The 45,264-nt window shown below is 42.2% G+C and carries 25 protein-coding genes; 12 read left to right on the forward strand and 13 right to left on the reverse strand.

Features of this window, described 5'->3' with window-relative positions:
- Nucleotides 1-226 precede the first annotated feature (226 nt).
- The gene (locus VB740_RS23555) at nt 227-1,084 is read left to right on the forward strand and encodes a DUF928 domain-containing protein (protein WP_323202303.1); all 858 of its coding nucleotides are present in this window, start codon (nt 227-229) and stop codon (nt 1,082-1,084) included.
- A 120-nt stretch (nt 1,085-1,204) separates the two neighbouring features.
- On the opposite strand, the gene VB740_RS23560 is transcribed toward VB740_RS23555, so the two are convergent.
- Together VB740_RS23560 and VB740_RS23565 are read right to left on the reverse strand one after the other, a co-directional pair.
- Complete coding sequence (locus VB740_RS23560; RefSeq protein ID WP_323202304.1) at nt 1,205-3,826, reverse strand: CHAT domain-containing protein; 2,622 nt, start codon at nt 3,824-3,826, stop codon at nt 1,205-1,207.
- Nucleotides 3,795-7,175: a filamentous hemagglutinin N-terminal domain-containing protein gene (locus VB740_RS23565; protein ID WP_323202305.1), complete on the reverse strand. Its 3,381-nt coding sequence runs from the start codon at nt 7,173-7,175 to the stop codon at nt 3,795-3,797. Before VB740_RS23565 ends, VB740_RS23560 begins: the two co-directional genes overlap by 32 nt.
- Before the next feature lie 532 nt (nt 7,176-7,707).
- Between VB740_RS23565 and VB740_RS23570 the strand changes: the two genes are divergently transcribed.
- From VB740_RS23570 to VB740_RS23585, 4 genes are all read left to right on the forward strand, one after another.
- Nucleotides 7,708-8,070, forward strand: coding sequence for a hypothetical protein (locus VB740_RS23570; protein WP_323202306.1), 363 nt, complete (start codon nt 7,708-7,710; stop codon nt 8,068-8,070).
- A gap of 199 nt (nt 8,071-8,269) precedes the next feature.
- Complete coding sequence (locus tag VB740_RS23575; protein WP_323202307.1) at nt 8,270-8,629, forward strand: hypothetical protein; 360 nt, start codon at nt 8,270-8,272, stop codon at nt 8,627-8,629.
- Between the two features lie 271 nt (nt 8,630-8,900).
- Nucleotides 8,901-11,093: a peptidase domain-containing ABC transporter gene (locus VB740_RS23580; RefSeq protein WP_323202308.1), complete on the forward strand. Its 2,193-nt coding sequence runs from the start codon at nt 8,901-8,903 to the stop codon at nt 11,091-11,093.
- A gap of 34 nt (nt 11,094-11,127) precedes the next feature.
- Nucleotides 11,128-12,630, forward strand: a complete 1,503-nt coding sequence (locus tag VB740_RS23585; protein ID WP_323202309.1) for an HlyD family efflux transporter periplasmic adaptor subunit — start codon at nt 11,128-11,130, stop codon at nt 12,628-12,630.
- A 139-nt stretch (nt 12,631-12,769) separates the two neighbouring features.
- On the opposite strand, the gene VB740_RS23590 is transcribed toward VB740_RS23585, so the two are convergent.
- The 4 genes from VB740_RS23590 to VB740_RS23605 form a co-directional block, all read right to left on the reverse strand.
- A complete protein-coding gene (locus VB740_RS23590) occupies nt 12,770-15,157 on the reverse strand; it encodes a CHASE2 domain-containing protein (RefSeq protein WP_323202310.1) in 2,388 nt (795 codons plus the stop codon).
- A gap of 156 nt (nt 15,158-15,313) precedes the next feature.
- Nucleotides 15,314-16,519 (reverse strand): DUF1822 family protein, encoded by a 1,206-nt coding sequence (locus tag VB740_RS23595; protein WP_323202311.1) that lies wholly within the window; start codon nt 16,517-16,519, stop codon nt 15,314-15,316.
- A 25-nt stretch (nt 16,520-16,544) separates the two neighbouring features.
- Nucleotides 16,545-17,735, reverse strand: a complete 1,191-nt coding sequence (locus VB740_RS23600; protein WP_323202312.1) for a sigma-70 family RNA polymerase sigma factor — start codon at nt 17,733-17,735, stop codon at nt 16,545-16,547.
- Between the two features lie 415 nt (nt 17,736-18,150).
- Entirely contained in the window at nt 18,151-20,220 is a 2,070-nt protein-coding gene (locus VB740_RS23605; RefSeq protein WP_323202313.1) for a serine/threonine-protein kinase, read from the reverse strand.
- 806 nt (nt 20,221-21,026) lie between these two features.
- Here VB740_RS23605 and VB740_RS23610 point away from each other — a divergent pair.
- Entirely contained in the window at nt 21,027-22,253 is a 1,227-nt protein-coding gene (locus tag VB740_RS23610) for a peptidase (RefSeq protein WP_323202314.1), read from the forward strand.
- A gap of 231 nt (nt 22,254-22,484) precedes the next feature.
- On the opposite strand, the gene VB740_RS23615 is transcribed toward VB740_RS23610, so the two are convergent.
- The 6 genes from VB740_RS23615 to VB740_RS23640 all read right to left on the reverse strand — a co-directional run bounded on the left by VB740_RS23615 (nt 22,485) and on the right by VB740_RS23640 (nt 31,657).
- On the reverse strand, nt 22,485-24,539 hold the full coding sequence (locus VB740_RS23615) for a serine/threonine-protein kinase (RefSeq protein ID WP_323202315.1): 2,055 nt from the start codon (nt 24,537-24,539) through the stop codon (nt 22,485-22,487).
- A gap of 535 nt (nt 24,540-25,074) precedes the next feature.
- A complete protein-coding gene (locus VB740_RS23620; RefSeq protein WP_323202316.1) occupies nt 25,075-26,127 on the reverse strand; it encodes a serine/threonine-protein kinase in 1,053 nt (350 codons plus the stop codon).
- Between the two features lie 342 nt (nt 26,128-26,469).
- Nucleotides 26,470-28,704: a glycoside hydrolase gene (locus VB740_RS23625; protein WP_323202317.1), complete on the reverse strand. Its 2,235-nt coding sequence runs from the start codon at nt 28,702-28,704 to the stop codon at nt 26,470-26,472.
- Between the two features lie 78 nt (nt 28,705-28,782).
- Nucleotides 28,783-29,013: a NifU family protein gene (locus VB740_RS23630; RefSeq protein ID WP_012408256.1), complete on the reverse strand. Its 231-nt coding sequence runs from the start codon at nt 29,011-29,013 to the stop codon at nt 28,783-28,785.
- Between the two features lie 467 nt (nt 29,014-29,480).
- Nucleotides 29,481-31,250: an ATP-binding protein gene (locus tag VB740_RS23635; protein ID WP_323202318.1), complete on the reverse strand. Its 1,770-nt coding sequence runs from the start codon at nt 31,248-31,250 to the stop codon at nt 29,481-29,483.
- A 170-nt stretch (nt 31,251-31,420) separates the two neighbouring features.
- Nucleotides 31,421-31,657: a hypothetical protein gene (locus VB740_RS23640; protein ID WP_012408258.1), complete on the reverse strand. Its 237-nt coding sequence runs from the start codon at nt 31,655-31,657 to the stop codon at nt 31,421-31,423.
- Nucleotides 31,658-32,221: 564 nt separating this feature from the next.
- On the opposite strand from VB740_RS23640, the gene lepA reads away from it, so the two are divergent.
- From lepA to VB740_RS23665, 5 genes are all read left to right on the forward strand, one after another.
- Nucleotides 32,222-34,033: a translation elongation factor 4 gene (lepA, locus tag VB740_RS23645; protein WP_323202319.1), complete on the forward strand. Its 1,812-nt coding sequence runs from the start codon at nt 32,222-32,224 to the stop codon at nt 34,031-34,033.
- Between the two features lie 1,046 nt (nt 34,034-35,079).
- Nucleotides 35,080-37,746 (forward strand): PAS domain S-box protein, encoded by a 2,667-nt coding sequence (locus tag VB740_RS23650; RefSeq protein ID WP_323202320.1) that lies wholly within the window; start codon nt 35,080-35,082, stop codon nt 37,744-37,746.
- Between the two features lie 198 nt (nt 37,747-37,944).
- Nucleotides 37,945-39,168, forward strand: coding sequence for an IS200/IS605 family element RNA-guided endonuclease TnpB (gene tnpB / locus VB740_RS23655; protein ID WP_323202321.1), 1,224 nt, complete (start codon nt 37,945-37,947; stop codon nt 39,166-39,168).
- A 145-nt stretch (nt 39,169-39,313) separates the two neighbouring features.
- Complete coding sequence (locus VB740_RS23660) at nt 39,314-40,501, forward strand: glycosyltransferase family 4 protein (RefSeq protein ID WP_323202322.1); 1,188 nt, start codon at nt 39,314-39,316, stop codon at nt 40,499-40,501.
- 598 nt (nt 40,502-41,099) lie between these two features.
- On the forward strand, nt 41,100-42,149 hold the full coding sequence (locus tag VB740_RS23665) for a cyanophycinase (RefSeq protein ID WP_323202323.1): 1,050 nt from the start codon (nt 41,100-41,102) through the stop codon (nt 42,147-42,149).
- A 102-nt stretch (nt 42,150-42,251) separates the two neighbouring features.
- Here VB740_RS23665 and VB740_RS23670 read toward each other — a convergent pair whose 3' ends face one another.
- Nucleotides 42,252-42,665: an SDR family NAD(P)-dependent oxidoreductase gene (locus VB740_RS23670; RefSeq protein ID WP_323202324.1), complete on the reverse strand. Its 414-nt coding sequence runs from the start codon at nt 42,663-42,665 to the stop codon at nt 42,252-42,254.
- 100 nt (nt 42,666-42,765) lie between these two features.
- Between VB740_RS23670 and VB740_RS23675 the strand changes: the two genes are divergently transcribed.
- Nucleotides 42,766-45,171 (forward strand): GH116 family glycosyl hydrolase, encoded by a 2,406-nt coding sequence (locus tag VB740_RS23675; protein WP_323202325.1) that lies wholly within the window; start codon nt 42,766-42,768, stop codon nt 45,169-45,171.
- The last annotated feature ends 93 nt before the right edge of the window (nt 45,172-45,264 follow it).

Genomic DNA, 45,264 nt, shown 5'->3' on the forward strand with positions numbered 1-45,264 from the left:
CCATCTTTCCTCCCTCACGGGAATATCCCTGACTTTCCTACCTGGGCAGTTACGATAAATTTATGTATTCAGGTATAACAAATGCTGATAATTGGAGCTAATATTTCCGCCAAGATTAGGTTAAACTCGTGCCTAAGAGTCGCCCTTCCGACGTGCGTTAAAAGAATGCTACACTGACCCTTATGATGACGATAATCACAAACAAAAACGGTACCTTGTTAAGTTAATGAAATGGCTCTTAACAACTGCTCTGATTTTGAGCAGCATCACCCAATATTCAACACAAGTAATAGCCCAAACTAAACAACCAGTAACTACTAAGCAGCCTGTGCAACCAGTGAAGACACCTGCTTCACCTCAACCTTCATCTCAACAACGTACCTCTCGACCAGTTTTTGTTTTGCCAAAAGCACCTGCTCGGTTAAGTCCCATATCTGGGCGTAGAGCAGGAATGGGTAGTCGAGATAATTGCCCTGCGGTTCCAACTGCACTTACTGCTTTAGTACCATTGCAGGAGGAACAAAAGGTTGAGAAACAGACAGACAAATCAGTTATCGGGATTGTAGGGGGGCTAACCACCTCTGAAAAACCTACATTTTGGTTTTACGTTCCCTATACTCAGGATTTGGCTAACTCAAGTGCTGAATTTATCTTACAGGACAGTGCGGGAACGAATATTTATGAAGATGCGATCGCACTACCTCCAGAGCCAAGTGTCATTGGTATTTCTCTCCCTGAGAATGTGACATCCTTAGAAGTAGGTAAAACATATCGCTGGTATTTAAAAGTACGCTGCAAGCAGGAAACAACAAGTGTTCCTTTGTACGTAGAAGGAGACATTCAAAGAATCAATTTAGATTCTCGTGTGATGCAGCAATTGTCAGCAGCAGGCGATCCCCGGCAGAAAATTGTAATCTATGCCAAAGAAGGTATTTGGTTTGATGCTTTAACTATGCTGGCACAAATACGCTTTTCTAATTATAACGATGCATCTATTAAAGAAGATTGGCAGAGTTTATTGAAATCCGTCAATTTAGGTAATATTTCTACGGCTCCTTTAGTGAATTCAACCAACCGTTATTAAACAATTCGCAATTCGCAATGGGCTACGCTAATGCTTAAAGCGAGTCTTGCCTACGGCACGCTCTTGCGTTCGAGCGTCTGGGGTTTTAAACCCTAAAACACAAGCGATAATCCTAAATCTCTACAACCAATTACCAACTAAAACATAGGGTGCCCAGTACATCGGACGGTTGTATTCGGGAGCTTCAAGTAGTTTTAATTGAGCAACTCGTAAAGCTTCTGCCGTAGTTTTACCAGTCATTAACTGGCGGTAAAATTCATCAATAAACAAAGCTGTAGAGTTATCACCAATTTGCCATAAAGAAGCTAAAGTACTCCGCGCACCAGCACGCAGGGCAACTCCTGCTAATCCTAAGGCAGCTCGGTTATCTCCTGCTGCTGTTTCGCAAGCACTCAAAACAAGTAATTCAACTGGTTCTGTGCGTTTTTGCTCTCTACTTTTGAGCAAGCTGTCTAATTCGCTCACATTGATGCGTCCATCAGCTGCTAATATAAAAGTGTCTTTTGCTTTAGAGCTAAATTGCCCGTGAGTTGCCAAGTGAACAACTCTAAAAGCTTGAGCATTGATGGTTTTTCCTAAAGTCGTACTCCTAAAATTTTCATCTAATAATGTAGTTGTTGATATGCCTGATTCTTGAATTAATTTCAGTTCAACTTTAACGTTGGGAAGCGGTGCAAAATTTTCGTTTTTCGGTGGTTCCGATAATCCTCCAGCCAAGGCGTTTAATCTTTCCTGTCCTAAGGGTTTAGGAGTAAATAGTTGCAGTCCTGGGCTAACGGCTACAGAATAGTTTTTGACTAAATACTCTTTGCCATCATACAGTGCAGACATCGGGATATTTCGCAATAATCCGTCTGGGATAAAAACTAGAGTATTAACTTTACTATTTTTCAGGTCTGTTTCAATTGGTTTAATTAACCAGTTATAAAGCTGTTGAGAGACTGTTTGAAATTGCAGATGAGCATCAGGTTGGACTATCGTCTCTCGCATTTTTGTAATGGCTTGCTCTACTTCCTGACGGTTGACTTTAGAAGTTTTATGCATCAACGGTTGATTGGGAAGTTTGATAATAATTTCTAAATTGTTATCTAGGATAATCGGGTAGAAAATAGCAGTATTCGGATTGTCGCGGTCTACTACATTATCCAGCACCACAAATTGGTTGCTCAAGCAAGCTTCTCGGAAAAAATTGTCGAGTTCTGCAACTTGCAAGGCTTCCATTCGCTGACGTGCTTTATCTAAATCGGGTTTTCCTTGTCCTTTTTCTTGTAAAATCAACTCTACAGACTGTCGATAAATCGGTTCTATGCGATCGCGGAAATTAAACTGCACATCTCGATTAACCCCAACTAAATCGCTGCGAAGAGACTGAAGAGTTGTTACAGCAGTATCATAAGCAGATATGGCGGCTGGGATATTTCCCTGTGCTTTGAGTAAGCGTCCTAACTGCCACTCAAGGCGATAAGCTATATCTGAGGCATCAATTTTTTGAGCCATAAACAACGCTTGCTGCGTCAAATCCTTTGCTTCTTGCAATTGTTGGTTTTGCTCGTAAACTTCTCCCAAACTCCCTAGTGCGTAGGATTGGGCACGTTCATCACTGATTATTTTGGCTTGGTTAACGCTAGTTGCTAGAATGTCTGCAATATCTTTTTTGTTACCAATTGTGGCCAAAGTCTGAGCAAAATTGATCCTTGCATAAATACCAGCTTGATTGGTAGGCAGATTGGGCATTTGAGCTTGGATTCTGGGTATTAATAACTTTGCTTCAGTGATGCGTTCGTTTTCTACCAGCAAACTCAGCTGATTAATCAGAGCTTGAACCTTGGTGAGAGGGTTTGGTGCAATTTTGGCAGCATTTTCATAATGAGCGATCGCACCTTTAATATTACTTAACGATCTAGTAGTATTACCGAGGCTAAATTCCGTCAAACTAATTTCTAGAGGCAGTTGCAGACGTTGAGCGATTTCTAAGCTTTGTTGTAAAATTTCCTGGGATTTCTCTAGTTCGCCTAATTGTTGTAAGACATTGCCAAGCGATCGCAAAGCTGTTACTTTTGCAAGTGAGTCAGGTTGAGCTTTTAATTGTTCGGATAGTTCCTGTAATATATCCCTGCTACGGCGGTAAAAACCAGCAACTCGTAGAGCTTGTGCTTGGTTAATCCGGCTGCGCGTTATTCCGGTCTTATCACTTAATTTCTTCCAGATTTGCTCTGCTTCTTGTGATGTTTTCACAGATGCATCAGTTTGTCCCTGTGATAGTTGCAATTCGCCCTGAATATTTAGAGTTTGTGCAAGAATTTCTAACCATTCATATTTTGGATTGTTGACATTTAACTTTTGATTTATCTCATCCCAACCAAGCAAATTTAAGCTACTGTCAATAGTTGCATAAACTTCTTTCCACGAGCCGAGTTGCTGGTATACAAGAGAGAGGTTAGTTAGCGCTGCGGCTTGTGCGAGGTTATTGCCTTCTCGTTGATAGGCACGGACAGCTTGTTGTAGAACATTTACTGCTTCAGTAAAGCGTCCAGCTTGATAAAGTGCTTCTCCTTGCTCAAGAAGTGGCTGTGGTGTTGTGGCTGCGGGTTTATTAGTTGGAATGTGGAATCTGTCTGGTGAATTTGTCTGGATTTGTTTAGCGAATGTGCTAGGGATAATAGTCAGGAAAACAGCAAGGGTAAATAGGAGTACGGGAGTTACCGCAAATCTAATTACTCGCTTTAGCTGAAATTTTGTCATGTTTCACACCTCCCTGAGATACAGGACAGGAAGCAGGTGTTTGCCAAGGGCTGTGGGGGTTGAGTTGAGGAACTTGTGCTACTAATTCTATGTTTCCCTTGCGATCAATTACCCAGCCAGAAGCTTCCACAATTGGAATTGTAGCAGCAATGGGAGTAGTTGAAACTACTGTTGATTGTGTCTGAGTCGTTGTGTTTGCCAAGTTTTGTGATTTTGGTCTTAATCTCACCCACGCAGACACAGTACTTGAATCTTGTAATGGTTCAGTGGGACTCATGGGTAATCCGCCGTGTCCTGTTACCACAAATGTATTTTGGAATTGCCGAGTTCCAGGCGTGCAGGCGGTGGAGATTTGCCTAGAAGCATCAACTAGATTAATTGGGAGTTCGACTAAACCGCGAGTGGGGTCAATATCAAGTCTAGTGATTTGCACATTACCGCTCAACTCGCGAGTTGCTCCAGTCGCGGTAATGTCACTTGTGATTGGAGAAGGTATATCCCGAAATTCAATGCCAAAGATACCTTTAGTATTGATTCTGACATTACCGCCACGAAAGTCATCAGAGTTGGCTGTGATGTCGCTGTTTTCAAAGGTGGCAAGAATATTGGTATTGATCTTAATATCGCCACCAATGACATTTTCTCCTTTGGCGTCAGTCGTGATATTGCTGCCACGACCTAGTGATAATAAATCTTTCACTTGCAGAGTAATAGTTGCTTGTGGTTGATTAGGAGCAGTATTAATACTGCGCGTGTTAGCACTGAGAATGCCATTGTCCAAACGGATAGAGCGACCATTCACGAATAAGTTACCTGCATTTCCGAGTCCTAAACTGTTCACGAATACTCCCGCTTCATCCCTAACCAACAACTGTTGAGCATTAATCTTCAAATCTCCCGCCGCCCCAGTTGAGTTTTGTTTAGTACCAGTAAATAAACCACTGCGAAAACGACCACCTTCGGCAGAAGTACCAGTACCAATCACTTGTACAGTATCAGCATTTATCGTCAAATTTCCCCCCTTGCCTGCATCTGCTGTGCCAGTACTCACTTGTGCCCCATCCCGTGCTGTTAAAATTTTGGTGCTAATCGTCAAATTTCCTGCATCCCCAGTTGAATCTGTATCACTATAGATAGCAGCAGGAAAGCCATTTAGTTCTACTGTGTCAGCTTTAACACTCACATTTCCTCCTCTACCAGCACCTCTAGTTCCAGCACCTAGTCCACCGTTTTGAAGGAGCAATTTTTGGGTAGTAATTGTTATGTCTCCTCCATCACTTGGACTTTTTCTACCAGCCCTTGCACCAGCAAAGATTAATGCTCCATTTTGCACCAGCAACTCATTCGAGTTAATCGTTATGTTACCCCCGTTTCCAGTTGCACCTATATCAGCATTGGCAAATAAGCCGCCAGGAGAACCATCAACAGCATTGCTACCCATAACTTCAACAGTATCAGCATTTACTGTCAAATTTCCTCCCTTGCCTGCACCGAATGTACCAGTGCCAACTTGTGCCCCATCCCGTACTAGTAAAGTTTTAGTGTTAATTGTCAAATCTCCTGCATTCCCGGTTGCACTTTGGTTCTGAGTAGTCAAATTACTAGAAGAACTATCAACAGTATTGCTACCAATAACTTCCACAATGTCAGCATTTACCTTTAAATTCCCGCTTGAACCTGCACCGAATGCGCCAGTGGCAACTTGTGCACCATCCCGTATTAGTAAGGTTTTAGTGTTAATTGTCAAATCCCCTGCATTCCCTGTTGCGCCTTTGTAATTGTTAGTAGTCAACTTACTGGAAGAACCATTAACAGTATTGCTACCAATAACTTCCACACTGTCAGCATTTACCTTTAAATTTCCGCCCTCACTTGCACCGAATGTGCCAGTGCTAACCTTTGCTCCATCCTGTACTAGCAAAGTTTTAGTGTTAATCGTCAAATCTCCTACATTTCCTGTTGCGCCTTGAGTATTTTGTTGAGCAAACAAGCCGCTTGCACCAATGATTTGAATTGTGTCAGCATTTAGATTTAAAGAACCTCCGTTGCCTGCACCAAATGTGCCAGTGCTAACCTGTGCTCTATCCCTAACCAGTAACGAACCCGCCTTAATCGTCAAGTTTCCCCCATTACCTATTGCGTTTGCGTTTGTGCTAGCAAACAAACCACTGACAAATTGACCATCGGCAGAAGCACCAATCAGTTGCACACTTTGTGCCGAAACATATAAATTTCCACCGTTTCCGGCACCATATGTGCCAGTGCTAACCTGTGCCCCATCCCTTAACAGTAATTTACGGGCATTAACAGTTAAATTCCCCCCATTGCCTAGTGCTTGCGATCGCACCCTATTGAAGATATAGCTCCCTTTCCCTACAACTTTTATTTCCCCTGTGGCATTAAGCGTAATATCTCCCGCAACAGAATTAACTGACCCCAAATTACTTCCGATTCCAGCACTCAGTACGCTTCCGTCCGAAACTTCTAAATTCCGAGTATTAACTGCAATACTCCCACCACCAGCAGCTTCTACATCTACACTAGATTTCTTAGCTAAAGAAACATCCGCTCGCACACTTTCAGCAGGAAAGCCCAAGCGAAAGTTGTCACCATCTATCTGAAGCGCTACAGTTCCGCTTGATGTCAATCCTCCCAACTCGACTCGACCACCATAAGCATTCAATTGACCACCATCCATGTTGACATTGCCACCTACTAGCAGCAAACTCTTTCCATCTTTAACACGTAAACCAGATACTTTAAAACCCGTTGGATCTTCTCCTGCTGGCGCGGTTGAACTATTTTGAATTGGGGAAACCGCAATTTGATTGAATAGTAAGGCATTTGGATTTACTGTTAACAAGGGTGAAGGTGCTTCTGGATTCGAGGCGCTGAAAAATCCAAAATTGCCAAACCCAATGGCATTGGCTGTTGTGGCGACAAAGGAACCGCCGATGTTCAAACTAGCATCTTTACTAAAAATAATCCCATTGGGATTAAGCAGGAATAAGTTTGCTTTACCGTTAGCACGAATTAAGCCATCAATATTAGAAATTGACTTACCTGTTACTCGTGTCAGGATGTTTTGAATATTGAGTGGATTATTGAAAAAAGCATTACTGCCATTGGGAACAGAAAACTCCCCAAAGCTGTGGAACAAATTACCCTCTCTTGTGGTTCCACCCTCAATAACTCTGGTATTACCTTCTAATCTAACATTGGAATTATTTGGCAGAGTGCCGTCTGGCGTGATTTGGGCAACTGAGATATCTGCATAAAAGGCGATCGCACTCCCAACCGCAATTCCTAGACCTTGCAACCAATCCAAACGCATAGCTCTAAAAGACATTGCACTCTCCTATAGAAAAGGAAATTTAGCAGGGAATCCTCTATTAAGTATAAGTGTCAGCAAAATGAACTTATGCACAAAATGAGAATATCAGCAGTTTTCTTGCTACTTGCATGACTTCCAATAAATGAAGCTAAATTTATCCAAAACAGGCATTTTTGTCAAAAATAATACAGGTGAAATTAGGTAAAAGTAGATTAAGATAACCGTCATTGAAAGCTCAAAACTTATACGTTATTTTTCCCGCCAATCAATACTCTGCCTTGCTTTGCGCTTATCCACAATCTTACTGAAGGCTCCAGATAGTGAATAAACCAATCTCACCGCTACCAATTAACAATCAGAAAGCAAAGCCAAAAACCTCTGATTTCCCACAGTGAATAAACCAAAGTCACTGCTACCAATTAACAATCAGAAGGAAGAAAACAAGCTTACCTTCAGTTCAAACCCCAATCTACAACTCAGGAGAAAAACAATGTCTAACATCAATAACCACGGAGTAGATATGAACAACACATTAGCCCAATTAAACTTGAGCGCAGTGAAGGAAATAAACGATGAGGTGGCTGCTACCTGTAGTGGTGGTGTAGGCTTTCTTTACGGTCCCGATCCAGATGTAATTTTATATAAAGACCCAAACCAGAGCGGACAGTCGATAGGCCTGAATGCAGCAACTGGTGATGGTATTCCCAACATCGGGTTTGCAGACGGGCAAGGAGGCGGGTTTGAAACCACCTTCAACGATCAAACCTCATCTATAAGGATCATCCGAGGTGAATGGCAGTTCTTTGACAATGCTGGTTATTCGGGCGACACCACTGGTCGTTTGGGACCAGGAAACTATTTTCTTGGAGCTAGTGACGACAAAATCACTTCCGCCTTCCGTATAGTGTAGGTTTGACTTCCCTATAACCTTAAGAGTGATTTTTGTCTAGAGGGCAAAGCGGCCTCAGAGTATAGATTTCTGAAGCAGTTGAATATCCTGATTCCCAGCCGTGAATAAACCAACCTGACTGCTACCAATTAAAAATCAGAAGGAAGAAAACAAGCTTACCTTCAGTTCAAACCCCAATCTAAAACTCAGAGGAAAAACAATGTCTAACATCAATAACCACAAAGTAGATATGAACAACAAGCAAATCAAAGACCTCTACAGCATCGAAGCTGTGCAAGACCTTTCCCATGAAGCCGCTGCCACTATTAGTGGTGGTGCTTTAGACCTTTCCGACGGGAGGAATGGTGATGGAGCGCGGCGAAATAATATCGGACGCCCAGTAGCCAATTTAGGCCGCTTTAACAATAGAGCATCTTGGTACGAGGTGACGGGTAGAAGAGATTGGATTGTCTACACTGGCCAGAATTTCACAGGTAATTCAAGGCGTCTGCAAGCAGGTACAAAAGGTAACTTCACCGGTACTTTTAACAACGATATCGCGTCTGCCAGACCTGCATAATCAGCTCTAGTCTATTTCATACCATGTACTCGAATCCTTCAAAACCTAAAAGAGAAAAGAATGCTCTCACATAAGCTTTTAGCTGAGTAACATTCTTCTCTTCCAGTTCGTAGGGGCGAGGTCGTTTTCGCTCCTACTTTTTTATTCATATCAAGATAGCACAAATAAACGTAAACGGTGTTAACAGTTATCAGGTAGGAAACGGACTTGTCCACCCCTTGTTCACTGCGGCTGGTACTGTTAACTGCCGCTGGTACTGATTTTTTAAACAATGAAATACCATAGTATATTGCAACACAGTGAAGAAGATTGTGGTGCAGCAAGCCTAGCCACGATCGCCAAATACTACGGACGCACCTTTGCCCTCAATCGCGTGCGAGAAGCAGTGGGCACGGGAGCGCGAGGAACTACACTATTAGGTTTAAGGCGGGGAGCAGAAACTCTGGGATTCCATGCCCGTCAAGTTCAAGCTACCCCAGAACTGCTTGAGAAATTAAATGAAGTCCCCTTACCAGCCATCATTCACTGGAAAGGTTACCACTGGGTAGTATTATACGGGAAAAAGGGGAAAAAATATGTTATCTCTGACCCTGCCGTTGGCATCTTGTACCTCACCTTCAAGGAGTTAATCGCGGGTTGGAGTGATGGTGTGATGCTGCTGCTGATGCCAGACGATAGCCGTTTCTATGAGCAACTAGAAGATAAAATTGGCGGCTTTGGGCGCTTTATTGCCCGCGTCTTGCCATATCGTAACCTTCTGATTCAGGCGATCGCCATCAACTTTGCGATCGGGCTATTGTCCCTCGCCTCCCCTTTAATGATGCAACTCCTCACCGATGACGTGCTAGTGCGGGGAGATACACAACTGCTAACAATAGTGGCAATTGGCGTCATTGCCATGAACCTAATTCAAAATGCCATTGGTTTGGTACAATCTCACCTGATTGGTCATTTTGGTCAACGGTTGCAATACGGGCTAATCCTAGAATACGGTCGAAAACTGTTACACTTACCCCTATCATATTTTGAAGCACGTCGCAGTGGGGAAGTCGTTAGCCGAATTGCTGATGTTCATACTATCAATAATCTAGTTTCCCAAATTGTCCTTGGTTTACCCAGTCAATTTTTTGTGGCTTTGGTTTCCTTGGCTTTCATGCTTTTCTATAGTTGGGAACTGACTCTAGCTTCCGTCGCCGCCTTTGTGATTGTCACTCTTGTCAACCTGCTTTTTCTTCCCGCCTTGCGCCAAAAAACTCGCAGCCTCATTGTTAAAGGTACGGAAAATCAAGGCTTTTTAGTCGAAACCTTTCGCGGTGTTCAAGTCCTCAAAACCACCCAAGCGACTCCGCAAGCTTGGCAAGAGTATCAGACAAATTTTGGTCGCCTTGCTAACTTAGGCTGGAAGACAATGAAGTTGGGGCTTTACAGCGGCACAGTCACTAGTATTCTTTCCGAATTGACGAGTATTGGCATACTCTGGTTAGGTTCTAGCTTGGTGATTAATCAGACATTATCCATCGGTCAACTGCTGGCGTACAGCGGGATGAGTGGCAGCTTTCTTGGCTTTTTAGCGTCAGTAGTTGGGCTAATTGATGAATTTATCACGGCTCAAATTGTCGTTCAACGCTTGACAGAAGTGATAGATGCTACCCCAGAAGATGAAAATGACTTTAAAAAACCTTGGGCGGAAATTCCTGGTAATGCAGATATTACTTGTTCTCAAGTTAACTTTCATCATGCTGGTAGAACTGACCTATTAGATAACTTTTCTTTAACTATCCCTGGTGGTAAAGTAATAGCCTTAATCGGTCAATCTGGCTGTGGTAAAAGCTCCCTCGGCAAATTAATTACTGGTTTATATCAAGTCCAATCCGGTAATATCCGTTATGGGTTATACAACCAGCAAGACTTATCTTTAGAATGTTTGCGACAGCAAGTCGTATTAGTTCCCCAAGAACCTCATTTTTGGAGTCGTTCGATTGTTGATAACTTTCACTTCAGTTATCCAAACGTTAGTTTTGAGGAGATAGTCCTTGCTTGCCAAATTGCTGGTGCAGATGAATTTATTAGCAAATTACCTGATAAATATCAAACTGTATTAGGCGAATTTGGTGCAAATCTTTCTGGCGGACAAAGGCAGAGATTAGCTATCGCTAGAGCAATTGTTACTGACCCACCTATATTAATTTTAGATGAATCTACAGGTGCTCTTGACCCAGTAAGTGAAACTAAAATTTTGGATAGATTACTTGCTCACCGTCAAGGCAAAACCACAATTATGATTAGCCACCGTCCTCAAGTTATCAAACGGGCTGATTGGATTGTATTCCTTGAAGATGGACACATAAAAACTCAAGGAACTCCAGAAGAATTACGTCAGATTTCTGGAGAGCATTTAAGTTTTATTGATGATATTTATCCTTCTAAAAATGGGTTTAAATCTGCTTTACTTCTTCGGAGTTAGTTAATGGTTATTGGACATTTTTTATATAGCACTTATGATTAGTAACTCTCAAACCAAGTTTTTACCCTTAGTTCAAGACAACGAGTTTCTCCCACCAATTAGCCGTTGGACTACATTTGGCACACTTTTTATCTTGTTTATGTTGTCGTTAGCTGTTCCTGTGGCTGCGTTTGTTAAATATAAAGTTACGGTCAAAGGGCAAGCTGTTGTCCGTCCTGCGGGTGAATTGCCAATTGTACAGGCGGCGACAGAAGGACAGGTAATGCAGATTTACGTCAAAGAAAATCAAACACTGCAAAAAGGAGATAAAATTGCCACTATTGATGATTCTCGACTGCAAACTAAAAAAAACCAGCTGCAAACCAATATTCAACAAGCTAGGTTACAACTAATTCAAACTGTTCCGCAAATAAATGCAATAGATAGTCAAATTCGAGCCGAAAACGATCGCACCAATCGGAGTATCGCCTCTGCTAAAGCGGAATTGCAGGGACGCGATCGCGATCATCAAGACAAAAAAATTACCAGTATCACTGAACTCCAAGAAGCATCAGCCAATGTCAAAATGGCTCAAGAAGAATTATATGCAGGGCAAGCACAGTTACAATCAGCATTAGCTAATCTCCACGCCACTGAGGCGGCTTTAGGAGCAGCGACATTAAAGCAGAATCGATATGAAAGTGCCGCTAAACAAGGGGCATTATCCCGCGATCAACTAGAAGAAGTACAGCTGGCTGTGAAACAGCAGGAACAAGCTGTACAGGCACAAAAAGCTACTTATAAAGCCCAACAAAAAACAAATGAACGGCTAAAACAAGCTGTTTTAGGGGCTATTGCTAAACGCGATCGCGCTCAAGCAGCTCTCAACCCCAGCAATGCAGAGGTAGCAATGGCGACTGAACGTATTGCCCAAGAAAAAGCCTCTGGAGAAGTGAATAAAGCATCCTTAGAAAGAGAACTTCAAGTACTTCTCAAACAGAAAATTGAAACTGAAAAACAATTAGAGCGCGATACTAGCGAATTCAAGCAAATTGAAATTGATCTGAAGCAAACTACTATTACCGCTACAGCAGACGGGATTATTTCCAAGCTAAATTTGAGAAACCCCGGTCAAACTCTCCGGGCTGGGGAGGAAGTTGTGCAAATTGTTCCTAGTCATGCACCTTTAGTTATCAAAGCAGCTGTCGGTTCTGAGGAAAAAGGTAAGATAAAAGTCGGACAAAAGGTGCAAATGCGAGTCACAGCTTGCCCTTATCCTGATTATGGTACTCTCAATGGCCAAGTAAAAGCGATTTCCCCGGATGCTGTTAGTTCGCAAAAAAACGATGCAGATGCTAATACGAACTCTATCCCAAAAGCAACTGCTGTAGGTGCTTTTTACGAAGTCACAATTGAACCAGAGAAACTTGCTTTAGGTCGCAGTACAAAGAAATGTCAAATTCAATTGGGTATGGATGGCAGAGTTGATATTATTACCCGCGAAGAAACTGTACTGCAATTCTTGCTCCGCAAGGCAAGGTTAATGACGGATTTTTGAGATCGTCAATCGCCAAATTGACGTTATTTTTCAGTTATAGCAGGAGGCAGGAGGCAGGAGGTAAAAGTATTACTATTCCTAGCATTCACGCTTTTAATATGTCCTAACCCATGTGACTACAGCTATATAAAGGAAAATCTTATTCAACTAAGGGTTGTGAAATCGGGAAAACTTCCTGACGGCGTTGAATCAACACTACAACAACACCGCTTGCAACCACAGCAAAGACAGAAGGAATAAATGGCAACCATAACCCTTGTTTTAAAAGAGCGATCGCACAAACTCCATATAATATGACAACTGTCACAAAGATGGCGCATCTCTGATGTGAGAGCGATCGCACCCGCCAAATAATCAGACTCCCAACTACAGACCAGCCGCATATCCAGAGAATATCACCCCACCAAGGCAAAACCCAAAGAATTGGACGTTGGTCTAAAACTGCACTCAAAACTTGGCTAACCATTTGTGCTTGTATAAATACCCCTGGTATTTCTTGGTAATCTTGCTGTGCAGTACTGTAGAGAGTTGGCCAAGTATCGCTGACTGTATTAGCTGTCACGCCAACGATCACTACCTTATCTTTCATTGATTTACGATCGAATTTATCATTCAATACCTCATCAATAGAAACTCTCTGATAATCTGTATTACGGTAATTGACAAGTATTTGATTTCCGCCTAAATCAACTCCTTGTTGATAAGCACCACTGCGGCTAAATTTTAAGCGTTTAAATACTTTAGAGCCAAACTGTACATAATCTTCATTAAATTTAGGTTTAATATTTTCATAAGATAAGTAACGAGTAACTAATTGCAACGAGAGCGAATAAGGCGTTGTACAAGTTGAAGAAGGCTCTTGTGCCATCATCAAAATTTGGCGACGGACGATACCATCTGGGTCTTGAATTGCATCAGTAAAACCCTGACGTTCTACAGGTACATCTTTCGGAGGTTTAACGCCTTGGGGATCATATTTACTATCGCGGCTTTTGCAGACAACAACAACATTATCTTTATTAAGTTCAGTCGGAAGTTGTATTGGATTTGATTTATTTGGAGGATCGGCGAAGTCTCTATAAATATCCAGTCCAATAACTCGCGGTTGATACTTTTGTATTTGGTTAAGCAATTTAGCTAACGTACTATCCGAAATAGATTTCAGTCCTTTGGTCATCTCTTGTCGTGATTGAATATTTTTTTCAGTAATTTCTACAATTATTAACCTTGGATCTGGCTCTTCTTGAGGTCGCAACCGTAGCATTTGATCGAAACTTTGCAGTTCGATTTTCTCAAAGATTCCCAAGTATCTCAAACCTAATGTTGAAATAGCCACAATCAAAGTACTAATTAGTACAGTCCAAACTTTTAATTTTGGTGTCGCAATTTTACCTTTTGTCGAAACTTCACCTACAAATTTAGTATCAGCAAAATTACCGCACAGTTCTTGCCATGTAGTAGGAACAGTTGTAGGATTTTGATAGATAATTGGCAACCAACTGGCACAAGGAAATTCATTTTCCAGTCCTTGAAGTCTTTCTCGCGCTTCTCGCACAGCTAAATAAAATGGTTTGCTATCTGCAAAGGCAGTAAGAAAGTTTTTTAAAAATTCCTGTGCTATTAAATCTGGCACTCCTTCCCGCATTACAATCATTTGGGGAATGTTTAAATCAGCTAAATTTCGTCCTAAACCAATTCCGTCACAAGAATTAAAAATTGCCAGTTTCAAACCGCGTCTAATTGCTGCCTTAAGTCCATTTTTCAACTGTAAAATTGTTAAGCTTTCTGTTTGATTGATATAAAATTCCCCAATTTCTCCGTCAGTAAGACTAGTGCTATGTCCGGCAAAAAATAGAATATCCCAATCATAATTCCATAGATGCTCGTCAAGTGTTTGCCGTGTTGGTTCTATAAGAAAAGTGGTTTTACCATCTGTTAAACCTTGTAAAGCAGAGGCATCTTTATCAATATCAATACCAACTCTATTGCCTAGAATTGCCAAAATTTTGACTTTACCTGTAGGAGATTTTTGTAATAGCTGAGGAGATTCATACTCATGATTGCTTAAAGCTAATTCTGCTTTCGGGTAATCTTCAAAAAAATGCCATAGATGCCAAGGCAGGCGATGCAGTAGAGCTATATTTGTTTCAATAATGACTCTAATTTCATCATTACGACTAAGTAGAGTTCGCAACTGCCGTTCAATATTCTGAAATGATTCAAATTTTAACCAAGCATTGATATTTGCTTGTAGCTGTTGACATACTTCATTGAAGTCATTGACAGAAATATTGGTTATGTCTTGCGAATGTACTTTTATCCGGTGATTCCTGCCCAGGCGTTGATGAATTGCTGCGTAGAGTAACTGCCATCTGCGGTAGAGTTCACTTAGTTCTGGTGCTGGCGGTAGACTCCCTGTTAATTTCACGGGTACAAATTCTTCATGACACCAAAGTTGAGCCGTGACAACAGGAAATCCTTGATTTAAATCTCCTCCCAAGAAGCTGAAGACAACTAGCTTACTCATAAGTTAAATGGACTTTGCTATTCGCGATCAACTAATGACTAATCAACAGGAAGCATTCTACTTATGCAAAAATACCAAATAAAAGTGTAATACAAAGACTACATAGCACAAATTTGGACCAATCAACACCAATTTGACACTGCTGGCTCCTAATAACTAAATTATGAAATTTTCTGTTATTTGATAATTATTCAGATCGATCTGGATGCTGAAACATTCTCCCACTTCCCCATCAAAGAGTTTCAACTGCACATAAATATCTTGAACTCTTGCTTGTACTTGTTGAAGTATTTCCCCTCGATCTGAAAGTAAAACTAGCTTGATATTAGCAGGTAGGAAAGGTTGATTAGAGGCTGGATGTAGTTGCACGCGAATACTAACTTGTTGGTTAGCTTCTGGTATTAAGGCAATTAATAAAATAACTTTTTGAGCCTCTATTTCTATTCCCAAGTCAATCAGCTTGGCGCGTTTGATAGCGGTAGCATTTAACCCGAAAGAAGTGCGAAAATTAAAAGCTAGGCTACTGGAGTTTGGCTCAAAAAAAGTCTCTATAGCTTGCCAAGAAGCATCGTAAATCTGCTCTAGCCAACGACTGAGATTCACTTGTACTTGTGAAAGTTGCGTAGGCGCAGCCTGTCGTAGATATCGCAGCCTTTCTTGGTACAAACGCTGCCGCCACTGCTCATTTTCTAGTAGCACTCCCCAAGTTGTAAATGGCACTGCAAGTCTAGGAAATGTTACAGAGGAATTACTTAACCGTTGCACAAGATTTTCTGCTTGAACAGTCGATAATTCTGGTAGTGGAGCGATCGCAGCTTTCATCTCCTCTGCTTCACAAAATTGGTAGGTTATCCAAAAAGCATTGAGGTCTTTTGTCAAATGTCGCGCATCCAGACAATAAGTCCTATCCACTGGATCATAGTGAGCCAAAGATTTCAAATCTTGATGGGTTGTGTAACTCCAAATTCTTACCCACTCGCCATCTGGTTTAACTTGCACTGCTAAATAATAGTCTGCTGCCCAACTAGGAATATCTACCCATTCCTGGGGAACTTCTAACTCGCGATCGTCAATTGCTTCACAGGGAATTAAAACGACTCGCCTTTCCTTTAACAAAATTGCTGTGCCATTGACAAACTCCCAGAAAGCTGGAATACCAGAAGAACTGTACCAAACGCTGGCTTCTGGGACATATTCCGTTTTTACCCAATTCAAAAACGCCTGAAGGCAAATTTGATTCATGTGAGCACGCCAGCGACTGCTAGGTGTGGCGTAAATTTGGCTTTCTTGCCAAGAACTTTTCTGTAGTGATGGTGATATTTCTAACAATAGTTCCTGCGGTTCCGTAAAAGCAGAAGTCATTTTTACTACCTCATCTTTGATAACGTCAGCTAGATTCGCCATACTTAACTTTCAACCATTCTTCCAAAGCGGTGCTCATATCTTTAATTAGGTTGGAAGTCACAGAAATATTAAGCGTGTCTTGGCTCCACTGAACCAATGCTGAAAGCAAAGATTCTCTGGCTTTGAATAGCCTGCGAGAAACAGTAGGCTGGCTCATTTGGAGGCGTTGTACAATCTCTGCCTGAGTCAACTCCTGTTGGTAGTAAAGTTTCAGTATTTCCTGGGTTTTTACCTCAAAATTTTGTAACGCTTCTAACAAGACAGTTTGAATCTGAGATTGTTGCTTTTGTTGGTTTTGGGCATCCTCTTCGGTTATCATCTCAGCGATTAATGAGTCAGAGGATAAATCTGGTAAATCAAAAGTTATTGTGGCATCATCTTCTGATATCGCTAAATTTAGTGAATTAATAGGTGGATAAAGATAAGCACGCACGTAGATAGCTGCCTGGGTTAACCACTGTTCAATTTTCTCTCTAGTGCATTGTGGAGTTGGTTGAGTTAATTGATTTTGTCGTTCGCGGTTGTAGAGGTTGGTAATAGCTTCCCAAAGCTGGCGTTCTGGTTCCGGCAGTGCCCTTGTGCCTCCTGGTTGGTTTTGCACATACAATTCTTTGAAACAAGTCCAAGCTAGCCGATACTGGGCAATGTTATTAGGTGATAACCCAGCTTGCTCAAGAGCTTCTAAAAACTGTTTTTTGCTTATTTTGCGTAACAATGCCCAATTTGTGCAAATATCAGCTTCTTTGCGTTGGCGTAAAATATCTTTTAGCCGACTGGGGATTGCCATAGCCGCATAGGCTTTTAAGCTAGAAGATTTTTCTGAATTAAAGTTTTTGAGAATGGTTTCGATTTCAGCATTAGCCATTTGAAAGTAATCTGCTAGGTTGTATTGGCTATGTGTAAATCTGGCAATTGTTTTTTTAGCAGACCAGTAACTTGGTTCCTGTAAATAAGCAGACAAATGCATTCTGGCAAGGCTATGAGATTGTTCTTGCCAGTGCTTGTACCAATATAGTGCCCAAAAGTTTTCTGAGTTAGGGACTTTTTCTGAACACTCCAAACAATTTTGGATACTTCGACGCAGTTTAATATCAATCAACCATTTGCTGAATCTGTCGCTTTCCACCTGAATGAAGGTTGAGAACATCTCCGTAATTTCTCGGCGAGGATGCATAAGCAATTAAAATATAAATTGAACCAACTTCAATAATTATCACAGGGGCAGATGCTTGCTCCTAATTTAAAATTCAAAATTGAAAATTAATAATTTCCATACTTTTCTACGAGAGGCTACGCAGTTCGACTACGCTCACTGTAAATTCAGTAACCATAAATAAATTTACTTGCTCTGTATCATGAGTTTATATTGGTTAAAAACTGCCAAAATTTATATTGCAAGAGTATTCCATCTGTTTAAATCATGACCATTACTCTGTAGATAACTATCCGATTTAATTAGAGTAGTTACGCAAAATTGCAAATAATTTTACATCGCTTCACTTTTTACCCTAATTCAGCAATAAAGTTGACATTTATCCTAAAATCGGTATTGCGTTATCTGTCAATTGCTACAAGAATTACTGCACTTTTCATTGAATCGTCTGCCAAATCTTGAGAATGTTTTCACCACTTCCACCACCAGCAATAGTTTGTCCATCTGGGCTGATGGCAACAGCATAAATATATCCAGAACCAGTCTCTAAAGTGCGGATTTGCTTTGCTGTTACTGGATTCCACAGTTTAATTGTCTTGTCACTACTACCACTGACAAGGGTGACATCATTTGAAGTTGAGTTTCGCAAAAAGGCGACGGAATTAACCTTATCATTATGTCCCTTCAAGGTATGGATCAACTTTCCTGTTACCGGATTCCACAGTTTGATTATCTTGTCAGCACTACCACTGGCAAGGGTAAGTCCATCGGGAGCAAAAGCAACCGAAAGAATCGTCCCAGCATTTCCCTCCAAGCTGCGGATTGAGTTTCCTGTCTGCAAATTCCATAATTGAATTTTCTTATCCCAGCTACCACTAGCAAGCGTTTTGCTATCAGGACTGAAGGCTACAGATGCAACACCATTAGTATGTCCCTCTAAGGTGCGAATTAACTTTCCTGTCTCCAGATTCCACAATTTAATTGTCTTGTCCTTACTAGCACTACCACTGGCAAGAGTTTTGCCATCAAGACTAAAAGCTACGGAAGTCACTCCGTCAGTATGTCCCTCTAAAGTACGGACTAACTTTCCCGTCTCCACATTCCACAGTTTGATTGTTTTGTCCGCACTACCACTGGCAAGGGTTTTGTTATCAGGACTGAAGGCTACAGCCCAAATCCAATTGGAATGTCCTTCTAAAGTGTGGATTTCCTGGTTACTTGCCAGATTCCATAGCTTGATTGTCTTATCATCACTGGCACTACCAAGGGTTGTGCCATCAGAACTGAAAGCTACGGAATTCACATCGCTGGAATGCCCTTTGAGAGGTTTAGGAACAAAAGAATTTTCCGGGATGTTTTTTTTGGGCTGAATCGTCGGTCTAGAATTAGAAATAGTTGGAGAATATTCGCTCATTGTATGGGGGCGAGTCTGGAAATACCAAACTCCCCCCAATCCCAACGCTAAAATGCTACTACCTAAAAGCAGTTGACTTTTCAGGTTGTTATTTGGTTTTGGTGAAACTGAGGCCGTGTTTGCTGAAGTACTTGTAAATGTTGGTGTAAGTATAGTTGGGGGTACTGATGACAATGGTGGTAGCCGAAGTGTCAAATCAGTGATGACTTCATCAGCCGATTGGTAACGCTTTTGGATGTCTAGTTGCAACAGCTTATCCAAAACTTCACCTAACTCTATAGACACAGAAACCCCGTTCTTGCCTGAACTGTTCAAATATTGTCGCCAAGATGCAACCCAACCATAGCCCTGCTGTATCCACAGTTGAGATGGGCGAACCCCAGTCAGTAGATGAAAACAAGTCGCCCCTAAACTGAATAAATCACTGGTTGGGTAAGCTCTTCCATCTTGCATCTGTTCAAGTGGAGTGTAACCGTGTGAGCCAATAACAGTGCCCATTTTAGTCTGCACTGTTGCCGTCAGATTCTTGGAGGCTCCAAAATCAATTAGCACTAATCGCCCGTCACTTTGACGGCGAATAATATTTTGTGGTTTGATATCCCGATGAATCACTCCCCGTACATGGATAAACTTCAGCACGGGCAGTAAATCTAGCAAAAGTTCACGAATCTCTGTTTCGTTATAATTTCCCCGCGTCTCCCATTCCTTAAGCAAGTTTTGCCCATCGATAAATTGTTGCACCAAAAAAAGATAGCTATTCTGCTCAAAATAAGCCAATAAAGTTGGAATTTGCGGATGTTCTCCGAGTTCTTGCAGGCGGCTTGCTTCTTGTTTAAATAGCTCAATGGCCTTTGTTAGTGGCCCAGTTCCCTGAAGTTTTGGTGCGAATTGCTTAACAACACAGCATTCATTCAGTTTGTGTACGTCTTTTGCCAAATAGGTTCTACCAAATCCGCCCTCATCTGACAACACCTGAGTGGGACGATAGCGACCACCCAGCAGGGGTATCAATTCCGCTCTACAATTGTGGCAATACTTGTTTTTGTCGGGGTTTAGGGGTTTTTGGCAATCGGGATTCACACAACAGAGCATACTGGGAATCCATTTCAGTTGGAGTATATATTCATCTTAAGTCATGCAGTATAATCTCTCTTGTTCGTAAATATTACTGATATTCTATACAAATCCCCAATTTCCTTATCTCATCAGGCATTGAGCAATTTATCGCTCTTTTCTTGCTCTCATTAAAGAATATTTACAACCTTGTTTTTACGTACTTGTTTCCAAATAAGGGTTTTTTAGCTTTGGCGATTAAGGGAGGCTGTAAAAAAGATTTAAAATCAGCATTTTATTTTTCTCTCTTCAGAGATATAAATTAGCGTTAGATAAGTTGAAAGAAGTTGTGCTTGAGCGATGCTTTTTGAGGAGTTTATTTATTAGCGTCGATTCAACATATAGTAATTCTCGTACCCTGCGGTTACTCCGTTGGAGAACTCGTAGGTAGGCGCTGTGCGTCTATGGATGCAACATCTAGGGGCACAGAAAAGTTTACCAGTTATCTGTATTTATGCAATTGAGAACCGCTATATGCATTCTCGATTTAGTAGTGCGGCAGCATCTGGTTACTTTTGGTAAAAATATTTTGGCAAAAATCCGAAAAGTAGTAAGTTCACTTTGTAGGTAAGTATATACTTACAAAATTGAGATTCACTCTTGTAGTACAGCTTGGCAAAAATCTAGCTACCATCTCAAACAATACTTGGGAAAAAATCCCTTGTTAAAGGTAGGCAAACTTCCACCACAGTGTAATAGTAGTTTAAATTTGAGTATAAATTTTCTGATTTGAGATTCATCTATCTCTTAAATACAAGATCATTAACACAATTAGGAGCGTAACTATGCTAGTAAAAAACAACAACTATCGTCGAAAATTAAATCGGATTTTAATTTCTTGCTTAAGTAGTAGTTTGTTAATCACAAGTAATGTGTTGCCTATAAATGCTTTGGGAAAACCTCAAAATTCCCAAGAGTTTATAATTGCCAAATCACCAGATGAGAGACAACCAGAAGCAGTAACAAAAGCGATTGAACAATTTCCTGTTTCTCAAGCTTCAGTATCTCCAAGACGCAAGCCATCTGTTGAGTCACCAATTAGTCGTGCATCGTCTAAGACACAAAATTCCCAGTCAACATCCAATAGTCGTCGCAGTGCCAACTCAGGGAGAGTTCGCCAGCAAAGTTCCAACTCCGGGAGAGTTCGCCAGCAAAGTTCTAACTCAGGGAGAGTTCGCCAGCAAAGTTCTAACTCCGGGAGAGTTCGTCAGCAAAGTTCTAACTCCGGGAGAGTTCGCCAACAAAGTTCCAACTCCGGGAGAGTTCGCAACCAAAATATCAGACGTCCAACAGTTTCTCAACCCGTGACACCTACTTACAAGCCTATTAACTTTGCAGATGTCGCATTAGGGATTCTAAGTAAGCGTGACTTTCAATCTCAAGGTAGATATTTTCATTTCTATGAGTTTGAGGGCAGAGAAAATCAATTAGTCCAAATTCGGCTAATTGGCAGTAATGATACACGCAGATCAAATAACTTGAGTTTAAATCCCTTGTTGTTTCTACACGATCCTGATAATAATATCATTGTCAAAAAAGGTGCTTTACAAAAAGGTAGTGGTGGCGATGATGCATTCATTTTTGCCCGATTACCTGTGAACGGCACTTACAAAATTGCAGTTACTAGCCGAGATCCTGGAGAGATAGGTCGCTATAGTTTGGCTCTGAGGAATGACAGAGCTAGCTATACTTTAGATGAAGCAGGTCAACTAACTGCCAACAGTTCAACTCTGAAACAAAATGGCGGCGCTTACAATATTTCAAATTTTCAAGGAAGAAAAAATCAGCTTCTAAGTATTCGGGTAGATAGTGTTGATGAAGAGTTTTCTCCTTATGTAGCTTTGCTAAATTCTCGAGGAAAGACGATCGCTATAGATAAAGATAAAGACCAAGATGGTGTGTACAGTGCTTTAATTGACCGAGCTAGGTTGCCTGAAGATGATACTTACTATATTGTTGTTACTTCCAAAAATCCACAGGAACGCGGTAAATACAGATTGACTATCTTCTAAAAATTCAGAGACGCGATCTTCTAAAAATTCAGAGACGCGATAAATCGCCGTCTCTACAAGGGTTTTGGTCTGATCTGAACTGTATTGACTTAAAATCACCGCTTTATGTCGAATAAAAAACCTCTCCCTGGTTTTACTACGTAAAACCTGTCCCTCTCCGACTCGGAGAGGGACAGTCTTGAACTTTGGATAGATTTTGATAGAACCTCTCCTCTGCTAAAAGAGAAGTTTTCACTGAGACAACTGCCAAATCTTAATGGTGTTGTCTTCACTACCACTAACAAGGGACTTGCCATCGGCACTGAAGGCTAGGGATGTCACAGTTTTTGTGTGTCCTGCCAATGTCAGAATTTCTTCGCCTGTGGTTGAATTCCACAGTTTGATGGTGCGATCGCGGCTACCACTAGCAATAATTTTACCATCAGCGCTGAAGGCTACGGATGTGACTGTGTTGGTATGTCCCGCCAGTATGCGAATTTCTTTTCCTGTAGTTAGATTCCAAAGTTTGATGGTGCGTAGGCGTAGCCCGTCGTAGACATCGCGGCTAGCACTGGCTAAAGTTTTACCATCTGGGCTTATAGCCACAGCTGTTACTGTTTGATAATTTCCCTCTAGTGTGCGGATTGAGTACCCTTTTGTTAAATTCCAGATTTTGATAGTCTTGTCAAAACTGCCACTGGCAAGAATCACGCCATCGGGGCTGATGGCTACCGATCGCACCCAGAATGTATGCCCTGCCAGTGTCCGAATTTGTTCTCCTGTTGCTAAATCCCAGATTTTAATGGTGTTGTCATCACTGCCAGTAACTAGGGTCTGGCTATCAGCACTGATCGCTAGGGCATGAACTGAGTCAGAATGTCCTGTAAGAGTGCGAATTTGTTTTCCGGTTGCCAGATTCCAGATTTTGATGGTGCTGTCATCATTACCACTAACCAGATTTTTGCCATCTGGGCTAATCATCACAGCATTCACCTGCTGAGAATAGGCGTTAAGTGAAGATTGTTTTCCGGTTGTGAGATTCCAGAGTTTAATTGTGCGGTCGCCTCCACTGCTGGCAATTGTTTCGCCATCGGGGCTGATGGTGACGGATAAAACTGAGTTTTCATGTCCTTGCAGGGTGTTCGCCAAAGAAACATTACCCAAAGTTATCTTTAGTGGCTGACCTAAAAACCCCTCATTTTTGCCAGAATTCTTGTGATGACTCAGCCTAGAGGATAAGCTGGTTTGAATCCGGCGAAAATATTTATACCAAGATTCTTGAAATCCGAACAACAGAATGAAAGCACTTGCCAAGATTAAAATTTTCAGTAAGGGATAACTTTTTGGCAGATATGGTGCTTTCGTTGGTGGTATTTTACCAGAGGATTTCCCGGCTGGTGGTAGTGCTAAGAGTTGTTTTGGAGCCAAATCTCTGAGAACTTCATCGGCTGACTGGTAACGTTCATGGATGTCTTTTTTCAAAAGCTTGTCGATGACAAAATCCAATTCAGGATTTAATGGAGTCCGCAAATATTCCCGCCAATTACTCACCCAGGCGTACCCAGATTCCATCCACAACTGGAAGGGAGAACTTCCCGTAAGCAGATGAAAACAGGTAGCCCCCAAACCGAATAAGTCACTGGCGGGGAAAGCTTTACCATCTCTAATCTGTTCCAGGGGTGAATAACCATGTGAACCAATGGATGTGCCAGATTTCTGCTGGACTCTGGCTGTAAATTGCTTTGAGGAACCAAAATCAATCAGACTTAATCGCCCATCAGCTTTATGGCGGATAATATTTTCTGGCTTGATATCTCGGTGAATGACTTTGCGATCGTGGATAAATTTGAGGATGGGCAGTAAGTCTAACAAAATAGATTGAATGTCCCTAGCGTTATAAGCCTTGCGCTGTTGCAACTCCTTTAATAAATTTTCTCCATTAATAAACTGCTGCACTAAATATAGGCAGCCATCTTGCTCAAAATAGGCTAGCAAAGTCGGAATCTGGGGATGTTCCCCAAGGTCTTGTAGTCGCTGCGCTTCTTCAGCAAACAACTCCATCGCCTTTTTTTGCGACCAAGTTCCTTGGAATTTTGGAGCTAATTGCTTGATAACACACCGTTCATTGAGTTTATCTACATCTTCTGATAGATAGGTTCTGCCAAATCCCCCCTCATCTGAAAGGACTCGGATGACACGAAAGCGATTTCTTAAAAGTGACACCAATGGGGTGCTACAACTTTGGCAAAACTTCTTTCCATTAGGATTCAGGGGATTTGAGCAATCGGGATTTAAGCAGCAGATCATGATCTGACAGGCGCGACTGCATGACAACTTAGGCTAAGTTTGCCCCGAACTTTCCCTTAAGAAAATTGACTCTCGCTTACTTGTGGTAGAAAACCCTGTTCTGGGGATTGGGGAATTACTTAATATAGTTAGCGTTTGTAAATAATAGCCAGTCTTCCTCATTTGGGGAAAACTACGAGAGCCATAGGAGTAATTATTCTTTCGATTATATAATAATCTGAATAAAAATTTTTTCTGAACTGCTAGACCTAGTAATTTTGCTTGTATATTGGCAAGCGAGAACTGACTAAGTATTAGAGATAAACCCTGATTAATTAACCATCACTGACTATGAAATGTAGTTAAAATGCTTACTAAATTTGTTTTGGAGATTTTAAATCGCCCATCATTAATTGTTAATTTGATACTTGAGGTAATGGGATTTCCAGAAATGAAATTATCCAATTTTTAAAGCGAAGACGACGATCAGATTCTTCCCCCCCCCCTGCTTCCTCTGCTTACACACCGATGAGACGTTTTTTTAATTAGAAGTCCCTTACTTCAGCCTTGCTCTCCATTTCCGAATAGCACTAGCAGTTCTGGCAACAGGTGGTATGTATACATCAGGAATTTCGTGAGAATTTTCGTGTTGTGCAATACTTTTATTATTTAATTTTTGGGTAGTTAAACAGTTAGCCAAAGTAGGCAAATAGCTTTCATTACCTAAAGCTTTTATCACTTCATCGGCAGTCTTAAACCGATCATTTAACGTAATTTTCACCATTTTTTCTAAAATATGAGCGAAACTGTCGCTAATATCTACCTCTTTTTGCCAACATATTTCACCAGTATTTGCATCGTAGTCAAATTCTAAAGGACTTTTAGCAGTCAACATATAAATACAAGTTACACCCAGTGCATAAATGTCACTGGCATAAACTGGACGTAGAGAAAACTGTTCTGGTGGTGCAAATCCCCTAGTCCCGATAAAGTTGGTGTTTGCAGCTTGATTGTTAGAGTTTTCACAAACGTCAACTAATTGCTCTTTCACCGCACCAAAATCAATCAGCACTACCCGCCTATCATAATCACATCGCAATAAATTCTGAGGCTTAATATCCCGATGAATCACATGATGTTTATGAAGATACTGTAATACAGGTAATAATTCTTGCAAAAACTGTTTAACTGAGGCTTCACTTTTTGCCCCAGTTTGCCGGACTTCTCGTGCCAAAGTTAAACCCGGTACGTATTCTTGAATTAAAAAAAACTCCCCATTTGCCTGAAAGTAGTCTAATAGCATGGGAATTTGCGAATGGCTACCGAGTTGCCCCAAGGTTCTTGCTTCTTTTTCAAAGCGCTTACATGCCCTTTGCCAACTTTGAGCATTAGTCACTTTCGGACAAAGCTGTTTAATAACACACAGGGGATTCCCTGGTAATACGGCATTTTTGGCTAAAAATGTGATCCCAAAACCACCTCTACCCAAAATTTGCAATATTTCATAGCGATCGCGAAATAGCTTCTTGGAACCACACATCTGACCAAGTTGAGTTTGCTGTAAAATGCTCTCTTGAGAATTCGTTAATTTCTGAGAAAAGCGATTCATTACTATAGAATATTTATTCTGAAATGTCTCTAATCTTACGACAAATATTTGCTGGAAACAGTAAGATTACTGGATCTTTTCCAAATCATCATTACTTTTATATTAAAAATTCAAACAGTAAAAATAAATTTTGTAGAATTTACGCATTGACAAGAGAAATTCAATATGTATTCAAAAAACCTTTGCAACACATGAATTGGCTGTAGGGGCGTACATCTGTACGTCCCTACTAGGTATTTACTGCTACTAGGAGGGCAGGAGAAGCGCAGAAAGCATTGGCGTACATCTGTACGTCCCTACTAAGTATTTACTGAAATGGTATAACACCCAGCGTATTGATTTCTAAGGCACTTCAATTGGAATCAAAGCATTTTCTGGCAAGTAGTTGCAAAAACGCCCTTCATCTGCAAGCACCAAAATCAGACGTAGGGGATAATCTGGCGGAACTTGTAAATCTGCCCACGGTACTGCCAACTCTAAGCAATTATTTAAAGCTACTTGAGCACGACTGAAACGGGGATGCCATTGATAATTTTCTCCCGCTTCTCGAAATTGAATCGATTGCGTCAGCAAGTTAACTTCCAGAAGATGGTGGAAATGGTAATTAAGTGGGGCTGCATCTGGTACATCTGCCAAGGGAATTGGGCTGTTAACCATTGTTTTTTCTGGATAGAACCACAGCAAATTCAATTCTGCTGGGAAATTTCGCCCTAGTGCAACGCCACCTTTAAAGTCCAGCCGCAAATAGAAATTGAGGTGATCCACCCCATACCAAAGTCGCTGGATGACACTGCTATTGTGCATTGTTCCCCGTGCCCCGCCGATTTCCATACGTCCAGCTTTGTCCCAGTCTTGTTCATCACCCCTACCATCGATGACGGGATGAATAAACCCTTGGGGAATATGGCTTCCCTGCACTTCATGGATTTCCACTGGTTGCTTGAGGTAGGGCGGTATAGGTTCATTTAATGCCTTGTAAATGCCAAACAAGTGTTCTCGAAACAACTGGTCAAATATGGCATCTTGATTTGAGGAGTGTCCTGCACCAAACCACCAGAACCAGTCGGAACCTTCTGCGGCATACAATGCTTCCCATGCTTCTGGGTTGTTTTCTTCCGTTGCTTCGGGATGACTTGCAAGCATAACTCTAGCTTCTGTCAAGTAATCCCAAGCACGATTTTTAGCAGGATCGCCGATCCAAGTCGTGAAACTACCATCCACCCAAGAACCACTATGTAGTTGCCCACCGGGAATGGTGGCTGTGGCTGGAAATTCTTCCAGGAATTCGGAGACAGTGACGAGTTTGAGGTGGGGTTCATCGCTCAAGCTTTGATACAAAGCTTCTAGGAAGGGTTTACCGTCTTGGGGATAAAATTCCCAGCAATTCTCCCCATCCAAAGCGATGGTAACTAGCCAAGGTTGTTCACTATGACTCTCTCTTTGCATTTTAGCGATCGCTTGCAAATGTCCCACTAAATCCGCAGCTGCCTGCTTTGCTGGCATCGCACCGTAAGTAAAGCCAATCAAGTCTGATAATCTGTGGTCACGAAATACAATCGACAAGTCACCCTCGGCGGTTTGCAGGCGATAGGGTCGATATAACAGTTCTGGTTGCTCCACATTCCCCGCCCCATCCCGATGAAAAAAGTGTTTCAGCGTCCATCCTAAGACGGCTTCATCTGAGCATATCCACTTAAATCCTTGGTCAATAATGTGTGGAAGTATTGCCGGGCTTACTGATTGTTCCGAAGGCCACAAACCACGAGGAATCTGTCCAAAGCGGTCTTTATAAAAGTTCCAAGCTTTCTGCAAGTGACGGGGAATATCTTCTTCCCACTGAAATCGCTGCTTAGGTAGTGTCATATTGGGCACAGCTACCCGACCGGAGTTAGTATCAGCTAACAAAGGTAAAATCGGGTGAGTGTAAGGCGTGGTGGTAACTTCTAGCTGTCCCGCCTCCTGCATTTTCCGATGTTGAGGGATAATGCGGCTGAGAATTTCTCGTTGTTTGGAATAAATGCGCTGGCGATCGCTTAAAGTAAAATTTCGACCCTGTTTTAACCAAGTAGCAATTTCTGGGTCATCCCAAAACAGTGGATCGATCCAAGCTAAATTGTGCCAAGCTAGCAAATCACCATAATCTGGCAATTCCCAATTTGCTAAACACCAAGCTTGCCCCTTCTCCTGCCTTTGCTGGTACAACTCGCTATAGCGGGGATGGGGGTCAATCAGGGTGTGGTGATTGGCATCGAAAAAGTGCTGGATAATAAATTCCCGCTGTTGCTGGGTAAGTTGTTCATCGGGTGTCAGACTGGCTGTGAGGTAAGGATCAAAAGCAGTGCCAGCAATATAATCTTCGAGTTGCAATATCAGTGATGGTACTAAATTCACCGTTTGGTGTAACTTAGGATACCGCTCTAAGAGCAATACCAAATCCAAATAATCTTTAGTCCCATGTAAACGCACCCAAGGTAGACGGTAATGCTGACTTGGAGATAGCGAAACGCCGCTGCCAGGAGACTTGTACAGCGGCTGATGTTGATGCCAGATAAAAGCAATGTAAAGAGGATGGGACATAGAAATAGTTAGGAGTTAAGAATGAGGAGTTAGGAGTTAATAGAAAACTCATAACTCCTAACTTCTAACTCCTAACTTTTACACCACTTGCTCGATTTCTGCAATTTCGGGAATCATTTCCTTGAGGCGGCGCTCAATACCCATCCTCAGGGTCATTGCAGAACTGGGACAAGAACCACAGGCACCTTGCAGGCGGAGTTTTACAACAGGCCCATCGAGTTCTACGAGTTCCACATTGCCGCCATCAGACATGAGGTAAGGGCGCATTTCATCTAAGACTGTTTCAACGTTGTCAATTGTGAGTTCCATAGTTTAGACCTGCTAAGTTAATGATGGGCATTGGGGATGGGGGATTGGGCATGGGGCATTGGGCATTGGGCATTGAATAATAATGATCTCTGTGCCCTATGCGCGGTTACTCATTAACCATTATCCAAAATTTTGTTTTTCAGCTTTGTTAAATCGATCCTAGATATAATTGCCGCTAGATTGTCAGCTGTCAGTTATGAACGACTTTTGACTAAACCACTGCTGATTTTAGCAACTTGATATTAGATTAGCTGAACAATTTCTTGTGCAAGCCCTCCTACTCTACTTTAGCCTTTAAAGTCCTGAAGAGAACGCCAGGAGGTGAGGATAAGGAAGGTTTTTTCCCAATCCCCATGCCCAATATGATTATTAAATAATAATTACTAAAAAACTTTAAAGTTTAAAACTCAAAACCCAGTACTGGTAATCTTCCAAATGACTAATGACCAATGACTAATGACTAATGACTAACATTCAGCACTGCTTGTTGAGTCGCTATCACTAGATGAAACCATGACTGGTTGTTGATATAGTGGCACGGTGAATGTGACTGTTGAGCCAAGCCCTTCGCCCAAACTATAAAAATGTACCTCACCGCCCATTGCCTCCACTAGCTTTTGGGATATTGCCAGTCCTAAACCTGTACCGCCATAGTGGCGAGTGCGGGAGCCATCCACCTGAGAGAATAATTGAAAAAGTTTATCTTGTTTGTCCAAAGAAACACCGATGCCAGTATCTGCTACACGTACTCTCACCATGCCAGGAAATTCCTGACCTTGAAAGTTTGGCTTTGCTTTTTTGAGTACTAAATCGGCGCTGACAGTGACACCGCCCTCATGGGTAAATTTGATGGCATTACCTACCAAATTGAGCATCACTTGTAGCAACCGTTGGTAGTTGCTTTGGACAATGATTTCATCGGAAGTGGCAGGCATTTGCATCCCAAAGCTGAGGTTTCTCACTTCTGCTTGGGGACGCATGAAACCTTCTACATCATGGAATAGCTCATTTAGCTTGACTGGAGCGTAAGCTAGCTCCATTTTGCCAGCTTCGATTTTGGCAATGTCCAAAATGTCGTTGATGATATTCAGCAGATGTATTGATAAGTGGTGAGCTTCTGCTAAAAATTGATTTTGTTCTTCTGGATCATCTGCCATCCCTTCTAAAATCAGCTTCAAGAAGCCAATCATGCCGTTGAGAGGGGTACGAATTTCATGGGATACATTAGCTAGAAACTCGCTTTTGAGGCGGGAAGCTTCTTCGGCTTTTTGACGCGCGGCTTCTAATTCTTTATATAAAGTAGCATGAGCGATCGCAGTTCCCAATTGATCTGCTGCTTCTTTTGCTAGTTCTAATTCTGATTCTGTTAATGTGTAGCATTCATCCTGCCAACTCAAGGCAATCAATCCATTAGCCTGGTCTTGATAGCAAGTTGCAATCACCAAGGTTCTCTGCCGCTCAGACTCTGTGTACCCAGGCACTTCCATCACAACTGGTTCTAGGGTTGTCAAGACCTGAGAAAAGGCAGGCTCAGAAGTTATATCTATTTCTGAGCCAAGCATTGATTTGAATTCTGGCTGGCGATACTCAGCCTTCACCTCCATTTTTGAGCTAGAGGGCTGATAAGGACAAATAATACAGCGCTTTAGTCGCAGTGCTTTCCCTAAACTGTCAACTGTTTGCTGCCAAATAATATCTAAATCCAATGTCCGGCGAATATTTCTCGTAATCCGATTTACCAGTTTTTGGTGTTGCTGCGATCTTATTGCCAACTCTATTTGTGTGGGCGTTTTTGATGCCACACGCACTTGTTTTTTGTTGAGTGTCGCTTGCACTAACCGTCCCATCACTAAAACTGTAGTGGTAGCTGTTCCCAAACTCGGCATAATCGGACTAATCACTAAGTCCAACTCAAATAATTCCTGGTGATAGCTAAACCAACATTGAAACCTTTCTGGCACTAAACTTGTCAAAATTCGGTGCAATCGTTCCAAATAATTAACCTTATCTACCGGGGCAAAGGTTTGCGTCTGGTTCAGCTCGTCAACTATTTTTTCAGTATTTAACCCCAGGAGTTCGCTATGCTGCCAACAAAAGGTCAGATAGCGTCCTGCCCCATCTTGCGTATACACCAGCTCGGCTCCTAAAGTTGGTAATGAACCATCAGTCTTACTGGTATTAGCTTCCAGATTTTGGGAAAATACATTTGACAATTGGGAATTGGCAGTAATAGTCATTAATTGAGTTGGATAGACAAAGGGTATCCGACCGTAATTTTACTAAAGCTGCTCAAATTTTCGCATAAATTTTTACAGCTTTTTCGTTTTTATTGGGTATTTATTGGTGATTTGAAATCAGATTGACAAACTTTACTTTTTAACTTGCATTGACTAATTGATAGTTATTGTTAGTCATTCCATTCACCCCGGGGAGGAACGGGGGTACGCACAGGAGTGCGCGTCAGTTCGTCATCTCTAAGAATTTCACCCCGCAACCACTGCCGAATTGCCACCTCAATCACTTTACTTGGGTCATTAGTGAGATGCTGAATTTGCTCTAGTAGCTCGGAGTCAAGGCGGACAGCAATTTCTACCTTATCGGCTCGTGTGTTTTCCGCTTCGGTAGTTTTCTCTTGCATATTCATAGGTTTGATATACTGTGAATTGGTTTTGTCTAAAGCTTTGTAAAGTGGTTATATTCATCATTTGGTCTAATTCGTTGAAAAATCTTCAAAGGGACAGTTACATAATTCCCTGAAATAGCACCAAAGTAACAGATTTAAGTTTCAAATCACATTTTTCATATAACTGACTAGACAATGGCTTTAGAAATTTTGCCGATAAATCAGCGATTATGGATAATTACGGGTGGTAATTGCCCATGATCCCTAAATGATCCCTACATGTACTTATTTACATTTATTGTACGCTCCTAGCTGATGAATACTAGCAGCGACAAATAGACTTTCATAATATTCTTAAAAGTCCACCTATTGAGATCAAAAGTTGAAGATGGGGTGAAGAGGAGCAAGAAAGGCAGGGGGAGCAGGGGAGGCAGGGGAGGCAGGGGGAGAATAATAAATAAGTTTTACACTCCTAACTCCTAACTCAGCACTAAAAAGCAAGCAGCGTCTTGGCTAAGAAAGCATTAAAATACATTAAGTAAATTGCTCTTTTAACTTTGGTTGCTGCTAAGGCAAAGATAGTATATGACTGACGTTCCCGCAGTTCGCATTCGCAATTTTTGTATTATTGCTCACATCGACCACGGGAAATCAACCCTCGCCGATCGCTTGCTACAAGCTACTGGCACTGTTGAAGACCGACAGATGAAGGAACAGTTCCTCGACAATATGGATTTGGAACGGGAGCGCGGCATTACAATTAAGCTGCAAGCTGCCCGGATGAACTACACAGCTAAGGATGGTCAGCAATATGTGCTGAACCTAATTGATACTCCTGGACACGTGGATTTCTCTTATGAAGTCTCCCGCTCTCTTGTTGCTTGTGAAGGAGCGCTATTGGTAGTAGATGCGTCCCAAGGTGTGGAGGCGCAAACTTTGGCGAATGTATATTTAGCCTTAGAGAATAATTTGGAAATTATCCCGGTTTTGAATAAAATCGATTTGCCTGGGGCAGAACCAGAACGGGTAATTGGCGAGATTGAAGAAATTATTGGTCTAGATTGCAGTGGTGCAATTCTTGCCTCTGCTAAAGAAGGAATTGGTATTGATGAGATTTTAGAAGCAGTTGTTGAGCGGATACCGCCACCGCCCAATACGATCAATGAACGCTTACGAGCGTTAATATTTGATAGCTATTACGACAGTTACCGGGGAGTAATTGTATATTTCCGGGTGATGGATGGCACATTGAAAAAAGGCGATCGCATCCATTTAATGGCATCCGGGAAAGAATTTGAAATTGATGAGTTAGGCGTTCTTTCTCCGACTCAAAAGCAAGTTGATGAACTCCACGCTGGGGAAGTGGGCTATTTGGGAGCGGCAATTAAAGCTGTAGCTGATGCACGGGTAGGAGACACAATTACCCTCAGTAAGGCGAAAGCAGAGGCACCCTTACCAGGTTACGCAGAAGCGAACCCGATGGTTTTTTGCGGGATGTTCCCCATTGATGCCGATCAATTTGAAGATTTGCGGGAAGCCTTGGAAAAGCTCGAACTCAACGACGCCGCGCTGCATTACGAACCCGAAACTTCGAGCGCGATGGGGTTTGGCTTCCGTTGCGGGTTCTTGGGTTTGCTGCACATGGAAATTGTTCAGGAACGCTTAGAGCGAGAATATAACCTGGATTTAATCATTACAGCCCCCTCGGTGGTTTATAAGGTGATCACCCTCAAAGGCGAGGAACTGTACATCGATAATCCTAGCCGCTTACCTTCTCCCAACGATCGCGAAAGAATTGAAGAACCCTACGTCCAAGTAGAGATGATTACGCCGGAAACTTATGTCGGCGCTTTGATGGAGTTGTCACAAAATCGCCGTGGCATCTTCAAGGATATGAAATATCTCGCCCAAGGACGAACCACCCTCACCTATGAGCTACCCTTGGCAGAAGTTGTGACTGACTTTTTCGATCAGATGAAATCGCGATCGCGCGGTTACGCCAGTATGGAATATCACATCATCGGCTACCGTGAAAATCCTCTGGTGAAGCTGGATATTATGATTAACGGCGATCCCGTAGATTCCTTGGCGATGATTGTCCATCGGGATAAAGCTTATAACGTCGGGCGGGCAATGGCAGAAAAACTCAAGGAACTAATTCCCCGCCATCAATTTAAAGTACCAATTCAGGCGTCTATTGGCAGTAAAGTTATTGCCAGCGAACACATCCCCGCTTTGCGGAAAGATGTGCTAGCCAAGTGCTACGGTGGTGACATCAGCCGGAAGAAGAAACTTTTACAGAAGCAGGCAAAAGGTAAAAAGCGGATGAAATCTGTAGGTACTGTAGATGTACCCCAGGAAGCCTTTATGGCAGTACTGCGCTTGGATCAAAGCTAATTTCAGAGTGCTTAATCCTCAGAGACAATTGGCTGCTTGCGGCTACATCTGAATCTGAGGGACTTCCAATTAAAAAAATACCCATCCATTACTTTGAGAGCAGCAGGGTGGTTTCATACAACGAGAGAAAAACTAAAACTGGGTTTCAAAGCCTCTCTCCGTTTCGGCTACGGTGTACACACAAGTCACCAGTTTTATCCCAATACCCTTGGGATAAACGAGAAACCCCTCATGTAGAGACGCGATTTATCGCGTCTAAAAAATTAACACGTTAGAGAGACGCGATAAATCGCCGTCTCTACAAAGAGTGGACTCGTCAATTATTCCTTGACAAACTAATATTTCCGACTTGTGTGTACACCGTAGCTCCGTTTCGGGAAGAGGAATGGAAGTGGGGTAAAAAGCTATGTCACAAAACGAGAAATCAAGACTTTTGATTTTTCTTTTCTTGTATGAAATTACCCTGCTTTACTACAAGGAAATAGGGAGTCAAAGTCTCTCTTATTTTAGGATTTGTGTGTACACCGTAGGCAGGCTTTTTGGGGACACAAAGCAAAGCGTAGCTTTGGCGGGGTGGGTTTCTTAATGTTTAATAAGTAAGCAGACAGACATAATATTATAGGACTTACGCATTGACAGAAAAATCAAAATAAGAGGTATGATTTTCAGCGCTTCTAACTTGATTTTTCTATTACTCACCAAGCGATCGCAACCAACAAAGGGGGTTTATAAAAGCCTGAAACAACGTCTTTACGTTGATACACAAGATGATTCCTTTGTACAGTGCCTAAGTCCTATATTACATTTAATTTGATTGAGTTACCGATCAGAAGTAAAGGTAAAATATTTCTGGTTTAATATGCGTTAATTTTAATTACAAAGGCTGTCAACAGCAGCCTTAAGGGTAAGGGCTTTATCCAGCTACTAACAGGTTTAACTTTCACAAAGCCAGACTGACTCGCTGTTGGCTCAACCATCCTTGAGTGTGCCTCTAGTGCGGGATTTCTAACAGCAGAATATACTTTATTGTAGAAATTCAAAACATCATGAGTCGCAAGCAGGCCCAAGAAAAAATCTTTGAGGCAGAGCAAAACTATCGCACTCTGGTAGAACAAATTCCTGGTGTTGTTTATATCTCACCGATTAATAACACTATAAAAGAAGCTTATATTAGTCCGCAACTGCAACAATTATTAGGCATTGCTCCCCAAGATTGGAATCATGGTTTTTTGAATAGTTGGTTAGATTACACTCATCCAGACGATCGCAATCGCTATTGCCAAGCTGTAAACGCTACGATTGCTACCGGAGAGCCTTTGAGAATCGAGTATCGGATGATTAGGTGCGATGGCAGAATAATTTGGGTGCGAAATCAAGCTAATCTTGTTCTTGATGCCGATGGACAAACTCAGGTACTTCAGGGTTTAGTGCTTGATATTAGCGCTCGTAAACAAGTAGAAGTTGCACTGCAAGAGAGCGAAGCGCGTTCTCGTGCCATCCTCGAAGACCAAACAGAACTGATTGCTAGAGGCTTACCAGATGGCACTTTTACCTTTGTTAATGAAGCTTACTGTCGATTTTTTGGACTGGAGCGAGACAAAATTATCGGTCAGCACTACAAACCTGTTGTGTTTGAGGAAGACCAAGAACGTGTGTTTAGTCTGGTAAATTCCATCAGCTTAGAAAATCCCGTTATCACTATTGAAAATCGCGCCGTAGCTTGCCAAGGGGTGCGGTGGACGCAGTGGATTATTCGAGGGATATTTGATGACCAAGGTGCGATTGTAGAACTTCAATCTGTTGGACGAGATATTACCGATCGCAAACGGGTAGAACAAGCTCTAAGTGAAAATGAGCAAAAGTTTCGGGCGATTTTCAATCAAACCATTCAATTTATCGGATTGCTTGAGCCGAATGGAATAGTATTAGAAGCGAACCAAACAGCACTAGACTTTGCTGGTATTACTCGAGAAGAGGTTGTTGGTAAGCCATTTTGGGAAGCAAAATGGTGGACAATTTCCTTAGAGACACAAGAGCAATTAAAAACTGCGATCGCCGCTGCTGCTAATGGTAAATCTATTCGCTATGAAGTTGACATTTTAGGTCGAGATCATCAAATTATCACGATTGATTTTTCACTACGTCCCATACTTGATGAAACAGGAAGTGTGACACTACTAATTTCAGAGGGACGAGATATTAGTGAATATAAAGCGGCGCTGCGCGAACGCCACAAAGCTGAAGAAGCATTGCGCTCAAGTCAAGACTTTCTGCAAAAGGTTGCTAATACCGTACCGCATATTTTGTATTTGTTTGACCTCTCAAAAGGAACGAGCATTTATCTTAATGAGAAAAGTGTGACAGTTTTAGGCTACTCCCCAGAGGAATTTTGTCAAGCAGATCCGCAGTGGTTCATAAATTGCTTTCATCCAGACGATCAACATCTCTGCTATGACATACCAAGTCGCTTCGTCAATCTGGAAGACAATGAAGTTCTTTCCACCGAATACCGATTTCGACACAAAAATGGGGAGTGGCGTTGGCTCAATACACGAGAAGTCGTATTTGCCAGAGATGCTGACGGTACTCCAACGCAGATTCTTGGCTCGGTAGAAGACATTAGCACTCGTAAACAAGCCGAAGCAATGCTGCGACAACAGGCAGAGGGGGAACGGCTAATTACTGAAGTAACTCAACAGATTCGGCAATCACTAAATTTGGAAGAGGTTCTCAATACAACAGTCAATAGTATTCGCCAGTGTTTGGGTTCAGATTCCGTAGCTATTTACCAGTTAGAAGCTGACGGAAGTGGCAACTTTGCGGCGGAATCAGTGGTTGATGGATACCCCCAGAGATTAGAACTGACAATGCATCCATTTTCGCTCAAGCAAGATTTTAGCAACTATTACCAAGGATTACCTAAAGTCTTCCATGATATTCAGGAGTCTGATTTTTCAGCCGATCTTTTTAAGGTATTACAACTCTATCAAATTAAGGCTGCTATAATAGTGCCGATTTTGAATGGAGAGCATCTATGGGGTTTACTGATTGCTCACCAGTGTGCCGCACCTCGTTACTGGCAAGCCTTTGAAGTTAATTTGTTGCAACAGTTGGCAAGCCAAGTAGCGATCGCTATTCATCAATCAGTACTCTACCAGCAGCTACAAGCCGCCAATGAAGAACTACAAAGATTAGCTACCCTGGATGGTTTGACTCAAATAGGCAATCGCCGACGATTTGATCAGTATCTTGATGCTGAGTGGCAGCGGCTCAAACGTGACCAAGTACCGCTGTCTTTGATTTTGTTAGATGTCGATTTTTTTAAACTTTACAACGATACCTATGGGCATTTAGCAGGGGATGATTGTTTGCGGCAATTGGCAAGTACGTTCAAAAGTATTGTTAAGCGTCCAGCCGATTTAGTTGCCCGTTACGGTGGGGAAGAATTTGCTGTAATTTTGCCTAATACAGAAATTCAAGGAGCAGTTTATATGGCTCAAACTATTCGACAAGCAGTCCGCAACTTGGCCATTCCCCATGCTCAATCTAGTGTGTGCGATCGCGTGACTGTCAGTCTAGGCGTTGTTAGCATTGTGCCAAATTCCGAAATTTCGCCACAAGACTTGATTAATGCTGCTGACAAAGCACTTTATATAGCCAAACAGCAAGGGCGTGATCAAGTTCATGCTGTTGGCGTCGTTAGCTCTTCTTGACACCTGAGTTGCAAAACGGCCGCTCAATTCTAATTCTGCTGATTACGAATTAAACTTTGCTTCCTATCGCTAGCCCACAGTTGATAACCTTTGATAAGCTTTAAGCGGCACACTCGTGACTGAAAGTCATGAGTTAGGCGCTCTATATTAAGTATCACTTTCTGTTAAAATTAAAGGGTATTCAGCGGATTCAAGAAATTGCCATCCATTCAAAAAGCATTTAAAGTTACTCTCATCCCCACACACGATCAAGAAGTCTTAATCAATAAGACAATTGGTTGTGCCAGATATGTGTACAACCGCTTTTTGGCGCTGAAGAAAGAGTTATATGCAAGTGAAAGAAAAACCTTAAACTACAAAGCTTGTAGTCAACAGCTAACTATACTCAAGAAAGAAATTGAATGGTTAAAGGAAGTAGATAAGTTTGCCTTACAGAATTCACTTAAGAATTTAGAAACAGCATACAAAAACTTTTTTGCTGATTTAAAGAAGGTTAAAGCGAAGATTGGGGTAGGTTTTCCTAAATTCAAAAAGAGGCATGGGTGTAAGCAGTCTTACAAAACTAATCTCACCAACGGCAACATACAGATAATAGAAAATCGTTTAAAACTCCCAAAATTAGGATGGGTCAAGTTTCACAATTCACAGGACATTATCGGGAAGCTTGTAAACGTTACCATTAGTCGCACTTCCAGAGGTAAATACATTGCTAGTATCCTGTGTGAGACTGAGATAGAAAAATATCCCCTGTTACCTGGGGATATTGGATTAGATTTAGGGCTGAAGTCTTATCTGACTACCAGTAATGGCGAGACAGTAGACAACCCGAAGTATTACAGGACTCAAAAAAGGAAGTTACGCTCATACCACAAAAAGCTATCCCGCAGTGTAAAAGGTAGTAGTAATAGAGTCAAAGCGAAAATCAAGCTGGCTCGTACCTACGAACGAATTACCAATCTCAGAGATGACTTTCTCCATAAACTGTCAACTCGTTTAATCAAAGAAAACAGTATTATCTGTATCGAGGATTTGCGAGTTGCCAACATGGTCAAGAATCACAAATTGGCTCTCTCGCTTTCAGACGCTGGTTGGGCTAAGTTCGTTACTATGTTGGAATACAAAGCTTTATGGCATGACAGACTTGTGCAGAAAGTCGGCACGTTTTATCCCTCATCTCAAACTTGCAACTGTTGTGGTTTTATCAATCCACTAGTTAAGGATTTAAACTTGCGTGAATGGTCTTGTCCTAGTTGCAGTAATTACAACTTGAGAGACGTAAATGCAAGTTTAAACATATTGGGAGAGGGCTTGAGATTAATAGCCGCCGTGGGTATCCCGGAGGCTCTAAACGCCTGTGGAGAACTTATAAGTCCTGAATTACTTCAGGCAGAGATCGTTGAAGCAGGAATCACGCGACTTTGAGTCGTGTGAGGTTCAAAAGCTTTAACAAAATAACTGTTAAAAAATCTCAAAATTTTAGTAAACATACTCACTGCATTAGCCACGGTTGTATTTTTAGGTAAATGTAATTTTTTAGATATTTGTAAAGTGTTGGGGAGTCTAGTAAATGAAGATACTGGTACTGAGTTGGGAGTTTCCGCCGAGGATTGTTGGGGGAATTGCGCGGCATGTAGCGGAGTTGTACCCGGAACTGGTAAAGCTAGGGCATGAAGTCCACCTGATTACAGCGGAGTTTGGTCAGGCATCGATGTATGAAGTGGTTGAGGGAGTAAAGGTACATCGGGTGCCTGTTGGACATAGTAACGACTTTTTCCACTGGGTAGTCAATCTCAACTTGAGTATGGGACATCACGGTGGTAAGTTGATCTTGGAAGAAGGGCCCTTTGATTTAATTCATGCCCATGATTGGTTGGTAGGAGATGCTGCGATCGCTCTCAAGCATAATCTCAAAATACCACTAATTGCCACAATTCATGCTACGGAATACGGACGCTACAACGGTATTCACACAGATATCCAAGGCTATATCAATGGCAAAGAAATCTTGCTAGCTTACAATGCTTGGCGGATTATCGTTTGTAGCGACTACATGCGCCAAGAAGTAGAACGAGCACTACACAGTCCTTGGGACAAAATTGATGTCATTTATAACGGTATCCGAGCCGAAAAGAAACAGCATCACATAGATTTTCATGCTCTGGATTTTCGTCGTCAATTTGCCACAGACAATGAGAAAATCGTTTACTACCTCGGTCGCATGACCTACGAAAAAGGTGTACCTGTATTACTTAATGCCGCACCTAAAATCCTTTCCCAAATGGGAGGTAACGTTAAATTTGTCATTGTTGGTGGCGGTAATACTGACCATCTCAAGCGCCAAGCCTGGGATTTAGGAATTTGGCATCATTGCTATTTTACAGGTTTTCTCTCTGATGATTACTTAGATAAATTTCAAACTGTCGCTGATTGTGCCGTTTTTCCTAGCCTTTACGAACCCTTTGGAATTGTGGCTTTAGAAAGCTTTGCTTCTCGTGTTCCTGTAGTAGTTTCCGATACTGGTGGTTTTCCAGAAGTGGTGCAACATACCAAAACAGGCATTGTGACTTGGGTAAACAATCCCGATTCTTTAGCTTGGGGAATTTTGGAAGTGTTGAAAAATCCAGGATATCGGCAATGGTTGGTAGATAACGCTTATGAGGATTTAGAGCGACGCTTTAGCTGGCCGAAATTAGCCCAGAAAACCGAGGAAGTTTATCAGCAAGTTGTGCAAGAGCGATCGCAAATTGCCTGGTAAGACATATCCTAGTTATTCAGAATATTGGGTAACTATTCCCAGCAACTACGGAAGGATTTGGACAACTAGCACCTAATCTATTTTCGATTTCATCTGGCCGAAATTATCGCGGTTATCGCTTAAAGTGATCGCAAGGGCACAGCAATGCTGTGCCCAAAGCGCGTGTATTGTGATGTATTGCAACCAAAGTACAGTTCAGATAAGACCAAAACACTTGTCTTGACGGCGATTTATCGCGTCTTGAAAACACACAATTTTGTACAATTAGCCCTTAAATGAACCGTAATGGGCTATAAAGGACACAAGCAATATGGAGATTTTCGCAGAGTAAAGCAGAAAATTAATGATTACTCTAGGTTATGGCGTTAACAAACAGTACAAGCCCTGTACGCTGGAAATTTTACCCTATCTAGTGCCAGAGTTAAGCTAGTACGCGTTTAAGTTGCATATTTTTTCGTTAAAACTGTCATTTGTTATTGATTATTTACAAAGGACAACTGATAAATGACTAATGACAAAGGACGAATTTCACGGATAAATAAGCAATTAAAGGGCGTAACAGCCTAGCAATAATTGCAGTTTGCTCCAGAAGCTTAGTATGACAAAGGCATTCCCAAGCATAGCAAGGCGCTTGAAAAGTACAGGAATCAAGTTGTTGAAGATGGGAACCTTCCTAATAACCCGTTTTATTGCCAGCTGGAAACGCTACTTCCTGGGTGACACAGATCATGTCCGCCCCTCCCCCTCTCCCTCCTTTGATGTCCGTCCCTCCTTAGCAGGCCCAGTCCTTAGCTTGGGTGGAGGTGGTCCCGATGTCGATGATGCCATCCAGTGGATGATCAACCAAGTTAGGGGAGGTAGTAACTCCAGCACTAAAGTTAATGTTGTAGTTCTCCGCACAAATGGTAATCACGATTACAATCGGCTAATTTATGCCATGAAGGGCGTAAACTCTGTGGAAACTCTTCTGATTAGCAATAGAAAAGACGCAAACAAAGCTGAGATTTATGAAAAAGTCAGAAACGCTGATGTGATTTTCTTTGCTGGCGGCGACCAATGTCAATACATCCGCAACTGGAAAGATACCAAGCTTGAGGCTGCTGTTAAGTCAGTTTACCTTAAGGGAGGTGGTGTAGGTGGCACTAGTGCGGGTGCGATGATCCAAAGTGATTGTGTGTATGATGCTTGCGCTTCTTCCGAAAAAGGCATTGAAACTAGGGATGCACTCGAAGATCCCTACCGGGACATTACTTTTACTTACAACTTTTTCAATTGGAGTAATTTAAAGGGAACCATCGTAGATACGCACTTCGACAGGCGGGAAAGAATGGGGCGAATTATGACTTTCATTGCCCGTCAAATTAAGGATGGTGTATCTAGCAGTGTTTTAGGCATAGCGGTTAGTGAAAGTACATCGGTTCTTGTAGATAAAAACGGTTTGGTGAAAGTTATGGGTAGGGGTGCGGCGTACTTTGTACTTGGCAATCATATGCCGGAAATATGCGAACCCCGAAAGCCTTTGACCTTTTCCAATTACAAAATTTGGAAAGTTCGCAGTGGCGACACCTTTAACTTGAGAAACAGACCAACCTCTGGGTACTATCTCAGGAGTGTCAAAAGGGGACGGATTGATTCAAATCCATATTGAGTAGGGAGTGGGGAGTGGGGAGTGGAGAAAAGAGGACAAGGGGACAAGGTGGATGAACCGAGTTATCTAATTCCTGCTCAATGCCTCATGCCCCCCTACTTCCTAGCAGGGAACCACGCCATCTTCATCAAAAAAGCCTCCGCTAGAACCGTCATCAGGTACAGTGGCAAGTCTTACTGCTGCGTAGGCGTAGCCCCCCGTAGGGATCGCTCCTTGCTCAACAGTGCGATAACCTTGGTATTGATTAATGTCTGTTGCTGTGAAACCTGGGTCAGCAGCATTGATTTTAATTGAGGTATCTTTAAGTTCAGCAGCCAACAGAACTGTGAGCGCATTTACTGCTGTCTTTGATGAGTTATATGCAAGAAGCTTAAAATCAGCGAACTCATAATTTGGGTCAGAGTTCTGAGTCAGAGAACCTAAACCACTTGATAAATTAACTATTCGCCCTGCTGTTGAATTCTTTAAGAGTGGCAGCATCGCTTTTGTAACTGCAAACACTCCAAATACTGGCACCAATGGGCATTGCCATACCCTTAGATCGTTGTGCCCCTTGAGAAAAATCGCACATCGCGCTAGTCTTCATGGACGTAACCGCACGCTGTAACATTAGGCGATGACAAATCAACTCTCTGTGAAAATTCCCTCTTGCACTTGGAGCCGTCCTATCGGCTTAGGCTGGGACAAACCTTATACCGTCCGCTACGCAAGTAATATCGATGATGGCCCTTGGCATGGTATGCCTTTAGGTGGCTTTGGTGCAGGTTGCATCGGTCGTTCTTCACGGGGAGATTTTAACCTGTGGCACATCGATGGCGGTGAGCATACCTTCAAAAACGTTCCTGCTTGTCAGTTTAGTGTATTTGAATCCAATAGCACATCTTCCCAAGCCTACGCTTTATCTACCCAAGCGCCCGATGATGGCACTCTCAAAGCTTGGCAATGGTATCCGACAACTTCCGCCACAGAGGGGACGGGCAATTATCACGCGCTATACCCACGTAGCTGGTTTGTGTATGAAAATGTATTTCAAACACAGTTGACTTGTGAGCAGTTTTCCCCAATTTGGGCAGGTAATTACCAAGACACTAGCTATCCTGTGGCAATATTCCTCTGGAATGCCCACAACCCCACAGATGCACCTATTACTGTCAGCATCATGCTCACTTGGCAAAATATGGTGGGCTGGTTTACAAACGCTCTCAAATCTCCCGAAGTGCGGGTGCGCGATGATGGTAGTCCGGTTTACGAATACCAACCGCGCTGGGGCGAAAGTCAAGGGAACTATAACCAGATAGTTGAAAATACACAACTGTTTGGCTGTGTTTTAAGTCGGGTTGGTAGTGATGCTTTGCAAGAAGGCAACGGAACTTGGTGTATTGCTACAATTAAGCATCCCCAAGTAGAAGTATTTCACCACACTCGCTGGAATCCTGATGGTACAGGTGAGGAGGTGTGGCAAAGCTTTGTTAAAGATGGTTCTTTGCCCAATTATATAGATGCAAATCCAGTAGCAGAAGGTGAACAGTTAGGGGCTGCGATCGCACTTCGTTTCACTCTCCAACCAGGTGAAACTCTCGAAATCCCCTTTGTCCTCGCTTGGGATTTACCGATTACAGAATTTGCCGCCGGGGTTAATTATTACCGCAGATATACAGACTTTTTTGGTAAAAGTGGAAACAACGCTTGGGCGATCGCATCGACTGCACTACAAGAATACCAAAGCTGGCGATCGCAAATTCAAAGTTGGCAAAAACCGATTCTCGACCGGGAAGATTTACCCAACTGGTTTAAAATGGCTCTATTTAATGAGCTTTATGACCTTACCAGTGGCGGTACTCTCTGGAATGCTGCATCAGAACTTGACCCCATCGGTCAGTTTGCAGTGCTGGAGTGCCTAGATTACCGTTGGTATGAAAGTCTAGATGTGCGATTATACGGTTCTTTTGCCCTGCTGATGCTGTTTCCAGAACTGGAAAAGTCGGTGATGAGGGCATTTGCACGGGCGATTCCTCAAGGTGATGATACACCCCGGATAATTGGCTATTACATGACAATTAAGGCAGAAAGCCCGATCGCAGTTCGCAAAGTTGCAGGTGCAACACCCCACGATTTAGGCGCACCCAATGAACACGTTTGGCAGAAAACCAACTACACCAGCTATCAAGACTGCAATTTATGGAAAGATTTAGGTAGTGATTTTGTCTTGCAAGTATACCGTGATTTTCTGCTCACGGGTGCTGACGATGTAGAATTCTTAGCAGATTGCTGGAGTGCGATCGTTCAAACCCTTGACTACCTGAAAACTTTTGACATTGATGGCGATGGGATACCGGAAAATTCTGGTGCGCCTGATCAAACCTTTGATGATTGGCGGTTACAAGGTGTTAGCGCCTATTGTGGTGGGTTATGGTTAGCAGCGCTGGAGGCTGCGATCGCAATTAGCGATATTTTATTAACTTACCAGACAGGTGACACAGCAGAGTTGGCAGCACAAAAGTCCACTTATGAAGCTTGGTTGAAACAATCTCGCCCTATTTATGACGAAAAACTCTGGAATGGGAAATATTACAAACTTGATAGTGAAAGTGGTTCCGATGTGGTGATGGCAGATCAATTGTGCGGACAGTTTTATGCTCGTCTGCTGGACTTACCTGATATTGTACCGAGCGATCGCGCCCTCTCTGCCTTGAAAACTGTTTATGATGCGTGCTTTTTAAAATTCTGCAATGGTGAGTTTGGTGCTGCTAATGGTGTTCGTCCTGACGGTTCACCAGAAAACCCCAAAGCTACTCATCCCCTAGAAGTTTGGACGGGGATAAACTTTGGACTGGCGGCTTTTCTTGTGCAAATGGGAATGAAGGATGAAGCATTGAGGTTGACGCAAGCTGTAGTGGAGCAAATTTACAACAATGGTCTACAATTTCGCACACCTGAAGCTATTACCGCAGCTGGTACTTTCCGTGCTAGCACTTACTTACGGGCAATGGCGATTTGGGGAATTTACTTAGTTATTAATTGATTGGCTATCAAAACGGTTCTCGTTTTGATGCAACACACGTAGCCCGTATTTCTCACAAGCTTCAGGCGTTTGATGGAGCAGAGGGGCAGAGGG

It is taken from the genome of Nostoc sp. UHCC 0251, assembly GCF_034932245.1.
GTDB lineage: Bacteria > Cyanobacteriota > Cyanobacteriia > Cyanobacteriales > Nostocaceae > Nostoc.

Excerpts from the sequence above, each read along its gene's own strand:
- VB740_RS23555 (WP_323202303.1), top strand. The coding sequence starts at position 227 with ATGAAATGGCTCTTAACAACTGCTCTGATTTTGAGCAGCATCACCCAA.
- VB740_RS23560 (WP_323202304.1), bottom strand. The coding sequence starts at position 3,826 with ATGACAAAATTTCAGCTAAAGCGAGTAATTAGATTTGCGGTAACTCCC.
- VB740_RS23565 (WP_323202305.1), bottom strand. The coding sequence starts at position 7,175 with ATGTCTTTTAGAGCTATGCGTTTGGATTGGTTGCAAGGTCTAGGAATT.
- VB740_RS23575 (WP_323202307.1), top strand. The coding sequence starts at position 8,270 with ATGTCTAACATCAATAACCACAAAGTAGATATGAACAACAAGCAAATC.
- VB740_RS23580 (WP_323202308.1), top strand. The coding sequence starts at position 8,901 with ATGAAATACCATAGTATATTGCAACACAGTGAAGAAGATTGTGGTGCA.
- VB740_RS23585 (WP_323202309.1), top strand. The coding sequence starts at position 11,128 with ATGATTAGTAACTCTCAAACCAAGTTTTTACCCTTAGTTCAAGACAAC.
- VB740_RS23590 (WP_323202310.1), bottom strand. The coding sequence starts at position 15,157 with ATGAGTAAGCTAGTTGTCTTCAGCTTCTTGGGAGGAGATTTAAATCAA.
- VB740_RS23595 (WP_323202311.1), bottom strand. The coding sequence starts at position 16,519 with ATGACTTCTGCTTTTACGGAACCGCAGGAACTATTGTTAGAAATATCA.
- VB740_RS23600 (WP_323202312.1), bottom strand. The coding sequence starts at position 17,735 with ATGCATCCTCGCCGAGAAATTACGGAGATGTTCTCAACCTTCATTCAG.
- VB740_RS23605 (WP_323202313.1), bottom strand. The coding sequence starts at position 20,220 with ATGCTCTGTTGTGTGAATCCCGATTGCCAAAAACCCCTAAACCCCGAC.
- VB740_RS23610 (WP_323202314.1), top strand. The coding sequence starts at position 21,027 with ATGCTAGTAAAAAACAACAACTATCGTCGAAAATTAAATCGGATTTTA.
- VB740_RS23615 (WP_323202315.1), bottom strand. The coding sequence starts at position 24,539 with ATGATCTGCTGCTTAAATCCCGATTGCTCAAATCCCCTGAATCCTAAT.
- VB740_RS23620 (WP_323202316.1), bottom strand. The coding sequence starts at position 26,127 with ATGAATCGCTTTTCTCAGAAATTAACGAATTCTCAAGAGAGCATTTTA.
- VB740_RS23625 (WP_323202317.1), bottom strand. The coding sequence starts at position 28,704 with ATGTCCCATCCTCTTTACATTGCTTTTATCTGGCATCAACATCAGCCG.
- VB740_RS23630 (WP_012408256.1), bottom strand. The coding sequence starts at position 29,013 with ATGGAACTCACAATTGACAACGTTGAAACAGTCTTAGATGAAATGCGC.
- VB740_RS23635 (WP_323202318.1), bottom strand. The coding sequence starts at position 31,250 with ATGACTATTACTGCCAATTCCCAATTGTCAAATGTATTTTCCCAAAAT.
- VB740_RS23640 (WP_012408258.1), bottom strand. The coding sequence starts at position 31,657 with ATGAATATGCAAGAGAAAACTACCGAAGCGGAAAACACACGAGCCGAT.
- lepA (WP_323202319.1), top strand. The coding sequence starts at position 32,222 with ATGACTGACGTTCCCGCAGTTCGCATTCGCAATTTTTGTATTATTGCT.
- VB740_RS23650 (WP_323202320.1), top strand. The coding sequence starts at position 35,080 with ATGAGTCGCAAGCAGGCCCAAGAAAAAATCTTTGAGGCAGAGCAAAAC.
- VB740_RS23660 (WP_323202322.1), top strand. The coding sequence starts at position 39,314 with ATGAAGATACTGGTACTGAGTTGGGAGTTTCCGCCGAGGATTGTTGGG.
- VB740_RS23665 (WP_323202323.1), top strand. The coding sequence starts at position 41,100 with ATGACAAAGGCATTCCCAAGCATAGCAAGGCGCTTGAAAAGTACAGGA.
- VB740_RS23675 (WP_323202325.1), top strand. The coding sequence starts at position 42,766 with ATGACAAATCAACTCTCTGTGAAAATTCCCTCTTGCACTTGGAGCCGT.